46 protein-coding genes and 3 pseudogenes (2 of these 49 cut by a window edge) are annotated in these 57,671 nt (G+C 54.4%); 25 read left to right on the top strand and 24 right to left on the bottom strand.

Annotated elements, in window-relative coordinates; all coding sequences use genetic code 11:
- From ACO07T_RS19705 to ACO07T_RS19675, 7 genes and pseudogenes are all read left to right on the top strand, one after another.
- On the top strand, positions 1 to 497 hold the final stretch of the coding sequence (locus ACO07T_RS19705; RefSeq protein ID WP_422050814.1) for an aminotransferase class I/II-fold pyridoxal phosphate-dependent enzyme. It extends 667 nt beyond the left edge of the window; only the last 497 of its 1,164 coding nucleotides appear in the window; its start codon lies beyond the left edge, outside the window; its stop codon occupies positions 495 to 497.
- A 45-nt stretch (positions 498 to 542) separates the two neighbouring features.
- Entirely contained in the window at positions 543 to 1,802 is a 1,260-nt protein-coding gene (locus ACO07T_RS19700; RefSeq protein WP_422050813.1) for an ABC transporter substrate-binding protein, read from the top strand.
- Positions 1,799 to 2,734 carry a carbohydrate ABC transporter permease gene (locus ACO07T_RS19695; RefSeq protein ID WP_422050812.1) on the top strand — a complete coding sequence of 312 codons (936 nt, stop codon included), beginning with the start codon at positions 1,799 to 1,801 and terminating at the stop codon, positions 2,732 to 2,734. Before ACO07T_RS19700 ends, ACO07T_RS19695 begins: the two co-directional genes overlap by 4 nt.
- Positions 2,735 to 2,741: 7 nt before the next feature.
- Entirely contained in the window at positions 2,742 to 3,581 is an 840-nt protein-coding gene (locus ACO07T_RS19690; RefSeq protein ID WP_422050811.1) for a carbohydrate ABC transporter permease, read from the top strand.
- A 10-nt stretch (positions 3,582 to 3,591) separates the two neighbouring features.
- Positions 3,592 to 4,653, top strand: a complete 1,062-nt coding sequence (locus ACO07T_RS19685; RefSeq protein WP_422050810.1) for an ABC transporter ATP-binding protein — start codon at positions 3,592 to 3,594, stop codon at positions 4,651 to 4,653.
- A 364-nt stretch (positions 4,654 to 5,017) separates the two neighbouring features.
- Positions 5,018 to 5,687 (top strand): annotated as a pseudogene (locus ACO07T_RS19680) (IS256 family transposase); the annotation flags it as partial.
- Positions 5,672 to 6,262 (top strand): annotated as a pseudogene (locus tag ACO07T_RS19675) (IS3 family transposase); the annotation flags it as partial. The pseudogenes ACO07T_RS19680 and ACO07T_RS19675, both read left to right, overlap by 16 nt.
- Before the next feature lie 290 nt (positions 6,263 to 6,552).
- On the opposite strand, the gene ACO07T_RS19670 reads toward ACO07T_RS19675, so the two are convergent.
- The 3 genes from ACO07T_RS19670 to ACO07T_RS19660 all read right to left on the bottom strand — a co-directional run bounded on the left by ACO07T_RS19670 (position 6,553) and on the right by ACO07T_RS19660 (position 9,409).
- Positions 6,553 to 7,830, bottom strand: coding sequence for a TRAP transporter large permease (locus ACO07T_RS19670; RefSeq protein WP_422050809.1), 1,278 nt, complete (start codon positions 7,828 to 7,830; stop codon positions 6,553 to 6,555).
- Positions 7,831 to 7,836: 6 nt separating this feature from the next.
- A complete protein-coding gene (locus tag ACO07T_RS19665) occupies positions 7,837 to 8,364 on the bottom strand; it encodes a TRAP transporter small permease (protein WP_422050808.1) in 528 nt (175 codons plus the stop codon).
- A gap of 64 nt (positions 8,365 to 8,428) precedes the next feature.
- Positions 8,429 to 9,409, bottom strand: coding sequence for a sialic acid TRAP transporter substrate-binding protein SiaP (locus ACO07T_RS19660; protein WP_422050807.1), 981 nt, complete (start codon positions 9,407 to 9,409; stop codon positions 8,429 to 8,431).
- 299 nt (positions 9,410 to 9,708) lie between these two features.
- On the opposite strand from ACO07T_RS19660, the gene ACO07T_RS19655 reads away from it, so the two are divergent.
- Complete coding sequence (locus ACO07T_RS19655) at positions 9,709 to 10,473, top strand: IclR family transcriptional regulator (RefSeq protein ID WP_422050806.1); 765 nt, start codon at positions 9,709 to 9,711, stop codon at positions 10,471 to 10,473.
- Between the two features lie 602 nt (positions 10,474 to 11,075).
- On the opposite strand, the pseudogene ACO07T_RS19650 reads toward ACO07T_RS19655, so the two are convergent.
- The 8 genes and pseudogenes from ACO07T_RS19650 to ACO07T_RS19615 form a co-directional block, all read right to left on the bottom strand.
- A pseudogene (locus ACO07T_RS19650) lies at positions 11,076 to 11,485 on the bottom strand (IS3 family transposase); the annotation flags it as partial.
- Entirely contained in the window at positions 11,461 to 11,886 is a 426-nt protein-coding gene (locus ACO07T_RS19645) for a transposase (protein ID WP_422051055.1), read from the bottom strand. The gene ACO07T_RS19645 and the pseudogene ACO07T_RS19650, both read right to left, overlap by 25 nt.
- Before the next feature lie 70 nt (positions 11,887 to 11,956).
- The gene (locus ACO07T_RS19640; RefSeq protein WP_422050805.1) at positions 11,957 to 13,570 is read right to left on the bottom strand and encodes a chemotaxis protein CheW; all 1,614 of its coding nucleotides are present in this window, start codon (positions 13,568 to 13,570) and stop codon (positions 11,957 to 11,959) included.
- Between the two features lie 3 nt (positions 13,571 to 13,573).
- Entirely contained in the window at positions 13,574 to 14,059 is a 486-nt protein-coding gene (locus ACO07T_RS19635) for a chemotaxis protein CheD (RefSeq protein ID WP_422050804.1), read from the bottom strand.
- A complete protein-coding gene (locus ACO07T_RS19630) occupies positions 14,056 to 14,904 on the bottom strand; it encodes a CheR family methyltransferase (RefSeq protein WP_422050803.1) in 849 nt (282 codons plus the stop codon). Before ACO07T_RS19630 ends, ACO07T_RS19635 begins: the two co-directional genes overlap by 4 nt.
- 31 nt (positions 14,905 to 14,935) lie before the next feature.
- Positions 14,936 to 16,834: a methyl-accepting chemotaxis protein gene (locus ACO07T_RS19625; RefSeq protein WP_422050802.1), complete on the bottom strand. Its 1,899-nt coding sequence runs from the start codon at positions 16,832 to 16,834 to the stop codon at positions 14,936 to 14,938.
- Positions 16,835 to 17,872: 1,038 nt separating this feature from the next.
- Positions 17,873 to 20,839, bottom strand: a complete 2,967-nt coding sequence (locus ACO07T_RS19620) for a right-handed parallel beta-helix repeat-containing protein (protein ID WP_422050801.1) — start codon at positions 20,837 to 20,839, stop codon at positions 17,873 to 17,875.
- A gap of 910 nt (positions 20,840 to 21,749) precedes the next feature.
- The gene (locus tag ACO07T_RS19615) at positions 21,750 to 22,619 is read right to left on the bottom strand and encodes a LysR substrate-binding domain-containing protein (RefSeq protein WP_422050800.1); all 870 of its coding nucleotides are present in this window, start codon (positions 22,617 to 22,619) and stop codon (positions 21,750 to 21,752) included.
- A 107-nt stretch (positions 22,620 to 22,726) separates the two neighbouring features.
- Here ACO07T_RS19615 and ACO07T_RS19610 point away from each other — a divergent pair, with 107 nt between their 5' ends.
- The 4 genes from ACO07T_RS19610 (at position 22,727) to lpdA (ending at position 29,598) form a co-directional block, all read left to right on the top strand.
- Positions 22,727 to 23,734, top strand: coding sequence for a zinc-binding alcohol dehydrogenase family protein (locus tag ACO07T_RS19610; RefSeq protein ID WP_422050799.1), 1,008 nt, complete (start codon positions 22,727 to 22,729; stop codon positions 23,732 to 23,734).
- Positions 23,735 to 23,873: 139 nt separating this feature from the next.
- Positions 23,874 to 26,555: an alpha-ketoglutarate dehydrogenase gene (gene mdeB, locus ACO07T_RS19605; RefSeq protein ID WP_422050798.1), complete on the top strand. Its 2,682-nt coding sequence runs from the start codon at positions 23,874 to 23,876 to the stop codon at positions 26,553 to 26,555.
- A gap of 13 nt (positions 26,556 to 26,568) precedes the next feature.
- On the top strand, positions 26,569 to 27,864 hold the full coding sequence (locus ACO07T_RS19600) for a 2-oxo acid dehydrogenase subunit E2 (protein WP_422050797.1): 1,296 nt from the start codon (positions 26,569 to 26,571) through the stop codon (positions 27,862 to 27,864).
- Between the two features lie 12 nt (positions 27,865 to 27,876).
- On the top strand, positions 27,877 to 29,598 hold the full coding sequence (lpdA, locus tag ACO07T_RS19595; RefSeq protein WP_422050796.1) for a dihydrolipoyl dehydrogenase: 1,722 nt from the start codon (positions 27,877 to 27,879) through the stop codon (positions 29,596 to 29,598).
- 14 nt (positions 29,599 to 29,612) lie between these two features.
- Here lpdA and ACO07T_RS19590 read toward each other — a convergent pair whose 3' ends face one another.
- A complete protein-coding gene (locus ACO07T_RS19590; protein ID WP_422050795.1) occupies positions 29,613 to 31,241 on the bottom strand; it encodes a hypothetical protein in 1,629 nt (542 codons plus the stop codon).
- Positions 31,242 to 31,273: 32 nt separating this feature from the next.
- Complete coding sequence (locus ACO07T_RS19585) at positions 31,274 to 31,609, bottom strand: hypothetical protein (protein WP_422050794.1); 336 nt, start codon at positions 31,607 to 31,609, stop codon at positions 31,274 to 31,276.
- 69 nt (positions 31,610 to 31,678) lie between these two features.
- Here ACO07T_RS19585 and ACO07T_RS19580 point away from each other — a divergent pair, with 69 nt between their 5' ends.
- Positions 31,679 to 32,629, top strand: a complete 951-nt coding sequence (locus ACO07T_RS19580; RefSeq protein ID WP_422050793.1) for a YcaO-like family protein — start codon at positions 31,679 to 31,681, stop codon at positions 32,627 to 32,629.
- Between the two features lie 27 nt (positions 32,630 to 32,656).
- Here the strand turns inward: ACO07T_RS19580 and ACO07T_RS19575 are convergent, their stop codons facing one another.
- The 4 genes from ACO07T_RS19575 to ACO07T_RS19560 all read right to left on the bottom strand — a co-directional run bounded on the left by ACO07T_RS19575 (position 32,657) and on the right by ACO07T_RS19560 (position 38,164).
- Positions 32,657 to 33,985, bottom strand: a complete 1,329-nt coding sequence (locus ACO07T_RS19575) for a hypothetical protein (RefSeq protein WP_422050792.1) — start codon at positions 33,983 to 33,985, stop codon at positions 32,657 to 32,659.
- An 88-nt stretch (positions 33,986 to 34,073) separates the two neighbouring features.
- Positions 34,074 to 36,011, bottom strand: coding sequence for a hypothetical protein (locus tag ACO07T_RS19570; protein WP_422050791.1), 1,938 nt, complete (start codon positions 36,009 to 36,011; stop codon positions 34,074 to 34,076).
- A gap of 231 nt (positions 36,012 to 36,242) precedes the next feature.
- A complete protein-coding gene (locus tag ACO07T_RS19565; RefSeq protein WP_422050790.1) occupies positions 36,243 to 36,974 on the bottom strand; it encodes a response regulator in 732 nt (243 codons plus the stop codon).
- Positions 36,971 to 38,164, bottom strand: a complete 1,194-nt coding sequence (locus ACO07T_RS19560) for an ATP-binding protein (protein ID WP_422050789.1) — start codon at positions 38,162 to 38,164, stop codon at positions 36,971 to 36,973. The genes ACO07T_RS19565 and ACO07T_RS19560 overlap by 4 nt, the downstream gene beginning before the upstream one ends.
- 210 nt (positions 38,165 to 38,374) lie before the next feature.
- On the opposite strand from ACO07T_RS19560, the gene ACO07T_RS19555 reads away from it, so the two are divergent.
- From ACO07T_RS19555 to ACO07T_RS19535, 5 genes are read left to right on the top strand one after another with little or no spacing between them, the layout of a single operon-like run.
- Positions 38,375 to 39,388: a substrate-binding domain-containing protein gene (locus ACO07T_RS19555; RefSeq protein WP_422050788.1), complete on the top strand. Its 1,014-nt coding sequence runs from the start codon at positions 38,375 to 38,377 to the stop codon at positions 39,386 to 39,388.
- Between the two features lie 3 nt (positions 39,389 to 39,391).
- Positions 39,392 to 40,864, top strand: a complete 1,473-nt coding sequence (locus ACO07T_RS19550; RefSeq protein ID WP_422050787.1) for a sugar ABC transporter ATP-binding protein — start codon at positions 39,392 to 39,394, stop codon at positions 40,862 to 40,864.
- Positions 40,861 to 41,787 (top strand): ABC transporter permease, encoded by a 927-nt coding sequence (locus tag ACO07T_RS19545; protein ID WP_209089839.1) that lies wholly within the window; start codon positions 40,861 to 40,863, stop codon positions 41,785 to 41,787. Before ACO07T_RS19550 ends, ACO07T_RS19545 begins: the two co-directional genes overlap by 4 nt.
- Entirely contained in the window at positions 41,784 to 42,761 is a 978-nt protein-coding gene (locus ACO07T_RS19540) for an ABC transporter permease (protein ID WP_422050786.1), read from the top strand. Before ACO07T_RS19545 ends, ACO07T_RS19540 begins: the two co-directional genes overlap by 4 nt.
- Complete coding sequence (locus ACO07T_RS19535) at positions 42,758 to 43,663, top strand: SMP-30/gluconolactonase/LRE family protein (protein ID WP_422050785.1); 906 nt, start codon at positions 42,758 to 42,760, stop codon at positions 43,661 to 43,663. Before ACO07T_RS19540 ends, ACO07T_RS19535 begins: the two co-directional genes overlap by 4 nt.
- A 166-nt stretch (positions 43,664 to 43,829) precedes the next feature.
- Here the strand turns inward: ACO07T_RS19535 and ACO07T_RS19530 are convergent, their stop codons facing one another.
- Genes ACO07T_RS19530 through ACO07T_RS19510 form a run of 5 tightly spaced genes read right to left on the bottom strand, consistent with a single transcriptional unit; the run spans position 43,830 to position 49,167 of the window.
- Positions 43,830 to 44,723 (bottom strand): carbohydrate ABC transporter permease, encoded by an 894-nt coding sequence (locus ACO07T_RS19530; RefSeq protein ID WP_422050784.1) that lies wholly within the window; start codon positions 44,721 to 44,723, stop codon positions 43,830 to 43,832.
- A 3-nt stretch (positions 44,724 to 44,726) separates the two neighbouring features.
- The gene (locus ACO07T_RS19525; protein WP_422050783.1) at positions 44,727 to 45,632 is read right to left on the bottom strand and encodes a carbohydrate ABC transporter permease; all 906 of its coding nucleotides are present in this window, start codon (positions 45,630 to 45,632) and stop codon (positions 44,727 to 44,729) included.
- 52 nt (positions 45,633 to 45,684) lie between these two features.
- Positions 45,685 to 46,935 carry an ABC transporter substrate-binding protein gene (locus tag ACO07T_RS19520; protein WP_422050782.1) on the bottom strand — a complete coding sequence of 417 codons (1,251 nt, stop codon included), beginning with the start codon at positions 46,933 to 46,935 and terminating at the stop codon, positions 45,685 to 45,687.
- Between the two features lie 27 nt (positions 46,936 to 46,962).
- A complete protein-coding gene (locus tag ACO07T_RS19515; protein ID WP_422050781.1) occupies positions 46,963 to 48,039 on the bottom strand; it encodes an ABC transporter ATP-binding protein in 1,077 nt (358 codons plus the stop codon).
- Between the two features lie 3 nt (positions 48,040 to 48,042).
- Complete coding sequence (locus ACO07T_RS19510; protein ID WP_422050780.1) at positions 48,043 to 49,167, bottom strand: enolase C-terminal domain-like protein; 1,125 nt, start codon at positions 49,165 to 49,167, stop codon at positions 48,043 to 48,045.
- Positions 49,168 to 49,307: 140 nt separating this feature from the next.
- On the opposite strand from ACO07T_RS19510, the gene ACO07T_RS19505 reads away from it, so the two are divergent.
- Positions 49,308 to 50,009 carry a GntR family transcriptional regulator gene (locus ACO07T_RS19505; RefSeq protein ID WP_422050779.1) on the top strand — a complete coding sequence of 234 codons (702 nt, stop codon included), beginning with the start codon at positions 49,308 to 49,310 and terminating at the stop codon, positions 50,007 to 50,009.
- A gap of 220 nt (positions 50,010 to 50,229) precedes the next feature.
- Here the strand turns inward: ACO07T_RS19505 and ACO07T_RS19500 are convergent, their stop codons facing one another.
- Together ACO07T_RS19500 and ACO07T_RS19495 are read right to left on the bottom strand one after the other, a co-directional pair.
- Positions 50,230 to 51,843: a 5-guanidino-2-oxopentanoate decarboxylase gene (locus tag ACO07T_RS19500; RefSeq protein WP_422050778.1), complete on the bottom strand. Its 1,614-nt coding sequence runs from the start codon at positions 51,841 to 51,843 to the stop codon at positions 50,230 to 50,232.
- The gene (locus tag ACO07T_RS19495) at positions 51,840 to 53,015 is read right to left on the bottom strand and encodes a pyridoxal phosphate-dependent aminotransferase (RefSeq protein WP_422050777.1); all 1,176 of its coding nucleotides are present in this window, start codon (positions 53,013 to 53,015) and stop codon (positions 51,840 to 51,842) included. Before ACO07T_RS19495 ends, ACO07T_RS19500 begins: the two co-directional genes overlap by 4 nt.
- 163 nt (positions 53,016 to 53,178) lie before the next feature.
- Here ACO07T_RS19495 and ACO07T_RS19490 point away from each other — a divergent pair, with 163 nt between their 5' ends.
- From ACO07T_RS19490 to ACO07T_RS19465, 6 genes are all read left to right on the top strand, one after another.
- Positions 53,179 to 53,976 (top strand): ABC transporter ATP-binding protein, encoded by a 798-nt coding sequence (locus ACO07T_RS19490; protein ID WP_422050776.1) that lies wholly within the window; start codon positions 53,179 to 53,181, stop codon positions 53,974 to 53,976.
- 67 nt (positions 53,977 to 54,043) lie between these two features.
- Positions 54,044 to 54,817: a transporter substrate-binding domain-containing protein gene (locus tag ACO07T_RS19485; RefSeq protein ID WP_422050775.1), complete on the top strand. Its 774-nt coding sequence runs from the start codon at positions 54,044 to 54,046 to the stop codon at positions 54,815 to 54,817.
- A 71-nt stretch (positions 54,818 to 54,888) separates the two neighbouring features.
- On the top strand, positions 54,889 to 55,617 hold the full coding sequence (locus ACO07T_RS19480; RefSeq protein WP_422050774.1) for an ABC transporter permease: 729 nt from the start codon (positions 54,889 to 54,891) through the stop codon (positions 55,615 to 55,617).
- A gap of 2 nt (positions 55,618 to 55,619) precedes the next feature.
- Complete coding sequence (locus ACO07T_RS19475) at positions 55,620 to 56,429, top strand: ABC transporter permease (RefSeq protein ID WP_422050773.1); 810 nt, start codon at positions 55,620 to 55,622, stop codon at positions 56,427 to 56,429.
- A 21-nt stretch (positions 56,430 to 56,450) separates the two neighbouring features.
- Complete coding sequence (locus ACO07T_RS19470; protein WP_422050772.1) at positions 56,451 to 57,086, top strand: TetR family transcriptional regulator C-terminal domain-containing protein; 636 nt, start codon at positions 56,451 to 56,453, stop codon at positions 57,084 to 57,086.
- Positions 57,087 to 57,328: 242 nt separating this feature from the next.
- Positions 57,329 to 57,671: the 5' portion of an LLM class flavin-dependent oxidoreductase gene (locus ACO07T_RS19465; protein ID WP_422050771.1), read on the top strand. The gene runs 707 nt beyond the window's last position; only the first 343 of its 1,050 coding nucleotides appear in the window; the start codon lies at positions 57,329 to 57,331; its stop codon lies off the right edge, out of view.

Here is a 57,671-nt window from a genome sequence, read left to right as displayed (position 1 = left end):
CGGCGGAAGAACATATTGCCCGGATCCGGGATCTGACGTTGCCGCTGCTTGGGGCCAAACTGGCGCCTTTTGAGGCTTTTCTTCTAACCCGCGGCCTGCGTTCGCTTCCGGCGCGCATGGCACAGCATCAGGCAACAGCCAATCTGTTTGTCGACCGTTTGGCCGGACTTTCGCAGGTGCGCAAGATCAACAGCCCCGGCGCAAATGATGTGCCTGGTTTGCGGGGACGAACGGGTCTCATGTCTGTGGAATTTGACGACAGCGTCGATATTGCGAAGTTTTCGGACAATCTGAAACACTTTCGGCTTGGGGTCAGCTGGGGTGGTTTCGAGAGCTTGGTCTTGCCGGCGCGGGTTGGTCTGGCGCAAGCCGGAGAGAAAAATTCTATGCAGCATTTTGGCGTCTCACCCAACCTGGTTCGATTGAACCTTGGTCTGGAAGATGCCGAAGACCTTTGGGCTGATTTTACCAACGCCCTGAGAATAAGCGTCGCCTAAGAGCACAAAAAGACGCGCAATCCCAACACCATTGGAGGACGAAGAATGACATATTTGAAGACCTGTACCAGCGCTATGGCCTTGCTTGTAGCCAATGCGGCTGCCGCAGACACAACCTTGAAATTGGTTGAAGTGATTACCAGCCCAGAACGCACCGAAGTGCTGCAGACTCTGGTCGATGGGTTTGAAGCCAACAACCCCGGTGTGACCGTCGAAATCGTCAGCCTGCCCTGGGGGCAAGCCTTTGAAAAGCTGGCAACAATGGTGGCAGGCGGTGATATTCCGGATGTTGTGGAGATGCCCGATACCTGGCAAGCTCTCTATGCCGGATCTGGTCAGCTTGCGAGCTTGAAAGATCATGTGGCCGGCTGGGAAAATGGTGCGACCTTAACGGACAAGACTGTCGCGATGGGATCGCAAGCTGGCGATCTCTATATGATCCCTTATGGGTTCTATCTGCGGGCAATGTTTTATAATAAAAAACTGCTGGCCGAAGCTGGCGTAGAGGCTCCGCCTGCCACCATGGCCGAGTTCATGGATGCGTCTGCGAAGGTGTCAGAATTGGATGGCAAATCCGGCTACTGCTTGCGCGGTGGACCGGGTGGTACAAATGGCTGGATCATGCTGGCCGCTACCATGAATGGTTCTAACGATTTCTTTACGTCCGAGGGCAAAAGCCGCATCAACGAGCCCGGCTCGGTTGAGGGCATTCAGTTCATGATTGACATGTACCAGAAGGGCTATGCCCCGAAAGACAGCGTTAACTGGGGGTTCAATGAAATTGTGGCCGGCTTTTATTCCGGCACCTGTGCCTTCCTCGATCAAGACCCTGATGCCTTAATCGCAATCTCGGAACGGATGTCTGACGATGATTTTGCCGTCATTCCCATGCCGGTGGGACCATCCGGCAAGTCTTTCCCCACGATTGGCTTTGCGGGTTGGTCGATCTTCAATTCGACCGAGCATCAAGAGGAAGCATGGGATCTGGTTGCGACCCTGTCGTCTCCTGAAGCCAACGCGAAATGGGCACAGCGGGTTGGTGTGATCCCGATCCACAAAGGGGCAGATCAGGATCCGTATTTCCAGACCGAACAGTTCAAAGGCTGGTTCGACACGTTGAATGGCGCGCAATATGAGCCAACCACCATGCCAACCCATCTTGAACAATGGGGCTATTTCGCTTCGACAGTACTGTTGGAAACCAGCCAGGAGGCTTTGCTCGGCCAACGATCCGCACAGGATGTTGCTGATGAATGGGCCGATCTGCTGACCGACGAATATGCCAAGTGGAAAGCGAGCCAGTGACCCTTTCGCTGACAACCAAGCGCCTGCCCGGGACACCCCGGACAGGCCGCGCACTCTACTGGCGCTATATGGTCGAGCCGTTTCTCTATCTGTCGCCTGCCATCTTGCTGATTGTTTCGGTTCTGCTGATGCCGCTGATCATCGGCATTTCTTATTCGTTCCAAGCGATTGAGCTGCTTCGGCCTTTCAACACCGGTTGGGTGGGATTGGAAAACTTTGCAAAACTTTGGTCAGATCGCAAATTCTGGCTGGCGCTCGACAATACCTTTTGGTGGACGTTCTGGTCGATTTCCTTCCAGTTTCTGCTGGGCTTGGGCCTAGCGCTGCTTCTGAACACCCAGTTCTACGGCAAGAAGCTGTTTCAGGCGCTGGTGTTCCTACCCTGGGCCGTTCCTACATTCCTCTCAGCTTTGACCTGGGCTTGGCTGTTCAATCCCGTGATTGGACCGCTGCCGCATTGGCTCGCTGCTTTGGGCATCCTGTCCGAGCCCTATAATATTATGGGCGATCCAGATCTGGCGCTTTGGGGGCCTATTGTTGCCAATGTCTGGTTTGGGGTGCCGTTCTTTGCCATCACGCTTCTGGCCGCCTTGCAATCCATCCCAGGGGAATTGTTTGAAGCGGCCAAAATAGACGGTGCCTCTGCGTGGCAGATTTTCAGCAAAATCACTCTGCCATTTCTGGCACCAATGATCGCCATAACCGTGATGCTTCGCACCATCTGGATCGCCAATTTCGCGGACCTGATTTATGTGATGACAGGAGGTGGCCCGGCCAATTCAACGCAGATTGTCAGCTCATACATCTTCACAACCGCTTTCCGCAAACTGGACTTTGGCTATGCCTCCGCCATTGCTGTGGCTCTGCTGGGCATTTTGTTGGTCTATGCCGTGATCGTGCTGTGGATCCGCAAAAAACTGGTCAAAATCTGAGGGTCAAATGGCAATCTCCCGCACTCATCCGATGTTGACGGTAGGCAAATATGTCGCCCTTCTGGGGTATCTTTCCTTTGCTCTCTTTCCCTTGTACTGGCTGTTGAAAATAGCGTTGACGCCCGATCAGCTGGTGTACAGCGAAGGCACATCGCTGTGGCCGTCGCGCATAACAATCAGCAACTTTACAGAAGTGCTGTTTCAAACCGATTTCCTGACCTATTTCGGCAACTCTCTGACCGTCTCGCTGGGCACAGCGGCCCTCACCACTTTGATTGCCGCTGGCGCAGGCTACGCGTTTTCGCGATTTGATTTCGCCGGCAAACGGCTGTTGATCGTGGTAATGCTGATAACCCAGATGTTCCCGCTCCTGATGATCATTGCGCCGATCTACAAGATCATCTCGTCGCTCGGCATGTTGAATTCGCTTACGTCGCTGATGGTCGTCTACACCGCCTTTAACATCCCATTTGCAACCTTTCTGATGCAGTCTTTTTTTGATAGCATTCCGAAAGATCTGGAGGACGCCGCGATGATGGATGGCTGTTCTCGATTTCAGGCGCTGCGTAAGGTTGTTTTCCCACTGACCCTGCCCGGTCTCGGGGCAACCCTTGGGTTTGTGTTCACCGCTGCTTGGTCTGAGCTGTTGTTTGCCCTGATGCTTGTGTCCAAGAATGACGCCATGACCTTTCCCGTTGGCCTTCTGACCTTTGTGTCAAAGTTCTCAGTCGACTGGGGTCAGATGATGGCGGCAGGTGTGCTTGCGCTTGTTCCCAGCTGTTTCTTTTTCATCTTCATTCAACGCTACCTGGTGCAGGGCCTCACGTCTGGCGCGGTTAAAGGATAGGAGGTTCGCTATGTCTCGGATCGAACTCAACAATGTGGTTAAGCGCTACGGGTCAGTCGAGGTTCTGCGCGATATAAATCTTGATATTCAGGACGGTGAATTCATCGTGCTGGTAGGTCCTTCGGGCTGTGGGAAATCCACGCTATTGCGCATGATTGCGGGGTTAGAACCCATCAGCGGTGGCGACTTTCTGATTGACGGTGAACGGATGAATGACGTGCAGCCGCGCGATCGGGACATCGCCATGGTCTTCCAGTCCTATGCCCTTTATCCGCACATGGATGTTGCTCGGAATATGGGTTTCTCTATGGAAATCCGCAAAGACTCCGTGTCTGAACGCCGTACGCGCGTTGAGGCGGCGGCCAAAACTCTGGGTCTGTCTGCGCTCACTGATCGCTTGCCCCGTGCTTTGTCAGGTGGGCAACGCCAGCGCGTCGCAATGGGGCGCGCCATCATTCGTGACCCGCGCGCCTTCTTGTTTGATGAACCACTCTCCAATTTGGATGCCGCCCTGCGAGTGGAGATGCGGCTCGAAATTGCACGCATGCATAAGAAACTGGGCGCTACGATGATATATGTCACTCATGATCAGGTAGAGGCGCTGACCCTCGCCGACCGAATTGTTGTGCTTCATGGGGGCGACATCCAGCAGGTTGGCACGCCTCTGGATTTGTATGAACGTCCGGCAAACAAATTTGTGGCCCAGTTCATTGGGTCTCCGACGATGAACATGCTCCCCACCGCTGACCAGGCAAACGGCTTTGTTTTGTCCAATGGCAAGGAGATTGCACTTTCGGAAGGTCGGTATTCTTGTCAGGTTTCAGAGCTGGGGGTCCGACCAGAGCATATTGACATCGTTGCGCCAGACGAAGGTGACCTGGTCGGTGTTGCAGATGTGGTTGAACGTCTTGGATCAGACACAAACATCTATGTTCAGGTAGATGGGCTCGGGTCGACGTTAGTTCGCCGATCTGGAAATCTCCCTATAAGTTCAGGGGACCGTCTTGGTTTGCACTTACAGCGCAACAACATTCATCTATTCACCGCAGAGGGTGCCCGTCTTGAGCGATAGCTTGGCTCAGACCTAATAACCATTAGATAACGGGAGCGGCGAGTACGATTTTTGACGGGAAGACCTTTTGGGATCTGTCATATTGGGCCTCTTAGGCGCATCTCGCCAGCGTAATCCGTTACGATTTCTGGAGTCGGCGCCGCTCTACACGCATCGGTCGTAAACGTGAGGTTTGTCATGGGGCTTAGGCAAAAAAGGTTCCATATGAGCCAACTGAGCATCGCTCCACCGGGGAAATAGACATGTTAACATATTGTCTTCGAACGATGAATTGCGAGTCTGGCTATATACCAATCGATCCGGAACCTAGAGTAGCATCGAGTGCACAGAGACCGTGCATTCTATTCGTTCTATTGATTTGGCGAGCTTGAAGATCCGCGATGCCGACAGCCGCACGGTAAAGAACAAGGCGGTTGACGTGGCCCTCGGCGTGACCCGCGATGACAGCCGCAAGGTTCTGCGCCTGTGGATCGCCGAGAATGAGGGGGAAGTTCTGGCTCTCGGTGATGAACGAACTCAAGAACCGCGGGCTACAGGACGTGCTGATTGCGGTCGTGGAAGGGGCTCAAGGGCTTTCCCGAGGCGATCACTGCCGCCTTTCCGGAGGCCCAGGTTCAAACCTGCATCGTCCATCTGGTGCGCCATTCCCTGAATTTCTGCTCCTGGAAGGACCGCAAGGCGGTAGCGGCCGATCTGCGCCGGATTTACAGCGCCCCGAGTGCCGAGGCGGCCGCGGCCGAGCTCAATGCGTTCGAGGAAAAATGGGCCGGGAAATATGCCTCCATCGCGCCCGCCTAGCGCAGGGCCTAGGAAGAAGTCATTCCGTTCTTCTCCTTCGATCCGGCGATCCGCAAGATCATCTAAACGACGAACGCATTGAAAGCCTGAACCGGGTGATCCGGAAATCAATCAAGACCCGAGGGTCGTTCCCGACTGATGAAGCGGCCACCAAGCTGATCTATCTCGCGATCCGCAACTTCGAGAAAGACGGCCGAAAATTCCGCGAATGGTTTGCAGGCGACGAGAGGGGCTGAAACCGCCAACGAAACAACCAAAGAAGGGGCGGCTCTGGCTGAATGACGGATCGTGCGTTCGACTACGGCCAGAGCATCGCGATCATGTTTGGAGCTATGATTTCGTGCATTGTCGAACAGATGACGGAAAGGTTTTCCGCACGCTCAACATCATCGACGAATACAGCCGAGAATGTTTGGCCATCCGTGTGGATCGCAAGCTGAACTCAGGTAACGTCATTGATGCCTTAAGCGATCTGTTCATCCTGCGCGGGGTGCCGTCGTTCATTCGGTCAGACAACGGGCCGGAGTTTGTTGCTCAGGCCGTTCAGGACTGGGTCAAGGCTGTTGGCGCAAAGACGGCCTACATCGAACCGGGGTCGCCATGGGAGAATGGATGCTGCGAAAGTTTCAATGCCCACATCAAGGACGAGTTCCTCAATGGCGAGATCTTCTACAGCCTGCGCGAAGCTCAAATCCTGATCGAAGAATGGAGGAAACACTACAACACGAAACGCCCCCACAGCGCGTTGGGCTACCGCCCACCGGCCACGGAAACCATCGTTCAGATGGATCAAAGGCCGATCATGCACTAACAATCAAATTGGAGCCCTCAGGTGGGGCTGATCATGATCGACAGCTCAACGGGCGCATGCGCGAGGAACGCCTTAACGAAGACCTGCTACCGTCGCTGCGCTAAACCTGCCGTATGATCGCAGCATGGCTCGCTGACTTTAGTCGTAACCGGCTGCACTAGAACTCGCTGGTATCGCGCCATATGAATATGTCAACCGGTCAAAGTAAAGCCAACAGTCGCACAGAGCTATCTTACAAAAGCGGACTCTAAACTGAGTGGGTCAACCTCATATTTTCCGTAGAATAAGGCTCATCCATAGAGCAGTTCAGGCAGCCAAAGCACCAGTTGCGGTATGAAGGTGAGCAGTAGGAGTACGCCAATCAGCGGAACTAAGAAAGGCAGGGTGGCCTTTACACACTGTTCAAAAGGCACTTTTGAAACCCGGGAGAGTACAAAGAGCACCATGCCCACAGGTGGCGTCAACAAGCCCAGCATCAGGTTCAAAATGACGATGATGCCAAGGTGAATGGGATCGATCCCGAATTGCGCGGCCACAGGCATCAAGACAGGAACCAGAATCGAGATTGCGGCGATGGTCTCCATGAAGAGGCCCACGATCAGAACGATCGCCATGATCAGCAGCAATACTACGGCTTTGCTGTCGGTGAAGGACAACACGAATTCAGCAAATTGAGTGGCGATCTGATTGGCTGTCAAAATCCAAGCAAACACAGAGGCTGCACCAACGATCAGCATAATCGCGGCCGTGGTTTCGATGGTTTCCAAAGAAATCACGGCAAGTTTGCGCAGAGTGAGTGTTCGGTAGACCAAAGTGCCCAGCACCAGCGCATAAGCCGCCGCGCAGATGGCTGCCTCAGTTGGTGTGAACGCGCCGGACACAATGCCACCGACGATGATAACTGGGGTCATCAGGGGCAAGAAGGCTGCCTTGAAGCGGGTGCCAATCAGGGTGGCGCTAAAAGCAACGTCGCGGGGATAGGCGCGTTTGCGAGACATCCACCACACCATCACCGACAGAGCGCCCGCCATCATCAAGCCTGGCACAATGCCAGCGACGAACAATTGGCCAATCGAGACCGATGCCATGACGCCAAAGATCACCAAAGGCAATGAAGGCGGAATGATGGGGCCGATGGTGGAGGACGCTGCGGTGACGCCCACGCTGAAATCGTCATCATAGCCCGCTTCGCGCATGGCTTTGATTTCAATTGCGCCAAGACCACCGGCGTCAGCCACTGCAGCGCCGGACATCCCTGCGAAGATAATACTTGCGCCGATGTTCACGTGGCCAAGACCGCCATGCATCCAGCCCACAATGGCGCGGGCAAAGCCGAAGATACGCGCGGTGATGCCGGCAGAGTTCATCAGCGCACCGGCAAGGATAAAGAAGGGGATGGCCAGGAGCGGAAAGCTGTCCATGCCATTGACCATGTTATGCATCAATAGAACCGGCGGTAGGCCGGAATGAAGAATGTAGGCGAAGGAGGAAAGCGCGAGCGAGAATGCGATTGGCACGCGCAGCAGCATCAAACCAAAGAGCGATGCGAAAAGTATGAAGAGGCCCATGGGTTCTTAGCTCCGTGTCGCGGATTTCAGTCGCGTGAAGATCTGTAGAATGATGATCAATGCATTGATCCCGGCCAGAGCCATCACGCCCGCGTAAAGGTAGTATTTGGGGAAAGGAAGAGAGACCATTTGCTGAAACGATGTACGCTGGATCAGCTCCCAAGCTGACCAAAGGAAGGTCGCAAACAGTGCGAAGCTTGCCAGTAGAGCAAAGAGATGGACCCACTTCAGGTGACGGCCATAATACTTGTCTACAAATTCGAGTGCGATGTGCGATCCCATCACCTGACAGCGGATTGCACCGCAAAAACTCAGCAAGATCAGGAGATACCGCGCCGCTTCCTCCGTCCATGCGATTGAGTCGTTGAGGACGTAGCGGGTGAAGAATTGCAGGAACACGACACAAAACAACGCCGCAAAGAGGGCGAGAAGCGGGTAATCGGCTATGCTGATTTTGAAGTTTTTGAAGTGCAGCTCGTCTTCTTGAGCCAGGGCGTCAAAATCGATTTCAGGCGCTTGGGTCATGTCCTTCATCGGACCTTTCCTTTCCATATGTTGCTGGGCCCGCCGATCGAAATTGGCAGGCCCAGAACCATTTTTATTCTTTGATCGCTTGCAGGCGCGCGAAGATCTCTGGCGTCCAAGGCACATCTGCGCTGGTCAGCATTGGAGACACCGCATCCATGAAGGGTTTGCGATCCACTTCGTTGACGGTCACGCCCTGTGCGCGGAACCAATCAGCGAGTTCTGCCTCTGAGGCAACAATTTCATCAGAGGTGCTAGAGGCGGCTTCCGCCAAAGCGTCCAGAAGGGCTTGGCCGTCATCGCCCATTTTGCCGAGGGTGACCGGCGACACTACCATTGCCAGAGAGTTGGTGATGTGGCCCGTTAAGTTGATGTTGGACTGAACCTCGTGGAACTTCTTGAACTGGATGGTTGGCAGTGGGTTTTCCTGCGCGTCTACAACGCCTTGTTGCAAAGCGAGATAGACCTCTGCGAAGGCCATTGGTGTTGGGTTTGCACCAGTTGCTTTTGGAAACATCTGATAAGCAGGCGCATTTGGCGTGCGGATTTTCAGCCCGTCCATATCTTCTGGCGACATGATTGGCTTGTTGGAAGTCACGTGGCGTGCACCATAGTAAGTCATTGCGGCAATGGTGTTGCCGGAAACCTTGCTGTAGGCCTCGCTCATTTCTGCAAACAAGTCGGAACCGACGTAGGCTTTCCAGTGGTCGTAAGAGCGCATCGTGAAGGGATAATCAGAGATGCTGATCGGGCCATAAGACTGACCCAAGAAAGCAATACCTGTGTAGATCACATCGACAGTGCCCAGAGACAAGGCTTCGTTCAGCGCAGCTTCTTTGCCAAGTTGAGAGGCTGGGAACACCTCCATCGTGTAGCGACCTTCGGTGGCCTTCTCCAGTAGGTCTGCGGCCCGCTCTGCTGCTGCGTGGTATGGCGTTGAGGCTTCATAGACGTGGCCAAAGCGTAGAACTTCCTGAGCCCAAGCGGTGGATACGCTTGCAGTGAGCGCCAAAGTTGCGCCTAGGGCAACGGTGCGGATGTGATGTAGTTTCATTTTTTCCTCCCTGGGTATGTTTTGAAACTTTTGGCTTAAATGCTGGTGCGTTCGCTAAGAGCGGAGTGCTTACGGAAACCGAGGTTTTGTCCCGGCTTTTTGGAGGGGCGCTCAAATCCAAACTGAGTAGGCCTTTGGAACGATGGCGTGCTGCGCAGCTTTGCAACAAACTGCGTTTTTTCGACGATTGCGCCCTGCGAAATGTCTCCAAATCTGGCATCAACTCACATCTTCCTCCCTGATGTGGGTTGAATGGTTTGCATATTTGAAACAGTGTGTCAAATACGAAAGGGTGACGCATGACGAAATCGACTCAATCCTCCTATTCCGCACCAGCTCTCACGCGTGGGTTGAAAATTCTTGAGATTGTGAGCAAAGCGCCAGAACCTCTCAGCACCCAGGACATTGCCGCCGAACTCGGCCGTAACCGAAATGAAGTGTTTCGGATGATCGCGGTTCTGGAAGCTGAGGGCTTTTTGGAAAAAGCGGGAGCGGGTTATGGGTATGTGACCACATCTAAACTGTTGGAGATGGGCCTTAATGCCCCAATTATAAAAGATATTTTTGAAGCGATTTCACCGATGGCGGACCGCTTTTCTGCCCGCACAGGTGCACCGTGCCAATTGGTTTTACCAAGCGGCGATGAGATGGTCGTTATGAAGCGATGGGAACCGCCACTGCGGATGTCGATCAGCGTGCCGATTGGTTCTCGCAGGCCGCTGGAAGACTCCGCGTCAGGCATCGTTATGCTCTGCGCTATGAACCCTTTTCACTTCTCAGAGACGGAAGTGCGCATTCGCGAGAGAAATCCTGACTTTCGCTCGGATCACTTGGAAGAATACCGCAGATCGCTGGCTCAGAATGGCGTGCTGCGATTCAACAGTCGCTTTATGAGCGGTGTTGTGGATCTCTCCGTGCCATTGGTTTCTTTGGGGGGGCAACTTCACGGTGCACTGACTGTTCCCTACGCCAACAACGCCACATGTGAGGCTGATGTGGAAGAGATTGAGGCCGAGCTTCTAAAGATTAGAAACACCATCGCGACGTCCATGCTGCGCGCCTGAAATGCGTAACATCTGTTATTATCGGGCCGATTTAGGATACCGCACAGTCGTTGTGATGTTTCCAGCGCGGAGAGCTTGCGATTCCCGCAACCGTTCGGTCTCCTAATTTAGCAAGTGATTAGAGAGTTCCTATTTGACAGCTTAGTCTGGTTCGGTAACGGCGGTTGCGTGCTCCCGCAACCAAATTTAGCATTTTATAGAAGTCACTTAGCGCCCAAAGGGGCGCTGCTTGCGTTTTTGGTTCGGCAAGTGTGGAAGCACTGTGACGGCGCACTGCCAGCGTTTTGCGAAAATACCGAAACACTTCTTAGGAAAAGTTACGGCACCTCTAAACCGGAATAAGTGTATTCTGACTTGTGGGAATTGTCTCTTAGGGGGCTAAACTGCTTTGAAGAAAGTGAGGTGGGATGGATCGGAGAGTGCTGTTATGGTCCATCACGATCTGTGTGGCAGTGATCGTTTGTGGATTTTGGCTTTGGTTGAGCCCAAAAGAAAAAAACGGACAATCAGCTGGCCGCTGAGACCTTCAGAGCTTTGGACCTTTCGATTGAAGCCTTAGAAGTTTGGACATGTCACGTTTTTGTGCCGCCCCAAGTGCACGTTTAGGCTACTTTCCGTTCGAAGGCGACCGGGCTTTTCCAGCCCAATGCTGAGTGCCTTCGGCGCGGATTGTAGAAGCCGTAGATGTACTGGAAGATGGCTAACTCAGCGTCCCGCCGCGTCTGCTATGACCTTCGCCAAATCAGCTCTGCCTTGATCGTTTTGAAGAAGGTTTCCACAGCTGAGTTGTCATAACAGTTGCCTTTGCCACTCATCGATACCTGGAAGCCGTGCTGGCGCAGCAGCTTCTGGTAATCGTGAGAGCAGTATTGGCTGCCACTGTGGTGTGGTGGATGCAGCCTTTTGGTGGCTGCCGAAGAGCTACGGCCATCTTCAACGCTCGGATCGCCAGATCACGCTTCACCCTGTTGCTGACCGCCAAGCCGATTACCCGTCGGGAATGCAGGTCCATTTAGAGCCATTGTGAGATTTGCGACTTTGGCGACGGGAGATAGCCCTCCAGAATGGAAGCGTATTCTGCTTCGCTAACAGCAAGCACTTGCGCTCTTGCTGACAACCTCCTCGCATGCCATCTTGAACAGCGCGCCTTCGGGATGGGCGACGTTGCCGAGTGCATACTCTCTCATACGACGTCGATTTACAGCTCTTTAACCTCCGCTTCTGTCGGGCGTTTTGCGTTCCGAAAGAAAATACATCCGCGATCCCGTCAATCGCTTGCCGCTTCCAAGTGTTGGCCTGATTTGTATGTAACTTATATTTTGCTGCGATCTCCTGTACGCTCTTTTCGCCACGCAGCGCCTCCAACGCCACCTTGGCCTTAAATTGATCTGTAAACTCCCGGCGCTTTGCTATTTTCGCATCCCTTCAGAGGTTTAGGATACACCTTAACCAACTGCCTAACTTTCTGGCACCAAGTCACACCCTACTGCTCCATAGACCTCAAGCAGCGTGTCACGAGGGCATCCGTATCTAAAATCAGTACGGAGTTCAGCGTGCCAAACGTATTGGTGTGCTGTATGCAGCCCGCCACATCTTCCGCAACACTCCTTTCGGTGTTCTGCTTATCGATGGGTTTGAGCGCAGCAATCTGGTTTTCTGTGGTCATGATGATCTCATCCACGGAATCCACCAAAATACCGAACCTCTGCCCATTGTGCTTGAAGATCAAAACCTTTTGGTCGGCCGTCTTGGTGGGAGGCATGCCATAGAGCAGACGCGGGTTCAGCAAGGTGATCAGATCGCCCCTAAGGTTAATGATCCCTTCCACAAATTTCAGTGCAAAAGGAGGCTCCAGCAATTCCGCAGGGCGCTCAATGACTTCGCTGACCTTTGATGTTTCAAGCGCGAAGCGCTTGTCGAAGGTGAACTGAATGAAAGTGCGGCGGGTGTTCCCGCGGAGCTGCGCCGATGTTTCGCTGTCCTCCGTTTCTGGGGGATAAATCTCCTGGCATGCCTTTGCGGCTTCCATAAAGCCTTTGTCTTCTTGGAGCATTTCTGGCTTGATCATCATCACGATGCGATTTTCTTGATCAATCAGACAGCCTTCGACCAAGTCACCACAAGGCAGCGCAAGTTTTGCAAACGGAAGAATCTCATCTTCGTAGTAGGGCAGGATGCTGTCGATGGAATACACCATTAGACCGACAGGCCCTTCTGGTGTTTCAATCACCAACATGCGCCGTTCTTGCGGCGGTTGGGTGAATTCGATCACCGGCTCATCGCCGAGAAAACTGCGGAAATCGATCACCGGCAAAATGACACCGCGCAGATTTGCGGTGCCCAGGATATGACCATGCGCAAAGAGCGACTGATCCAGCTTTGGCAACTCTCGCACTTCCTTCACGAACCGAAGATCAATGGCGCAAGAGGTGTGACCGGTCTGGAACGAAATGCAGGAGTGGCGTTTGCCCCGTGAAAATGCCTGACGGCTCGCTTCTGCACTGCTGTTGCTGCGCGGAAGTTTCTCCAGGTTCAGCAGCTCCTGAGGATCAAGGATCTGGACAAGCCGGTCGCCACCCTCAAACTTTAAAACGCCTTCGATAACAATATCTTTGATGCCGCGATCGTTGGGTTTGAAATCAACCCGCGCGGCATCCTTGCCGTTGAGAACTTCGCTTGTGCGGTCAAACAACAGGCCAATGCTATGTGCGCCATGTTCGATAATCGCAACCTTACCAGCCTTGTCCTTGGGTGCATCCGGGTATTCCAACAGCTTTCGCAGATCCACCACCGGCACGATCTTTTCGCGCAGATTGAAGAGCCCGAGCATATAGTCAGGGGACAAAGGGACAGGCGAAATGTCCTTGGGCTCGTTCACCACTTCTTGGACCGATGACACCGGAATGGCGAATTCGGTCTCTCCGATCATGAAGGAGCCGTAGATCGCTTTTTGTTGCTTCTCTTGCCCTATCCGCGCGGGTTTTGGCGGTGAGGCGAAAGAAGTAGGTTCCGTGGCTGGGTTTGGCTCTTGCTCAATCGGAGCCAGGCCATCGGAGGTTTTCAGCGCTGTAGACAGCTGATCCAAAGTCAAATCCATATTCTATTCTCCCAGTCGCGGGATGGGTGCGACGGTGAACTCCCCGCTGGTGCAGTCAATCGTCACCTGCCGTCCTTGCAGGCCACCGACGTCCTCATAAATGTTGCGCAACCCCGCCTGTCGCAGGACGCCATAGGCAAATTTGGCGTTGATACTCCCAACCAATCGAGCGGGATCGGTGTCCGCAGGCATGGTCATATTCGCACCACCAACAATCAGTGCCTTCACTTTGCGAATGTTGGAGGCGTTGAGATCCATCATTGATTGCAAAGACCAAAACGCCTGATCAACATGCCGGCCGCTGAGCTTTTCACTTTTGTTCCCGGACTTTGACAGCAGACAATGGGCCAAACCAAAGATGCCCTCTGCCGGATAAAGCAGGCCCAAGCCGATACAGGATCCAAGGATGGCCGTGAGAGATTGACCCTCTCGGCCGACTTTGACCTGCCCGATCTGAACATGCAGTTTTTCATTGGCGGCCGTCGTCATTCCGCCCCCGCGCGCGCTGTGGGCTGGTAAATGATCGGAGCGACCTGCGAAAAATCGGTGCTCAGGTTGGTCAGTGTTTCACTCTCACCAATATAAAGCACACCGTCGGAGCGGATCATGCATCTGACATGAGCCAGTATTTTCTCCTGATCTTCAGGCGTGAAGTAGATCAGCACATTGCGCAAAAACACCACGTCAAAACCGCCCGCACCGCTCATTTTTTCGAGCAGGTTGTGCAGCTTGAACTTCAGCCGTGATCGCACCTGAGGTACGGCCTTATAGCCATTGGTGTCATCGCCCTTCATGTGTTTTTGAAACAGCTCGGGTTGCGCGGTACGGAAACGGGCGATTGCGCGCCCGTTGTAAACCCCGGTCTGGGCAATATCCAAAACACGGGACGAAACATCCGTACCCAGCACGCTGTAGTCAAAACCCGGGTGCTGAAGGCGTTGCTGTTCCAGCAACACCCCAACCGTATGCGCTTCCTCACCTGTGGAGGCAGCAGCAGACCAGACCCGCATTTTTCGCCCACCGGCTGTCTTGTGGAACTCCGGCAGGAACGTTTCTGTGAAATGATCCCAGACCCGGGGCGTGCGATAAAAATAGGTCTCGTTTGTTGTCACCCGATTGGTGAGTTCCTGCATCTCACCGGGGTCATTGGCGAGCCGGGAGATGTAGGAGGAGAAGCTCGGCTCCTCCACCTCCCGTAGGCGTTTGCGCAAGCGACTGATCAGCATCGACCGGCGGTTCTCCGCAATCGTGATGCCCGTCGTCTTATGCACAATCGCGCGCAGTTTTGAGAACTCGCTGTCGCTCATGCTGGTTTCTGCAACATGTGATGTCATCAAAAGCCCTTTCCTTGAGTGGTGCGACGGATCAGCCGCCCAGCTTCGCAACTTCCGATTTGAGCTCTTGAGCCCCGCCACTCAATTCCACTGTCGCAGCAGCAATCGCATCGGAGGCCACAACGGCTTCCTCAGATGCGTCAACAATGCTCTGAATGGCTTCGGCCACATCCCGTGCCGCAGTCTGCTGTTCATTCGCCGCAACAGATATTTGCGTGATGGAGTCCGTTGTTTCCGAAATCCCCGAGAGGATTTTGGTGAATGCAGCACCAGCTTCGCGGGAGACTTCGCTGCCTTGCGTCACGCGCTTAACAGTGTCGTTGATCAGCTTGCTGATTTCCTTGGTTGATTGCGACGACCGTTCGGCCAGCTTGCGCACTTCATCCGCCACAACAGAGAAGCCGAGGCCATGTTCGCCTGCGCGGGCCGCTTCAATCGCTGCGTTGAATGCCAACAGATTGGTCTGGCTGGCAATTTCGCTGATTGTCTTCACAATTTCACTGATTTCCTCTGAAGAGGAGTTGATCAGATCCATCGCCTCGATGGAGCGTTCGATCGCTTTTGCACCCAGATCAGCTTCTTCTTTGGTCTTCTGCGCAATTTCATCAGAGCGGTTGCTGTTTTGGGCAATCGAGTCAATGGAGGCGCTCAATTCCTCTACAGAGGCACTGATTTCTTCCGTGGTGCAGCCAAGGGTTTGCGCCCCGCTGGCCACGGTTTGCGCTTGTTCCGAAATCCCGCTGGATTGATCCGCAAACCGCATTGCAATGCGGGTGACCTCTTTCTCCACCTGTTTCGCGGCAGTGATGTCAGTGGCGAATTTGACCACTTTCACCGGTTTGCCGTCCGCATCAAACACCGGGTTGTAGGAGGCGTTGATCCAAACTTCGGCGCCGTCCTTACCAAAGCGTTTGTATTCCCCCGCAGAGAACTCACCCGCGGCCAGATCCGACCAGAATTTGCTGTAGGCTGGAGAGTTTGCATAGGCCGGCTCACAGAACATTCGGTGATGGCGCCCACGGATCTCTTCCATTGAATATCCGACGGTTGCCAGAAAATTCTCGTTGGCAGTCAGGATTGTGCCATCCAGCTCAAACTCGATCATTGCCTGCGCCCGGCTGATCGCGGCCATCTTGCCGTCCTGCTCTGCCGTGCGCAGCTTTTCTTCGGTCACGTTGGTGGCAAATTTCACAACTTTGAAAGGCTTGCCGTCAGCATCAAAAATCGGGTTGTAGGAGGCGTTGATCCAAACCTCGGCACCGCCTTTGCCAAACCGCTTGTATTCGCCGACAGCAAACTCACCAGCGGCAAGGTCTTCCCAAAATTTGCGATACTCAGCAGTGCTGGCGTAAATTGGGTCGCAGAACATCCGGTGGTGCTGACCGCGGATTTCATCCATTGCATATCCGACCGTAGCCAGGAAATTCTCATTGGCTGACCGAATGGTGCCATCCAGATCAAATTCGATCACAGCCTGCGCCCGGCTGATCGCAGCCATCTTGCCGTCCTGATCTGCAATCCGGCGTTTTTCTTCGGTTACGTTTGTGGCGAACTTCACAACTTTGGTGGGTTTGCCGTCCGCGTCGAAAATTGGGTTGTAGGACGCATTGATCCAGACTTCGGCCCCGTTTTTTCCAAGCCGCTTATACTCACCCGCGAAGAATTCTCCGGTCGCAAGGCGCATCCAAAAATCACGGTAGTCCTCCGAAGCCGCATAAGCTGGCTCGCAGAACATACGATGATGCTTGCCTTGAATCTCGTTCAGTTCATATCCGACGGTTGTCAGAAAATTCTCATTCGCGTTGAGAATGGTTCCATCGAGTTCAAACTCGATCACCGCCTGCACGCGATTGATCGCATCCACAACCCCCTGCAGATCGGTATTTGTATCCGTTGGCTCCGTTGCCCCAGTCGCTGTACGCGCACCCATGATTTGGCCCTTTCAGAAATAATCCCAGTGCCGAAATTGACGGGAGACAGGTTAAGATTTGGCTATTGGAGGTTGTTTTGCGGGGAGGCATATTCTTAAAATAATCCGCAAATGCCCGTGCGTCTCTATGGACGGAAGGGAGGAGACAATCAGATAACACATTCACTGAATGCCTGTGGCGCTCCCTGAAGCAGGAGTCCATCTATCTTGAGGAAATCTCCGATGGCTTTCAGACCTGGCGCGTCGTCAAGAATTGGAGGGCCTTTGGAGCACCAGTCGATCCCATTCGGTGCTTGATCGGCAAACGCCGAACGACGCATATTGGACGGGCTTGGAAGAGCAAAATGCAGCATAAAATCTAAATCGGAGACACCTTAAGAAACTACAAGACCGCACAAAAAAAGTGAGGTCGATTCACTTGTCTCATCCGCTCCCAATCCCGCCCATATTTACCGATGTTTTTGCGTAAGCGGTCCGCATTATTCATGGATTTGCAACGGCCGAGGGAATGGGCGGAGAGCGCACGACTTGCTTCGCTCAGTCTGGCATTGGGACAGCAGCTGCGGATGATCTCGGCCAATTGAGCGCGGTCGAAAAGATCGATCTCCTCGGCTTACTGCCCCAAGATTTTGGAGAGCAATCTGCCGTTGCTATCGCTGTGGGAGGCGAGCGGGAGGTCACTTAGACGAAGGATTTCACCCTTGACCCTTGGACTTGTGGTTCACCCCGCGCAGAAGGCACACGGATCGGCCTTACCGATGCTCAGAAGTTTTGGAAGTTGCAGGGCCAGCGCGTCGCAGGATCTCGACTGAATTTCAGTTAGCGTTCGCAGGCAGCGAGATTACATTTGTACTGCACTCTGAGGTTTCTCCCCTTCCCCTAGCGCTGCTCTGCCAAAGTAATAAAATCTCATACCCGCTCAACAGTACGGGTTCATCAAACAGGAAACTCAATTCAGGCATTGCTCAAACAGTGCGAACTGAATAGCCCCGTGTCGGGGGAAATTAAGTGCGCCTTGATGGATGCCACCAGTATTGCTTACAGATAATCAGACTCGAGCAAGATTGTTCCGCTATCTATGGCATCCTCTAAGCTGCTAAATGTTTTATACGTAAGCGCGATAGCATCGACGAAATTCTGACCTGACCCGCTTTGATCAATCTGTAAGAATGTATGGGTGCCACCGCCCCATGTGCGCTCATCCAGCCGGACAAACTCATCCACAGATTGTTCATTTTGGATATCAATCACATCACTGATGTCGATCACTTCGCCGTCTTCGAACGATCGAATGCGATGCGGTGATGTTGTCGAGATATCTCTGAGAACAAATCTATCAGTTCCTGCCGAGTTGATGTCAGCATAGTCTGTTCCGAGTATGAAAGTGTCCTCTGCGGCAGTCCCGGCTTCATAGCCTGCAGCGGATATACCATTGTCGGCTACGGGCATCACAACGTCAGAGTTTCCAATCACAATTGCGCCTGTATTGATCGCATCCTCCAGACTGTGAAATGTCGTAAACGTCAGCGCGATGGCATCGACAAAAATCTGACCTGATCCGCTTTGATCAATCTGCACAAAGGTGTGGGTGCCGCCGCCCCATGTGCGCTCCTCCAGACGGACAAACTCATCGACCGACTGTCCGTTTGGGATGTCTATCAGATGGCTGAGATCTAACGTTTCGCCACTCTCAAAATTCCGAACACGGTGTGCCGATGATGTGGACAAATCCGTCACAATGAAAGTGTCCGTTCCGGCAGAGTTGATGTCAGTGTAATTGGCGCCAAGAACAAACACATCACTCTCAACCGAGCCCCTCGCATATCCATCAGAATAAATGGCATCTTCGGGGATGGGGGTTGCCGTGGCTGCGCGCGGCTCAAAGGCGGTATTGAGATATTTGAAATCATAGATGATCGCCTCGAGGTTATCCCTGAAAGGATTGCCCAAGGAGATCGGTTGGAAAGAGTAGACTTCTTCCAAAACAAGACCGGTCATTTCGGTGGAGCCGATAAGTGCGTCATCGAGATAAATCGCAAGCAGCGCATCAGAGGCACTGTAGCTCACGACCAAATCATGACGCTCCGTGTCATCGATTTTTGTGTCTGTGACCAAAGCAAAACTCTGCGCATCACTGTTAAAAATCGTAAAGTTGATCGTGCCATCATCTTGGACGTGGAGCTTCATGCCCTGAACGTGCTTGTACAGCAAATCTCCACCACCGGAATCCGCCGCTGCGCGCTGTATGTCGAAGTGGAATGAGAACTGATCTTGCCCGAACAGATGTGTGTCATCGCGACCAAACGTAAAGACCGAATCCGATTTCAATCGCAAGCCCACCTCGCCGTTGGCACCAACAGCAAAGTCAGTCTCTTCAAAGAGTTGGTCCTCATCCCGATTTTTGAGCAGCGTGGCGCCGTAACTAGAGCCATCGGTTGCCGAGGCGTTCGTGAAATCGATATCCACATAGACCGGGTCAGCAATGTTGACGCTGATAATATTGTTTGCGACCGTGCCGTCGGCAGTCGTCACAGTCAGAATAACCTCTTTGGGGCCATGCGTGGTAAAAGTGTGGTCGACCTCGATACTTGTCTTAGTTTGTCCATCTCCAAAATCCCAAGAGAAGGTTGCACCGTCATCGACCAGCCCATTCTGATCCGCTGTTAAGCCCGCGTTGAAGGTGAAGGCAAAGTCATTTCCGGAGAATTCCCCGCTCGTATATTGCGCAACCGGCGTCAAATCATCTGGTGTGAATTCAAATTGTGAAATTGCCGCTCCGACCCCATCAGCAACGCTTTCCGGAACAATCTGAAGATCAGTCACCGACGCGTTGCTCCCACTCAGAGCATCAATAAAGATATCCTGCACGTAGTTGGGGGCATTTTCGTTTGTATTCTGGGTAATGACGTTTCCGCTTATGGTAAATCCCGCGGCTTCCATTCCAGCCAAATCTCGGAGGCCGGGGGTCACATTGTCGATAATAGTGACGCTTTGTGAGGCGGGATTGACATAGATTTCCGGGACAGTGACCGCTCCATTTTCGCGGCTGAGATTTTGGACAAGAGTGTTGTTTTGAATAGTGATTTCAAAACCTTCGCCAACACTGATGCCATGTCGATGAGCATTGTAGATCAGGTTGTCTTCGATTGTTATGTTCCGATAGAACATCTCCTCGCCAGCGCGGCCATTGTCGACCTCTTCATTGCGCATAAAAATGGAATGCGTGGCGTCACCATCGCGGACATGCAATATATTGCTGCGTATTATGATATTCTCGCTCGGTGAGGTTGTGCCATTGGTCCAGAACTGGATCAGATCACCATGATCCCCACCACCCACTGCCTCTTCATGCCGCCACGGGCGCATATCCCTGATTTCATTTCCTTCGATGAGGCCGTTGGTGACGCTGATAAAGTTAAGACCGTCCGAACGCAGATCGTGGATATAGTTATCTGTGAATATGGCTCCATCGACATCAAGGACTTTCACCGCGCGATGAAAGCCCGTGACTTCATTATTATGGAAAGTGATGTCTTCGCTTTCACGGGCAGAAAATCCGACGCCGCTCGACAGTCCTTCAACGAGGCCCCCATGCGCTTTAACATCCAGATGATCTTCGGGGTTTCCTCCAAGCCCTTCTGGCACGGGGTGTCCTTCAAAGACCGAGTTCTCGATCACAACGGATTTGGAGCCTTTTACAATCTTGAAGACCTTTTCATAGATAGGCAGCTCTCCGGTCGGCTGGTACTCGATTTTAAGGTCGGAAATTTTAAGGTTCTCGACACCTGCCAAAATCCCGCCTGAAAAAATCGCCTTGTCGATTGGATCAGCGGATCGAATTGTGACTTCGGAGGCATATTTTCCATGAGAAGTCTTGAGAGTTGAAGTCGAAAGATTGAGGAGGCCATACTCGCCTGGGGCGAGCTCAAACACTTCCCCTCCGGTTGCCGAATCCAATTTGGAGAGAAGGTCGTCATAGTCCGTCACATAGATCGGGGTCGGCATATTAATATCCTTGAAAATTCATCAACTATAAAATTTATGGCACCCGCTCCCTGGTGACAAAATCCTAGAAAAGCTTAGAATTTTAGTGTCTCCAGAAAGTGGACGGTAAGCCGGTCAGGTCAATCGAGGACCTCCGGAATGTTGAGGGTTTTCAAACCCGCGCGGAGATCTTCTTCTGCAAGTAGCCTGTTTTTCTGTGGTGATTTTAAGACCAGCAGAAGGAAATTTGCGCCTAAAACGTGTGGGCCAAGGCTTGAATTGCGTTGACATCCCCTGAGACACACTGATGTGTCCGGTATGTTTGGGAGGGTATCTCAGGTCTTCCGGTCGACCCTCTCGCTTGTGGTTCGCGCCATCTATCGGCCTTGAACCCCATTCTGAAAATGGTTGCTCTGCGTTTGCAGAAATGTTGCTTACGCAAGCAATTGTCGAAACCTCATCAGCTACAAATACTGAATTTCATATGTCCAATCATGCAATGCGAAATTGCGGTTTCGGTTCGGGCGAAAGCGACACGCGTCGCTGGCCGATTTCACGGTCCAACATCATGACCTTGAGGTCGCGCTTCCGCAGCGAAGGACCGGTAAGCGGGCACTGGCCAACGCAGTCATCGAGGACTCGGGTTTGCGAGGTGACTTCGAAGGCTCAGCGCCACAGCTAAGCTCGGTAAATGAAAGTTTGTCTCATCCGGCAGCGTGTGAAATCTCCGGCCACTGAATTTTGACTTGCAGAGAATAGAGGTAATGCGGTGTTTGGATGCAGAGATCTGGGGCTTCGCTGAACCTCAGCTCTGGGCCTATTGCAAAATCCCATCGCTGATACTGTCGATGGCTGTTTTGAGACGCTCGCCAGAACATCTTAAGCGGGGGTGCCTCACCGTGGATATGCTGCCGGTTCCAATCCGAATCCCTCAAAGCCCCTGGGCGACAAATGAGACAAAGCGTTCAGCAAGCGGATGTCTTGTTTTGGGTAGATAGGCGACCATTGCGGTTCTTGGCAGCGGAGGAAAGCCGTGCTCGATAACCTTGAGACCAGTTGCAGCAGAGTTTGCAACAACGGAGACCCCGAGCCCGGCTTTCACAGCAGCCTGAACTCCTTGAATAGAATTAGCCTCAGTTACGATCCGCCAATGCCTTTGGGATATCTCCAAGATTTCGGTCGCCATTTTCCGATAGCTGCAGCGTTCATGCATGACGACCAACGGTACTTCTTCGGTGGTTTCCAGATCTAAGCAATCTCCTTTGACCCAAACCATCGGTTCCTCGCGCAGCACCACACTATCTGGTGCTTTGGTGCTACCGCCATCGTGGCCAGTGATGATCACGTCCAAAAGGTTTTGGTCCAATTGATCACGCAAATCGAAACCCGTTCCCAACTTCAGTTCAATAGGCAGCTTGGGGTGTGAGCGTTTGAACCTGCTTAGCAGGTCATGCAGATGGTCGGGAGCAAGATACTCAGCAAATCCAATGCGCAATGGTGTTGCGGTATCTGGGGCACTCAGTGAAGTAGCTGCTTCGTCTGCGAGTGCAATGATTTTTTGGGCGTAGTTAAAGAACAATTCTCCAGCCTGTGTCAGCTCTACCTTTCGGCTTGTTCGCGCCAGAAGTTTCGCATCAAGGCGTTGTTCAAGTTTGGAAATTTGCAGGCTCACGGCAGACTGCGTTCTGCCAACCTGTTTGGCGGCGGCAGAAAAACTTCTCATGTCACCCACCGCGATAAAGGTGCGTAAGCTCAGCAAGTCAGTGTCGAGGCGGAAGGGCGATTTATTTGATTTGCTCATAGGTATGATTGAAACAACTCATTTCCCTGATTTCAAGCGGCCATTTATAGATCTCATGAATTGGTCGCAATGGGCGATCTCAGCAAATACATGATGGAGGAGTTTCCATGAAAGCCGTAGGGTTCAAAGAAAGTTTGCCAGTAGAGGTCGCGAACGCACTCGAAGACATTGAACTGGGCACCCCTATCCCGAGGGATCAGGATCTCTTTGTGGAAGTGCAGGCTGTTTCGGTCAATCCGGTCGACACCAAGATAAGGATGCGCGGCGGGCCGGAAACTGGACATAAGGTTCTGGGGTTTGATGCAGCGGGTGTCGTTAAGGGGCTTGGCGCAGGGGTAAGCAAATACAAGTTGGGGGATGAGGTGTTCTATGCAGGGGATGCGGCACGTCAGGGGACCAATGCCCAATTTCACGTCGTGGATGAACGCATTGTCGGGCGCAAGCCTAGCAAATTGTCGATGGCAGATGCCGCTGCATTGCCGCTTACCTCAATAACGGCATGGGAAATTCTGTTCGACAGTTTCAAGCTACAAGAGGGGGCAGGGCAGGGGGATACCTTACTTGTGATCGGAGGAGCCGGTGGTGTTGGCTCCATACTCATTCAGATCGCCAAGGCTGCAACGAAGCTCAGGGTGGTCGCTACTGCATCGCGCCCTGAAACCATTGAGTGGTGCAAAAAGATGGGCGCGGATCACGTCATTGACCACAGAGATGACCTTACCGAACAGCTGGATGCGTTGGGGATAGCGCCTCGATATGTTGCTTCGCTTACAGCCACGGAACAGCATTTTGATGCAATCGTGGATGTCATCGAGCCGCGTGGCGAAATCTGCGTGATAGATGACCCAGTGGATCTCAACATAATGAAGATCAAACAAAAATCCCTATCTTTCCATGTCGAATTCATGTTTGCCCGTCCGATTTTTCAGATGGATGACATTGATAGCCAGCGGGCAATGCTGAACAGGATCGCGGATCTCGTAGACGCCGGAGAGATCATCACAACAGCGACCAGGCACCTTGGGTCCATCAATGCGGCCAATTTGATCGAGGCGCATCGTCTTCAGGAAAGCGGGTCGGTTTACGGCAAAACGGTGCTTGAGGACTTTGAATAGGTCTTAGTCAGTCACTTGATTTCACACATGCGTTTTACGGCCTCAAGGACGTGACGCATGGGAAAGGGTGCCCAGGTCATACTCTTCCTGCACCGCGCTACCCTTTCCTCCCTTATCACGTCGTTTTGGAGAAAAACGCATGATCACACAAGCAGAAATAGACGCTGGCGACATTGACCCCGTTGAAACGCGGGAATGGATTGATGCGCTTGTAAGCACAAAGGAGATGGGCGGAGAAGGCCGAGCGCGGCATATTCTGAAAGCTCTGATGGACACTGCGAAAGTCGAAGGGCTTGTAACTTCTGAGCAGCCCTTCTCCTTGTATCGCAACACGATTCCGGCAGAACAACAGAGCCCTTATCCGGGAAATCTTGAAATAGAAAACAGGCTGACTTCCATCATGAGATGGAATGCTTTGGCGACCGTGGTGCGCGCAAATGAGGCCTACGGCGGGCTTGGGGGGCATATTGCGAGTTACGCCTCCGCTGCGGAGATTTTCGAAGTTGGATTTAATCACTTCTTTCGGGCACGCACAGAAGAGTTTGGCGGCGATCTCGTGTATTATCAGCCACATTCAGCACCTGGCATCTATGCGCGCGCGCATCTCGAAGGGCGCCTGAGCCGTGAACAGCTGGACAACTATCGCCAAGAAGTTGGGGGTAACGGTCTCTGCTCTTACCCTCATCCTTGGCTGATGCCAGATTTCTGGGAGTTTCCGACAGGCTCCATGGGGATCGGTCCGTTGAATGCCGTATATCAGGCGCGCTACATGCGATATCTGGATGCTCGTGGACTGGCTGACACAACGGATCGCCACGTTTGGGGTGTCTACGGGGACGGAGAGATGGACGAACCAGAGTCCATCGCGGGTTTGACGCTTGCAGCGCGCGAAGGGCTCGACAATCTGACCTTCATCATCAATTGCAACCTGCAGCGGTTGGATGGCCCTGTCCGAGGCAATGGTCAGGTGATCCAGGAATTGGAGGCATTGTTCATCGGCGCGGGCTGGAATGTCATCAAGGTGCTCTGGGGTTCCGAATGGGACGAGATATTCGCTCGGGACAAAGACAACGTTCTGCTTAGCCGCTTTGCTGAAACCGTTGACGGTCAGTACCAAAACCTCGGTGCGAAAGACGGCGACTATAACCGCGAAAAATTCTTCAATGCTGATCCGCGCAGTGCTGCGCTGGTCGCGCATATGACTGAAGCTGAGATCAATAAGCTCAAACGCGGTGGCCATGATTTGCGCAAGTTGCACGCAGCTTTCGCAGCAGCGAAAGCGCATAAAGGGCGTCCAACTGTAATTCTGGCCAAGACCAAGAAGGGCTATGGGATGGGCGGCGCGGGTGAATCCCGGATGATCGCGCATCAGGCCAAGAAACTGAACACAGACGCACTTTATCAGTTCCGAGATCGATTTGGGCTACCGATGTCGGACGAGGATGTAGAGAAGATCCGTCTCTACACACCTGAGCCTGACAGCGAAGAGATGGTCTACCTGCGTGAGCGCCGGGAAGCACTTGGCGGCTACATTCCAGTACGTGTACGCAAAGCGCCTGAAGCGTCGAAGGCCAAAGTGCCGGATCTAGAAAAGTATGCCAAGTTTGCGCTCCAGGCTGACGGCAAGGAAATGTCCACCACAATGGCCGCCGTACGCATGATGGGCGGAATGCTGAAGGACAAGTCCTCTGGGCCGCGGTTGGTGCCCATCGTGGCGGACGAAGCCCGCACATTTGGTATGGACAATCTGTTCCGGCAGGTGGGCATCTACGCCCCTGATGGCCAGCTTTATGAGCCGGAAGATGCTGGTTCGATGATGTACTATAAAGAATCCGAGAGCGGACAGCTTTTGGAGGAAGGGATCACTGAGGCCGGGGCATTGTCTTCCTGGGTGGCTGCCGCAACATCCTATTCCATTCACGGGATGCCGATGCTGCCCATTTACATCTACTATTCGATGTTCGGATTCCAGCGCGTTGGAGATCTGATCTGGGCCGCCGCGGATCAGCGGGCCCGTGGCTTCCTGCTGGGCGCGACGGCCGGACGGACCACTCTTTCCGGCGAAGGCTTGCAGCACCAGGACGGCACCAGTCATTTGATTGCGGCAACCATCCCGAACTGCCGTAGCTATGATCCCGCGTTTGCTTATGAGCTGGCTGTGATCATGGACCATGGCACGAAACGCATGATGGAAGAGCAGATTGACGAGTTCTACTACATCACAGTTATGAACGAGAACTACGCGCAACCGTCTCTTCCGGCAGGCAGTGAGGAGGGTATCATCAAAGGTCTGTACAAACTCGACAGTCAAGGCTCTGACACCGCAAAAGCGCGTGTCAATTTGGTTGGGTCCGGCACCATACTTCTTGAAGTGATTGCGGCGGCAAAGATCCTCGACAGCGAATTTGGGATTGCGTCTGATATCTTTAGCGCGACCAGCTTCTCGGAGCTGTCCAGAGATGCAGAAGAAACTGCGCGTCAGAACCGGTTCAATCCTCGGGGCGCGCCACGTCAGTCGCATGCGCAACAACTGCTGGGCACCCAAGCTCCTGTAGTTGCCGCGACCGACTATGTGCGCGCGGTGCCTCAGATGATCGCTCAACACTTGCCACAACGCTTTGTTGCCTTGGGAACGGATGGGTTCGGTCGTAGCGATCAGCGCACGAACCTGCGGGCATTCTTTGAAATGGACAGGCAGAACATCGCATTGGCAGCCATCGAGGCGCTGGTGCGTGATGGTAAAATAGATGAGCAAGTGCAGAAAGATGCCTTGAAGAAGTTTGGAATGAGCGCAGGTAAACCTGCCCCTTGGACCGTGTAAGAGGGCAAATCCAATGACAAATTCAGTCGACCTGCACATTCCTGACATTGGCGACTTCAATGATGTCCCAGTGATCGAGCTTTCCGTATCGATCGGTGACATAATTAGGGAAGACGACACAATTCTTGTGCTGGAAAGCGACAAAGCCGCGCTGGATGTCCCCGCCACAATAGGTGGAAAGGTGGTCGAGATCCTTGTCGCAGAGGGGGATACTGTTTCTGAAGGCGCGCCTGTGCTGCGTCTGGAAGTAGCTGAAGCGAGCGAGGTTGATGCGAAATCCGCGCCCGACCCAGCTGAGGCACCCTTTGCTGAATTCTCGGCACCGCCTGCAGAGATCTCTGCACCGCTGCCACAACCCGTGGTATCGAATTCGCGACCTCTGCCTGGTCCTACATCCGGCAACATGGTGTACGCCTCGCCGTCGATCCGCAAATTCGCGCGCGCGTTGGGCGTTGATATCAGTCAGGTTCCTGGTAGCGGCGCAAAGGGGCGCATCGTTCGCGAAGATGTGGCTGGTTTTGTGAAAAAGGCGCTTCAGTCGGCCAGTGACGCACCCGAAGTGGCAAGGTCAGGATTGGGTCTTGAACTTCCAGCATGGCCTACCGTGGAGTACGAGAAGTTTGGACCTGTTTCGCGACAAAAGCTGTCTCGAATTGCGCGTATTTCTGGCCCGAGTTTGGCGCGCAATTCTGTTGTTATTCCGCATGTCACAAACTTTGAAAGCGCGGATATCACTGATCTTGAGGATTTTCGCAAACAGGTGAACGCCGAGGCGAAAGACGGTTCCAAAATGACCATCCTTGCCTTTGTCGTCAAAGCGGTTGTCGCAGCTCTGAAAGAACATCCCAGATTCAACAGCTCTCTTGATGGTGATGAGTTGGTGATGAAGGACTACTACCACATTGGTGTGGCCGCAGATACGCCAGACGGGCTTGTCGTTCCAGTTGTCAAAGATGTTGATCAAAAGAGCCTCAAAGAGATCGCGGTGGAAATGGGCGCGCTGGCGGGGCAGGCGCGCGACGGAAAGTTGAAGCCCGCTGATATGCAGGGCGGAACCTTCACGATTTCATCATTGGGTGGCATTGGCGGTGATAACTTCACACCAATCATAAATGCGCCGGAGGTTGCCATTTTGGGCATGGTTCGGTCCTCCATACAACCCGTCTGGGATGGCGCTGCCTTCCAGCCGCGTCTCATTCAGCCCATGAGCCTCAGCTGGGACCACCGTGTTGTTGATGGTGTTGCCGCCGCTCGTTTTCTGAAAACCGTACAGGCGATCCTGCAGGATTTCCGCCGTATCAACTTGTGATTGGAGAGCGGAATGGCACTCAAAGTTGAAATCCCTGATATTGGCGATTTTTCCGAAGTTCCGGTTATAGAAATCAATGTCGATGTAGGGGCTGTTGTTCAGGTCGATGACCCGATCCTGCTTTTGGAAAGCGATAAGGCCACACTGGATATTCCGGCGCCTGTTACGGGAAAGGTCATAGAGCTTCTTGTCTCAGAAGGTGATCTTGTGAGCAAAGGCTCTCTCGTTATGATGATTGAGCCTATGGAGGCCACAGGACAGCACGAGGCGTCGCAGCCCAAAAAGACATCGGGTGAAGTTCAAAGTCATCCGGCACAGGCAACCGAAGAAGCACTTCCAGCCAGCGACCTTTACGCTGATACCGTTGTGATCGGAGCCGGCCCAGGGGGCTACAGTGCAGCGTTTCGTGCCGCCGATTTGGGGCAATCGGTTATTCTGATCGACAGCGGCGATACACTTGGGGGCGTTTGCCTGAATGTCGGTTGTATCCCTTCCAAGGCGTTGTTGCATGTCGCCAAAGTTATGGACGAGGCCGAAGAGGTCTCGGCTCATGGTGTTGACTACGGCGTACCGCGTTTTGACCTGAACAAGGTAAGACATTGGAAGGACAGCGTGGTGACGCGCCTGACAGGAGGTCTGAATGGTCTTGCCCGCAAGCGTAAGGTGACGACAGTTCAGGGCTATGGGACCTTTGTCGGTCCCAACCAGGTAAGGGTTTCAACGGCTGAAGATGATCAGACCGTGTCGTTCAAAAATGCCATCATTGCGGTTGGCTCAGCTCCAATAAAGCTGCCTTTCCTCCCCGATGACCCCCGCGTACTGGACAGCACCGGTGCGCTCGAACTCGAAGACATTCCGCCCCGTATGCTGGTTCTGGGAGGTGGTATCATCGGCATGGAGTTAGGCCAAGTTTACCAACGCTTCGGCTCAGAGGTATCGGTGGTTGAAATGATGCCGCAAATTGTTCCGGGCGCTGATAAAGACATCGTTGCGCCACTGATGAAGCGTTTGTCGGCCAAGTTCAAAGAGATCTTGCTGGAAACCCGCGTTACCGCAGTTGAAGCCAGCCAGGATGGTCTGGTTGTTACTTTCGAGAAAGGCGACGACGGATGGCAGAAAACTTTTGATAAAATTCTCGTCGCTGTAGGCCGCAGTCCGAACGGGGCGAAAATTTCGGCCGAGGCTGCTGGTCTGCAAGTCGACGAGCGGGGCTATATCCATGTTGATCGGCAGATGCGTACAAATGTGCCGCATATATTTGCCATCGGCGACGTGGTCGGCCAACCGATGTTGGCGCATAAGGCCGTTCACGAAGGCCATGTCGCGGCTGAAGTCATAGCCGGACATCAGGCAGCCTTTGATGCGGCGGTAATCCCCTCCGTGGCCTATTGCGATCCTGAGGTGGCCTGGGTCGGATTAACAGAAGCGGTAGCCAAAGCGCAGGGCACCAAATTTAAAAAAGCGATTTTCCCGTGGATGGCTTCGGGCCGATCTTTATCCATGGGGCGTGATGAGGGATTGACCAAATTGATCTTTGACCCCGATACCAAGCGAATTCTTGGAGGGGGAGTTGTTGGTCAGGGCGCGGGCGATCTGATCGCTGAGATCGCCTTGGCGATAGAAATGGGAGCGGATGCAGAAGATATCGCATTAACCGTTCACCCTCATCCAACTTTGTCGGAGACAATAGGATTAGCAGCCGAACTGTTCGAAGGCACCATCACCGACTTGTAGGTGTTGGCCGCCGCTCACAACCCAGCAACGCGCAGGAGGTTTGCAACCCAAGTATAATGCTCAGCATTCTTGAAACAGGTCGGCCAGGCCCAGTTTTCTGCGGTAAAGCTGGGTTGTAGATCACGGATCTGCCGGGCGTGTCTGCGGGCGAGTGGCAGGTTGTTTGCGTCAGCGGACAGAACACATAGTACCACACGCGCGCGTACGCTGCCTGGGCTGACGCGCAGCACATTATGTGCGTGTTGCCATGCGCTCTGGTCGCCGGATAAGGCCAGCGCCATGGCCAAATTGGCCTCAATCCAGATGGGCGGGTGGGGGGTAAGTGCGAGGGCTTGACGGCACAAGGCGATCTCGCCGTCGAGTTGATCGTCATACCCCAAAAGCCCTGCGTGATATCCGAGCAGTTCGGGACTGTTCTGAAACTGATCCAGAACTTGTTGCATAAGGCGGCAAGCCTCGCCGGTTTCGCCAGCGACATTGCGGGTAAATGCCTCAAGTGCTGCGCAATAAGCGTCATTGGGGTGGCGTACACGCAGAGTCTGGCAGGTAGATATCACCTGATTGAGTGTTTGCTCAGGCGTGGTGTCCATGCCCAAACGGATCATGTCTAACCGGCAAAACCCGATCGCGACGTGGGCAGGCAAATAGCCCTCATCCAGTGACAGACAGGTCTCATATTGTTGGATTGCACGCCTTAGCCCGTCCTGTGTGGTGTGGCTTTCCTGAATGCGACCTTGCTGAAAGGCGGTCCAGATTTCGGTTGTGGTGGTGCGCGAGGACCAGATATCGGACCAGTGGCCGTCACGCAGGTTCAGCTGCAAGGCCTGTACGACCTGCATTGAAATTTCTTCGACGGCATTAAACGTGTCTTGTGCCTGAAACCGGAAACGTCCCGCCCAAAGACAGGTTTTGTCGAGTGACGAGGTCAACTGAGCAGAAACACGCATACCCTCGGCGCCGATGATCACCCGCCCGCTTAAGATGTACCCCTCGACCGGGCCTTCCTGGCGGCTGGCATCCCGCAATTCAATCACATCGGAAAGCGTTCCGAGTAAGAACATGAGTTCGTCGTGGATTGAGCTCGCTGCAATATCCAATTCGGCATCACTGCCGACCTGCTCCATCTGTTCGACCATAATGGTGGGGCGCTGACGTCCCCATTGGGGTAGCCCTCTTGGCTGAAACGGCAATCCGTTAGGGGTTTCCACACTTGTTTCGAGATCCCAATAGGCCTGCCGTTCTACGGTCAGCCAGTCCTCAAATTCCGGATCAGCGACGTCCAGTCCTTCGAGCAATTCAGAGCGGTCCGGCAACAATTGCACATCAAACAAATCGACTTCGAGCGTGTCCAGTTTGATGGAAACGGTTTCACGATCGATTTCTAGAAAATCGAGGCCGAACTTGCCGAAATGTTTGGTCAGCACGCTCAGCTCTTTGCGCAGCGAAGAGGCTCCCTGCGCCGGTGCGCTTGTGCTCCACAGCCGGTCCTGAATCCAGACCCGGCTGCGGACCGTGTTTTTTGACAATAAGACTAGCGCGATCAGCGCTTTGGCCTTGGTGCCGCGCGGCGTTGCGTCCCGCCCATCATCGCAGATGATCTGAAACGGGCCCGAAAGGAAAATCTTGGTTCGAGCTTGGCTCATGGTCATCCGTCAGACAGGCCGCAAAGCCTTTGTTACTTGCCGCACCCGCGGACCGAGATTTCACCCATAGCTTCGGCTGCGATGTCGCGCAGATCATACTCGTCCAGAGGGGAGGGTTCGGGTTTGCCTCTCTTTAAGGAGATATCCGGGATCACCACGTGAACCTGTTTTGGGCTGTCATATACAAAAGTAATCTCCGGGTTCAGGGACTCGCCGCTTTCGCTGGTGCCGGCGAACATGTCCCGAACGGTTTTTTCGCCTGCTTCGCGGTTTGCACCTTGCGACTGATCGGACGCGGCCGCCAGCTCAAGAATTGCGTGACCAAGTTCCTTAAGTGAGAAACTGTCATTCAGTTTCAATCGTGCCATTCCAAAAGTCCTTTTTCTGGTTCAATAATAATAGTTAATAGCCCCTTAAGCAGTTTGCCGGAACTGAAAATGACCGACACATTCATTCAAAGTGCCGAAACGGGGAAGCTCATTTCCAAAACATCCTTCGCTGACTTTCCTGACAGCGCCCCAATTCACGTTGCGTTTCGGCTGATAGAGCTCCGTGAGGGCACCATTTCTCCGCCAGGATCGATCAAGCGCCGGGTGGCTTTCGGGGTGGCTGATACCCCTGAAGAGGCTGCGCGATTGTCGGGTTTTGAGGCAATTGAGCGTTACGCCCTGCAATACAGTTCAGATCAGGATCAGACCTGCCAAAGTCTGATTGCCTCAGATGGGGGTTTACATGAAATGCCGAGGGCGGCCTTGGCGATTGGGGCGCCAGACACCAATGGCACCGTTACCTCCAAAGGGGCCGCAGCAGGACAAACACATGCTGATGCTGCCTTGCGCGCGGTCTATGAATGCCTTGAGCATGCCTTGGATCAGATCGGGGAGTATACACACCGCGTCGCGCCACACTGTTTGCCGCAAGCCCTAAATGCGTGGCTGTCGCGGCATTTGCGTAAACTCGACATTCATGTGCAGCCGGTCCACGACATTGGGCTACTTGTGCGCGTCGTGTGCAGTGATTTCGATGGTGGGCGGCCTAGCTATGGCACGGCTTTTGCCAACGATTTGGAGCAGGGCGCGTTGAGCGCGGCAGGGGAAGCAATTGTATCGTGGCGCAATATGGTCACCTTAGAGCACAAAGGAGTCACGCCAAAGGATATGGATGCTGAGGAGGCGCGTTTCTTTGAGCTCTACCGTGGTGCGCGAGGGGATCGGCCGATGTCGCCGCAGCAAGAGTTTAGCCGCGAAGCATGGCAAACTTTGCCACCCGATCTTAATCGCGCTTTGGAGCACGCGGCCAATGTCTTGGGTAACCCGGTCGCTGTGTTTGACATGACCGCCGCAGCCATACCGCTGCGTGTTGTAAAGGCCGTGCCGATTAGGAGCTGATGAGCTCATCAAACTGCTAGGGCTGCGTTAACTTTCGCGCAAACCCCGCGTGCCGGGAACCACCCCTAACGGATTTTCATATTGATCAGCAAAGGTGGCAATCTGTTTGCATCTTTCATAGCTCGGCAGCCCGCGGGTAATTGAGGCACACGGTCGCGTGGGGATGTCGCGAAACTCATCATTGGCGATCGGCCGCGGCGTATCTCCGATCACAACCAGCGGTCCCACCTCGATCAAGCGCGCCAAAAGGTAGCCTGACACAGGCGACGTTCGCGCCCCATTGGTCCAAAGCAGATCATCCAGAAAATGCGGATCCTCGTCGCCGGGGCCGAACTCAAGCCGCATCATCATGCCGTCTGTTCCTCGAGAAAAGCGCCCCCATTCTTGTGGAACAGGTTCACCATCAAGGCTCAGATCCTTGGTTCTGAGCGCACGCAGGTAAACCCCCAAAGGATTGGCAAAGGCCATCACCCGCCCCTGAGGCGGGTTTTTGCCGCGTAAGAAAACCTGATCGTAGGCTGCCTGAGCTGCGCCGGCATCAGCATTGCGGCAATAAAGATCTTCGCGATCTACCGACAGGAAGATTTCTTCCAGTTTGGCGCGTCTGCGTTTGCCATCCTGATTGACCGCATAGGGAAATGACCCGAAATGCACGACAAAAATCAGATCGCTGAGCCCGTTGATGTTTTCGGCCATGAAAAGCACATGTTCCATATTTAATGGGTGTTCAGGCGGTTGTGCCCTGCCGAACCCAACCAATCTTCTGCGGAAGGTTTCGGTGCGGGTTTTGACAGTTAAGCTATTCCATTGCTGCTCAGGGATGCCAAACAGCTCTTCGGCCTCATAACGTCGGCCAGTGATACTGGTCACACGCTGCAGGAAGTAAGGCAGGTCATGAACCGCCATCGCTTGCCACCACTCCATCAGTTCGGTTGTCGCAATGAACCGTTTGGGCCGCAGATTTCCATCGCTGTCAGGGCGCATAACCAGCGCATATTCCAGGTATTCATTATGTAGTTCTGCCCGTCCGGGCCATCCCCAGTCCGAAAGTTGAACAGCCAGTTCTTCGCCCAGACAATCCAAAGGTTCACGCGGGTTCGCTGGCCATTTGATGGAATGAGCGATTTTGCCATCAGCGATCTTCGACGGGTCAGTGACCAAAAAGGGGCTGGCTTTGTGCGAATTTATCAAGTCGAGGATAGTGTCGTTCCATACGGCAAGAACCGCATCGCTTACATCCGGGTCCGCGCGTCCAGGCGACTGAAAAATGTACATCGTTACGTCCCTCAAACAATTCGGGATTAAGTTAGTGCGGCCGCAAGAAAGGCCCTGCGACCGCGCCGTCCCACAGAGCATAGATTGGGGCAAGCTCTGCTGGGGATGGTGAAGAATTCACCGGCGCGGCCACTGAGGCATTCGCCGGTATGTCGTTTTTGCTCGCCTGTCACGATTGGGGTTGCGGTGGCAGGTGGCGGGTCCACCAATCGCTCAGGCTACAGCCAGATACGCGGATTTCAGAGCTGCCGGCCCCATTGCCAGAGATCGTTAGAATGTCACCATCGAAGGTTTCAAGCGTCATGGTCACATTAGAACGGAAGGTCGCCATATGTTCCGCTAAGATGCCGACAGCAATCCGCTCGCCCATGCGCAGGCTGTCGAAACTGTCGCTATAATAATTCACACCGGCCATGCAGCCCGCGAGGGACATGTTTTCAGCCAGTTTGTTCAACTCACCGTTCAAGGTCAGCACGTCAGGCGCATCGTCACCCTTTGTTTCCTTTAGGTTCAGGCCTCCGTCTTCCGGCACAAATGCAGCTGGCGCACCGGCCTCTTTCAACGACATCGGTCGCTGGTCTGCGTCATGGGTGCGGAAAAATGCTTTGAGTACAGTCACACACCCTCCAGCTATCGTTGCATGCCCGGCCCCATAGGAAGGATGCATGGGCGATCCTCCCGGAGAAGCCATTGGCAACAATAGGTTGCGTGTCATTTCGGGCAGGCGGCTCCAAGAGCGTGTGTTGTGCTTGAAGCGTCGTTCAGAGGGAGCTGCAACAATCGCCTCAATCAGGTTGAAGTCCTCGGTTGAGGCTGATCCCAGCTTGTCCACGTGCTGAGTGGCCATCGCCTCCGCCGCACCAAGCTCTGCGCCGTAGCCGTTTTCAATCAAGCAAGCCACGCTGCCCAGTTTTTCGGGGCGCGCCCGGTTGTGCGTCTCAAATTTCTGTTGCCAAGAGGCCCTGTGCGCCCGTTTGGCGGTCTCTTTCAAAAGAGACAAAAGATGCGCTTCTTCTGAGCCGTCGAAATGACGCTTATCCTCGATTTTGGGCATGCCAAGATCACTTTTGGTGTTCCAATCAAACAGCAATGCGGCTGTATTTAGATAGGGCTTACAAGACGCGTCCGAGCAGGCCAGCGTTGCTAGGTCACGCGGCGTTTCAATATACTTTTTTGTGCCTTCAAAAGCAGCGAGCTCTTTTTTCGTATTGGCGCCGTTTTGAACATCCAGCCACTCTGCCCAGTCGCGCAGATAATCCACTCCGGGTGCACGCTCGGTGATCCGCTGGTCCCAACGCCCGATCTTACTTTGAGCGCGTTCATCTCGAGGTGCATAGCCTTTGTCTTCTGGCGCAGCAGCCCCTTGCAGTAAAAACTGCGAAACATAAGGGCCATCGGCGCAACCGGCACTCGACCCGCGGAAAAGAGTTTGCGGCGTCAGGTTTTCGCCATCTCGCGTGCGCCTGTTGGAGGAGACCATGCTGAGCGGATTGCCTTCGGCATCGGTTGGCGTTTGCTCAGGGTCAAACCAAGGCATATTGGATAAGGCAGCAGCGACTCGCTGAGAAGTCTTGCTGGTCCGCATGGCTTCAAAGGAAAGATCCCGGAGATACGCCATGGCATAAAGTTCAGCCATTTCGGCTGCCAACTCATCCGACCCCAGGCAAGGCGCCGGCGCCAAGGCAACAGAATTTGCTTCTGGTGCTTGCGCGACCAATTGATGGTACGCAAGGGGCATGTCCCAATTGCGCCAAGAAAATTCACTACCTTCCGCATTAGGACGGGTTTGGAAACTGCCGCAATATGCCGGTGAATCAAAAAGCGCGATCCGGTTCCCCATGTTGTCGGTGTAGCTAGGATCTGAAATTTCCTCAAAAAAGTTGTTGTAGGAATACGTTGTGACGATTCCGAAAGCATTGTGTTCCAACCCTTTGGAAAACCGGGTTGGCCATGTGCCAGGAAATGCGTCAGCCTCGCCGTTGCAGTGAGTTTCAACGGCCAATGCACTCAGAGGAATTGCTGCCGCACTGCACTTGAGTACCTCGACCACTTGGCTGGATTCCGAAACTTTAGTGGTGGCGTAAGCAACATTTGCTTCTCTAGTCATGATGCCCTCCTTGGTATTCGGGTGCATCAGGAACAGGCGGCATTACCGGATCGTTACCGATTTCGCTGAGATCGTTACTTTGAGAAAAATTTGACCGAAATCTAGGTCGGTTTTGGTATTTGTCTTTTTTCGAAAAGTCTTGCGCTTTGCGAGGGTAAGTAATCGATTAGCGGGTTATTCAGGCAAGAATTGGCGGTGATAGAGCGATAGGCTAAATGTTAATCCCAAAACTCAGGGTCCAAGAGACGCTCTGCTTAACCATTCACCAAGGTCTTTTTCCGCAGATGAGATGACCTCGGTATTCAAGATGTGGATGCGCATCGCTTTTGACACTGCCCTGACGCGCTTGTTGATCGCTACATCAGCATTCGCCAGGGGCAGGTCATTGACGTCCAACTTTTCATAGATCGACAGCAAACGGTTCTGCACAGTCCGTAGGGCGAGTTTGCGACGCTGCGCTATGATCTTGTCCGGTAGTCCCAGAGCCAAATCGGAAAGAATGGCCAACTCGACTTCTGTTAATGCTTCACTTGAGCGGCTCTGCTCGCTCTGAATCTGATGTATCTCGCGGTCGACCATGATTTGCCCTTCCACCAGCACCGCGCGCAAGGCTAATTGCATGCGAGAGGGGCTCGCGGTTTTGAGTACGTACCCATAGGCGGCTTCTTTAGGGACGATCCGCGCAATGCCGCGCAGGTAAGCTTCGTCTGAATAGTTTGACCAGAACAGAATGCGCGTGCTCGGCCGTTCGGCCCAAATCGTGCGCGCGGCCTCAATCCCGTTGCGCTCTTTCATGCGCAGGTCCATCACAATCGCTTCGACAGCATCGTCGCGAGCCATCTGTTCACCCTCGCGCCCGTTTGTAGCCAATTCCACTTCTATAGCTTCAGGCAGCGCTTCGTAGACCAGTTCCATGAGGTAGTTGGCATGCATGGCATCATCTTCAACCAGGAGAATCTTCATGCTGGCATCTCGTCCTTGCTGGTGCACTCTGATGTCGGCAGACAGACGATGACTTCGGTGCCATTGGAGTAGGAGATATCGAACTGTGCGGCGATGAGCCTGGCGCGGGTGCGCATATGCATCAGACCGCCCGATGCTCTTGCTGGCGTCAGTGCGGGATGTGTTTGACCATCATCGTGTACCGATAGATACAAACCGTCGCGGCAGGCGATCTCGACTGTGATGGATTGCGCCTGCGCGTGGCGAACAGCGTTGTTAATCGCCTCTTGCGCGATCCGAAACAGTGCAATCCGTTTTGCTTGCGGTAACTGATCGACAAGCCCATCAGACAAGTCGCGGACATCAATCTGCATTTGTTGGTCCGGCCCTACGGCACGCTCCAAATGTGTACGAACTGCGTGCTGAAACCCAAAAAGTTCCAACAGAGAAGGGATCGACATGTCTATGATGGTTCGCAAATCCTGTATGCATCTTTGCATATGGTCGCGTAACGCCGCGATATCTCGTTGCGATTTGCAGCATTCCAACTCGCGGCTTATCCGCGTCAGGTCCGCCAGCGTTTGGTCATGCAGGTCCATGCCAATCCGCTGGCGTTCCTGTTCCAGAGCATCGGTTAGACTTGACGCCCCAAGCCGCAAGCCTTCTTCGCGCGCCTGCAGTTCAGCGCGCTTAATGGCCTCGCGTTTGGCTTGTTCGGTGGCGCGCAACGCATAAAAATAGGGTGCTAAAATATCGGCAATATTGCGTACCTGCTCGACGGCGTTTTTGTCATAGTAGTCTGGCTGTTGGGATGAGCAGTTGAGGGCGCCAATAGTGCGGCCCAGCACCTTCATTGCGACATTAACACGACTGCGCAACTGGTGCCGTATGATCGGCCCTGCATCTGCGCCTTCAAATATGTAACGGGGGTCTTCCAAGGCGTTGCCCGTTAGCAGGCTGTCACACTTGCCGGTCAGGATATCGCGCACAGGTGACACCGCGACCGGAGCGCGCGTACGGCTCCAACTGGTGCGCAGGCCGACTTCGTAACTTGTGTTGAGCTGCCCGTTTTCATCGACGAGACATACATCCAAGTGGTCCACATGCAAAATGCGGTCGATCTCGGATTTGACCGAGCGCAGCGCGGATTTGATATCGAGGTTTCCTGCCAGATGGTTTGAGATCCGCAGGTAATAGGCAAGATCAGCCATTTACGACCCTTTGCAAAGCAGGCCTTGAAACTATAGCCAGAGCGATGCCGCGTGTCATGCGGGTTGCCGCAGGCTCTTTGCGGGAAGCCGCAAGCAATGCGCGCGGACTACTCTTACCCTTATCGCCGAAACTCGGAATCTTTGTCACGCAGGCCCCTTTGGGGGGCAAAGAATGCATGTGCGGCAGTGTGGCCGCTCTGGGAGGATACCATGAAACTTAAGGCCATTTTATTGGGTGCTACGACAGGATTAGCCGCTTTGGCTGCGACACCTGGCATAGCAGACACATCAGACAAACGTATTGCGTTGTCCAACAACTACGCGGGAAACTCATGGCGCCAGGCGATGCTTGAAAGCTGGCAGAAGAATGGTGACGCAGCGGTGGCTGATGGCGTCGTTGCCGCGGCTGACGCGTTCACGACTTCCGAAAATCAGGCCACCGAACAGGCGGCTCAAATTCAGAACATGATCCTGCAGGGCTATGACGCTATCGTTGTAAACGCTGCGTCGCCGACAGCCATCAACGGCGCAGTCAAGGCAGCCTGCGATGCAGGCATTACCGTTGTATCGTTTGACGGTATTGTGCAAGAGCCCTGTGCATGGCGCATTGCTGTCGACTTTCAGCAGATGGGACGTGAGCAGGTAAAATACTTGGCTGAGCGCTATCCCGATGGCGGCAACCTTCTTGAGATCCGTGGACTTGCTGGGGTTTTTGTTGACGACGAGATCAGCGCAGGCATTCATGATGAGATCAAGAACACGAATTTCGAAGTTGTCGGGTCGGTTCATGGTGATTGGGCTCAGGACGTGGCGCAGAAAGCCGTCGCCGGTATATTGCCCAGCCTGCCCGATATTGTAGGCGTCGTGACCCAAGGGGGCGATGGATATGGCGCCGCGCAGGCGATTGGCGCAACGGATCGTGCGATGCCGACGATTGTGATGGGCAATCGTCAGGATGAATTGCAATGGTGGGCTGACGAAAAAGCGGCCAACGGGTATCAGACCACTTCGCTGTCCATTGCTCCGGGTGTCAGCACACTCGCATTTTGGGTGGCACAACAGGTTCTCGATGGAAATAACGTTCCCAAGGATTTGACCGTTCCCTTTCTGACTATTTCGGATGCCTCTCTGGAAGAGGCGCTGCAAACCACACCTAAGGGGTCGGTCGCAAACGTGGAATACACGCTGCAACAGGCCAAAGATGTGATTGCGGCGGCCAAATAATTTATGCCTGATACTCAAACGATACCCGGCGCACTAGATGCGCCGGTTGTCTCGCTCGACGCGGCGGATATGTCCTTTGGCCCTGTTCATGCCTTGCGCCAAGCCACGGTGACCGTGGCAACCGGGGAATGTGTTGGTCTGGTGGGGCACAATGGCGCGGGTAAGTCGACCTTGGCTAATGTGATCAACGGACGGCTTTCGCCGACAGGTGGAGGGGTGACGCATCGCTATGCCACTAGCGCGATGACAAACAGTGAGAACGCGCGAAACGCTGGAATTCGTAGCGTGTTTCAAGAGCTATCCCTTTGTCCCAATCTTACCGTTCTGGAAAACCTGCGGATCCCGTACCGGAACATGCCACGTAGAAATTGGCGGCGCACTGCGCAGCAAAAAGTTACTGATGCGCTGGATTTGGTTTTTCCCGGGCATGACATCCGCCCACATGCCACCGTGGGTGCCTTGACCATTGCGCAACGGCAGATGGTTGAGATCGCCATTGCGTTTGCCGATCGGGATAGTGAACCCAGCCTTGTTATTCTGGATGAGCCAACATCGTCGCTCGACGCTGCGATTGCTCAGCAATTACTGGCTCACATCAACCGGTTTTGTGCTGCAGGCGGGGCTGTTCTGTTTATCTCTCACATGATGGGAGAGATTTTTGAGGTCGCGACCCGGATCATCATCATGAAAGACGGCCAAATTGTCGACGATCGACCTGCCCGAGCGTTTACACGTAGCAGTATCGTGGATGCGATGGGCCATGTTGCACCAGATCATGATGAGGCGGTGGTCGATCGTGCTAACCGCCCGCTCGGAGATGAAGTGATCCGTGCCGAAAACGGCTTGAGCGCTCGTAAAGGTGAAATTGTAGGTCTTGCCGGTCTAGCCGGGCATGGGCAGGCCGAAGCGCTGGCGCAAATCTATTTTGATCATTCCCCCTTGTGGAAAACGACAAAGACACCGGAAGTCGTATTCGTCGCCGGCGACCGATCCCGTGACGGAGTGATGCCGCTTTGGTCGATCCTGCGCAACCTTTCACTGACCACCCTGAACGAGTTCAGCCGTAGGGCCATGGTGGATCATGGCGCAGAGGTTGGATTGGTGCAGAGCTGGAAAGAGCGGATCGGTATTCGCACCGATAATTTACGTAATCCGATCCTGTCCTTGTCAGGCGGCAATCAGCAAAAGGTACTGTTTGCCCGCGCGCTTGCCTCTGCTGCACCGATCGTGCTGATGGACGATCCAATGCGCGGTGTAGATGTGGGCACTAAGAAAGAAGTTTATCAGATGCTTCAAGATGAAGCTGCCAAGGGTCGAAGCTTTCTTTGGTATTCTACGGAAACGGACGAAATTTTGGAGTGCGACCGGGTGTTTGTGTTCCGCGCCGGTAGAATTGCAGCAGAGTTGATTGGCGAAGAAATAACCGAAGAGAATATCCTGCGTGCTTCCTTCGAAATGCAGGAGGCCGCCCAATGACTGCTGAACGGATGCGATTGCTGCTGCCTGTTCTGTCACTGGCGGTGCTCTTGGGCGCCGTCTTCTACTTACAACCCCGCGCCATGAGCTATTTCGGGCTAAATCTGCTGTTCAATCTGGCGATTCCTGTTGCCTTGGCGACGATTGCCCAGATGATGATTATCATGGTCAATGATATTGACCTCTCCATCGGTGCCTTTGTCAGTTTTTGCGCCTGTGTGACAGCGACATTTGTGCATGACACGCCACTAATCGGCTACTCTATTCTGTTGCTTGCCATTCTGGGATACGCCGCGCTGGGAGCTTTGATACAGTTGCGCGGGCTGCCAGCCATCGTGGTGACACTGGGTATGTCTTTCGTTTGGGGCGGACTGGCTGTGTTGATCTTGCCTTCCCCCGGTGGCGCTTCCCCTGAGTGGCTGAAGGCTTTGATGGTTTTCAAAACACCTCTGGTTCCGATTGCGGTGATAGCACCTCTGATCATTGCTTTTGTGGTGCATGTGCTGATCAAACGTTCCTGGGTCGGCGTGGTCCTGCAGGGGCTCGGAGGAAATGAACGCGCAATGGAGCGGGCGGGCTGGTCTGTCGTCCAGTTGCGCGCGGGGGCGTATGGTTTGGCTGGGCTGTTCGGGGTGCTGGCGGGCATGTGTCTGGTTGGGCTCACGACAGCCGCCGATGCCAATATCGCGCTGCGCTATACGCTCTTGTCGATAGCTGGGGTGATCCTGGGTGGTGGCGAGTTTGTCGGCGGGCGCATTTCGCCGTTTGGGGCTGTGATTGGTGCGCTGACACTGACATTGGCGGCCAGTTTTCTGTCTTTTCTGCGCCTGTCACCGGATTGGCAAATTGGTGCGCAGGGCGCGATCTTGATACTGGTTCTGGCGGTCCGGTTGCTGTTTGTACACAAAGGGGCTACCGCATGACTGACAAGATGCTGTCTTTAGAACCAAGCGTCAATCGGCTTTCTGGCCTGATCCGCAAACCTTGGCTTTGGGCTTATATTGCGGCGACGCTGACATTTGCTGCGACCAGTTTGGTTGCAGGGTCCGCAGCCGGATCGCTTCTCTATACGGCACTAACCTTTGCGTCTTTTTCGGCCATTGTCGGTATCGGGCAGATGCTTGTGATCACCATGGGCCCGGGCAATGTTGATTTGTCGATCCCCGCCTCTATGACGCTGGCGGCGACCTTGGCACTGAAATTCATGGACACGCAAACTGAGTTGATCCTGCCCGGGTTCTTGATTGCGATCGGTGTGGGCATGGGCAGTGGAATCCTGAATTTCGCTCTGATCCTGCTGCTGCGCATCCCGCCGATTATTGCCACGCTGGCTGCGTCGTTTCTCTACCAATCTCTGGCGATTTGGTCCAACCGTGGCTTGCGGATCAAACCGCCCGAACCTCTGGCAGAATTCGCAACAGGGGGCACCCTGGGTGTACCCAATGTGGCACTGGTCGGGATCGCACTGGCGGTTTTCGCATATGTATTGTTGGAGAGGGCCATTGCGGGACGCTGGATCTCTGCCATCGGGCAAAATCTGCGCGCTGCACGGTTGAGCGGAGTGCCGGTAAACATCGTACGCTTTGCCGTCTATGTGAACTCTGCTGTCTGCGCCGCGCTTGCCGGATTTCTTCTGGCTAGTTTTTCCGGCGGAGCCAACCTGAACATGGGAACAGAATACATGTTGATGTCGATTGCCGTCGTCGTCATCGGTGGGTCTTCGATTGGCGGAGGTAATTCGAACGTCCCCGGTATCTGGGGAGCAGCGCTATTCATGTTCCTGATCGTCTCGATGCTGAACTCATATGGTCTGGGGGCCGGGATACGACTGATCCTTACAGGGTTTGTGATTGTGTGCGTCGTCACGCTTGCCAGTCGGAAAGGATACAAAGCATGACACGTGCACAGCACTATGACATAGTTAAGCCCGAGTTCCGCGATTTGATTCACGAAAATCTGAGCCTGACACGGATTTCGAGCGGTCATGTCTGGACGGAAGGTCCCGTCTGGTTTCCTGCGCATAAGCAGCTTTTGTTTTCAGATATTCCGAACCAGCGCCTCTGCCGTTGGACACCGGATGGCGGGACCAGCGTATTCCGCACGCCCTCGAATTTTGCCAACGGCAACACACGCGATCTGCAGGGGCGTTTGGTGACATGTCAGCACGGAACGCGTTCGGTGGTCCGTACGGAGCATGATGGAAGTCAAAAAGTCATTGCAGATGCCCATGAGGGGAAGCGGCTAAATTCCCCCAATGATGTGATTGTACATTCCGATGGCTCGATCTGGTTTTCTGACCCCACATACGGAATCCTTTCGGATCTTGAGGGCAGCCGTGCTGACCCCGAGCAAGAGGGTAATTTCGTCTACCGTGTGGCCCCTGACGGACAAGAGATCAAACCGGTTGCAACAGATTTTGTTCAGCCCAATGGGTTGGCTTTTTCTAGGGATGAAAGCCGGCTCTATGTGGCGGAGTCTGGCAGCAGCCATGATGCGTCAGTACGGTCAGTTCTAAAAGTCTATGACGTTTTGACCGACGGAGAGTTAGCGCATGTGCGAGACTTTGCGGAAATCGACAATGGTTTGCCAGATGGGTTGCGTGTCGATCATTATGACAACGTCTGGTGCTCCGCTAATGATGGCGTGCACGTCTTTGCGCCAACTGGGGATCTGATTGGCAAGGTTTTGGTCCCTGAACGGGTCGCCAACCTCACCTTTGGTGGCGAGCGCGGGAATGTCCTCTTCATCACCGCCACAACCTCAGTCTATTCCGTTTTCGTGAATACCGGAGCTAGCTAAGCGTTCTCGTGTCGCCAGTCAGATAGCGCTTTGGGCTGCGGGTGACCGAGAGCACCCCACGGAAATCATCGTCGATAAAGCGTATCAAACAGGATTTCGCCCAAGCATTTTGGTGACCGATGTCACCAAGACTGCGTGATCAAGCGGCGATATATCGCCAGAAAAGTCACCCTTTTTCAGCGCCCGACAGTGTTCCCGCACGCACGTATTTTTGGGAAGCAAGAAACAGCAACAGCACCGGGGCAATGACCAAAATAGCCGCAACAATTGCTTCCGGTTTGTTGATTGGAATATCGCTGGCAACGTCATTCCCCAAGGCGCCGGAACTGCTGACCAAGACGGCAAGTCCAATGGGCAGGCTATAGAGTTCATCTTTGGTGAGAAGCACAAAGGCCAAAAAATAGTTGCTCCAATTGGCGAGAAAACTGAAGAAGGCGACCAGTGCGATCAACGGTTGGGAGAGAGGCAAGGCAACTTTACTAAAGACTTCAAATCGGCTCGCGCCATCAATGCGGGCTGCGTCTATGAGCCCATTTGGCAGTGATGTGGCGTAGTAGATATAGGCGAGATAGACTCCAAACGGAAAAAACGCGGTGGCGATGATCATGCCCAGGTAGCTGTTGTTCAGTCCGAAGGCCTGCATCTGAAGGAAGATCGGCAGCGCAACCACAGTGTTGGGCGTAATCATGGCCACCAGAGTCAGCACTAGAATGGTCTTGCGCAAGGCGAAATCATAAGTTGCCAGTATGAACCCTGCGGGGAGCACCGCGGCCAGTGACAGGCTGACGCCGCCGATGGTGTAGATTGCAGAGTTCAGGGCCCATCGGCCAATCTGAAAGTCATTGTAGGTTGTCAGATTGTGCCATGTCTGGGCCAACATCTCAAAGCGACCCAAAGAAAATGGCCCCGATGAAAACAGCGTGGGTTCGTCTCGAAAGGCGGCGAGCAATAGCCACAAAATTGGTGTTGCGTAAAAGACAAAGGCAAGCCCGAGGCAGAACCAAACGATGATCCATCCCAGCCGGGCATTCAAGGGGGGTGTTTTCTGAGCAGCGGCCATGGGTCAATCCATTTTGTAAAACCGCGTGCCAAAGACAACGCAGAGAGAGATGAAGATCGCGACCCCGAGGAGCATGGTGCTCATCGCGGCGGACGCGCCAAAATCACCCAAGTTAAACGCATATTGGAACGCCAACTGGTTTACTGACCAGTCGGGGCGTGAATAGGTCGAACCTGCCAGTGACATGAGCTGGGGTTCCACAAACATCTGGATACCGTTTGCAAAGGACAGGATGGCCATCAGGGCAAGGGAACGCCAGACCATCGGCAATTTGACCCGCGTTGCAATTTGGAACTGGTTGGCCCCATCCACATGGGCGGCCTCAACCACTTCTTTTGAAATGCCTTTAAGCGCGCCGCCAATCACCACGATCCAGCCGCCGGAATAGGCGAGATAGGCCATCAATGCAAAGACGACAGGGTAGCCGAAATGTGACACGACCTGACGGCGGTTCTCCCATCCAAACGCTTCAAACAAAGCGCCATAGGGGCTCACGGCGGGGTCCAGAAGAAAGAGCCAGAGGATCACGATAGCGGATGAGGTTATCGCGCCAGGTAAAAAGAACGAGGTTCGCAGCACAGACGCCGCGCGATCCGGCAGGGCGTCCAGCATCAACGACAGACCCGCTATGCCGACAACCATCATGGTTAGCCAGATGGTGACATAGGTGAACACATTCTGAATGGCTTCAATCAGGCGGAAGTCATTGAGAACAAATTCGTAATTTGTGAAGCCCCAGAACACCCAGTCGATTGTGTCCATAAAACTGAGACCGATCGCATAGACAACCGGCGCAATCCCGAAGAAGCCAAGCAATGCCAGATAGGGTGCCATCATCGCGATGATGAACCAGCGATCCTGCCGGCGGCGTTTTTTAGGGTCTGAATTGGGCGCTGAGATTTGTGTCATGGATGCCTGTGAGCGAGCAAGGGGAGGCGGCGTGTGCCGCCTCCGAACAGGGTTAGTTTGCGATCTTATACCCGGCAACTTTGGCGGAGTTTTCTATTTCAGCTGCATAGTCTGCCAGCTTGTCCACGATGCTGCCGTCAGATGCTCCGTCGATCTTGGCAAAGGCTGCCATGATATCAAAGCGGTATCCGGCATATGAAGGATGTCCGTAAGGTGCTGAAGCTTCCATTTTATCGTAGACATCTGCTGCGGCATACCAAGGGTCGCTGGCGACGCGATCTTTCCAAACCGCGGAACTGTCCGCATGGGCAGGCATAGTGGTTGCTTTGCCCTGCAAACCGGTGTCCGTGGTCATCCACTTAATGAGTTGCACCACTTCATCGGGGTGCTCGGATTTGTGGTAGCCGCCAAACACACCGCCGCCCCAGCTCCAAGCGACGGGTTTTTCTTGATCCTGAAACTTCAGAGATTCAGAGGCTGCAACGATGCCGCCATCCAGCTCATAGAGAGGTCGCATTACGTGTTCACCGAACCATGTCGGGCCGTTAAACATCAACAGCTTGCCGTCTTTGACGTCGGTCACAAAGGACGGCTCAAACGGGCCGTGAGGGCTCAGGGCGCCATTCGCGCGCATCCGGTCCACCATGCCTGCGGCTGCAACGCAACCGTCATTCGCCATATCGATTTTGATCGTATCGGTGGATCCTTCCACCAGGAACCCAGGCTCACAACCGCCCGCAATCAGCATATTCACCACCGGTGTCGGTTGCGTACCTGTACCGACGATCATCCCGTTTTGTGCAGCCACCTCCCCAATTTTTTCAAACTCTTCCCAAGTTGCCGGGACCGCCAGTCCCAGTTCATCAAACTTCGGTTTGTTGTACCAAGTGATGAAATGGGCCAGATCGTTGCGCAAGCACAGGAGGCGTCCGTCTCCGGTTTCGCATGGCGAGAGTGAGCTTGGCAGGAAGCTGTCAACAACGGTGGCGTCTACCTTGTCGCTGAGATCCATCAGATAGTTTGAACGGCGGGTGGACAATTGCGCAATCTGCTGTAGTTCTGCCATGAAGATCACATCGGGCACATCATCCCCTGAGCGCATCGCAAGTTGCAGTTTTGCAGTCTGGTCCGGCGGGGCGACCGTAACAATATCGAGCTCAATGTTGTCATGGGCGGCATCAAACGCTTTGAACGGCTCTATGCGCGCTGTGTCTGACCATACAGTTAACTTTACCGGATCTGCCGTTGCACTGCCCGCTGCAAGCGCTGTGGCGACGGTTGTCAGAAGTATCCGTTTCTTCATCTTGGGTCTCCTCCCTTAGTGACCGGATTATCGGATGGATTGGCCTGTGCCATCAAAGACGTGGAAGTCGTCAGGGGTGATTGAGACGGGTACGATATCGCCCCGTTTTTCGCTGGCTGAGGCTGGTAATTGCACGACCAGAGGTGTTTCGCTGCCATAGTCGATATGGGCGTAACTTACGTGGCCGAGCTGTTCTAGTGAGACGATTTCCCCTCTGAAATTCAAAGCGTCAGTTTGCTCGGTTCCGATCTGCACGGCTTCGGGGCGAATGCCGAGCGTCAGATCCGACTGTCCCGTCAGGTCACACTGGTTCAGAGCAACGGATTTTTGCTCTGCCAGTTCAATCTGAACCAAGTTCGAGCCAGCCGCAGTCGCCGCGATGAAATTCATTTTGGGCGAGCCTATAAATCCTGCGACGAAGAGATTGTTTGGGTGATTGTAGAGCTCCAGAGGGGTGCCAATTTGCTGAATTCTGCCACCGTCAAATGCGACGATGCGGTCAGCCAGTGTCATTGCTTCGACCTGATCATGGGTCACGTAGACCATTGTAGCGCCGACATTGCGGTGCAGTTTTTCGATCTCAAATCGCATTTCAACGCGCAACGCAGCATCCAGATTTGACAATGGTTCATCAAACAGAAACACCTCGGGATTGCGCACAATCGCGCGGCCGATTGCAACGCGTTGGCGCTGACCTCCTGACAGTTGGCTGGGTTTGCGCTCCAGCAGCTCGGTAAGGCGCAGAATACGCGCCGCTTCGTGGACACGACTGTCCACCTCCGCTTTTGAAACCTTATTCAGGCGCAGATTGAAGGCGATGTTCTCAAAGACAGATTTATGCGGGTACAGCGCGTAAGACTGAAACACCATGGCGATGCCGCGCTCAGAGGGCGAAGCGTAGGTTACGTCATGATCACCAATCTGGATCTGGCCCGCAGTGGCATCTTCAAGCCCGGCAAGAATGCGCAACATCGTCGATTTACCAGAGCCTGATGGCCCGACAAAGACCACAAACTCCCCCGGCTCAATGTCAAGATCAACACCAGTAATGACCTCAAGTGCGCCGAAAGACTTGCGAATATTGCGAAGCAAAACCTTGGACATGGATTAGTCCCGCCGCTGATCTACGACGGTTTTGGACAAAGCGGTCGCATCCAGTTTATCCCGATCAAAGTGATGCCCAATACCCGGCTCCTGAGAGATGTTTAACTGACCATCAATGATGGAGATCGCCCCCATGTCTTTGAGGGTGTGAATGTGGTCTTCATCGAAGATGATCTGTTCGTAAAAATCATTGTTTTCAATGGCTCCGCACAGCTGCGCGTTTTCCAGCCCCATGCCATGTACCTGTGCGCGCATGCCGAAGCTATCGGACAGTTGCGCGATCTTCATCGAGCCCGTGAAGCCACCTTTGAAGTGGAAGCTGACACGCGTCATATCGAGCGCCCCGGCCTCAATCCAGCTTGCCGCGTTCCAGTGTACGCCGTCAGACGTTTCTGCTGCCAGAATGGGTATATCAAGCTTGTCCGCGAGCTTGGCGTAGGACCCGAGGTGGAATTCACGCATCGGCTCTTCGTACCACATGTACCCTTCGTCCTGCAGGGCCTTGCCTACGGTCAGCGCATCGGCGTAGTCCCAGCCTGCTGATCCATCAAACATAAGCGGAGCGTCAGGCCCAACCCATTTGCGCAGGGCGCGGATCAATTCAATGTCTTCTTTCACCAGCCCCCAAGCATGTAGTTTGTATGCCCCAAAGCCGACATCTCGGCAGGTTTTGATGTTGCGCTCATAGGTCGCCAGATCTTTCCAGGTCGCTGTGGAGGCATAGGCCGGGATCGACGTTCTAGAGCCCCCTAGCATCACATGAAGGGGCATCTCAGCCACTTTGGATTTGAGATCCCAGCACAGCATATCGAGGATGCCAAGTTGGCGCTGGTGGAACTCTTCCATGCGGTCGACTTCCCAAACGCGGGTCCACATGCGCTCGGTCATCAGAGGGTTGTCACCGATGAAATGCGCGAAACGGCGCCTGACGACGTCGAATACCGCGTCCCCCATTTCGACAGTGACAAAACCGGATCGACCGCACTCTGTCTCCATGAGGATAGACGCCAGTCGTGGACCTTCGCCGTCAGGTAAGCCGCCGTGCGACGTTGGCAAACCAAAACGCCAGATGATTTGTGGCGCACGTGGTGCCTCATGAACCCAACATGTGAAATTGGCTATCTTCATTTTAATCCTCTTTTTTGCCACCTTAAAAATATTTTAAAGCCTGTAAAGAATATTTTTGATTTCAAAAAATTCTCCTTGGGGTTTTCAGGAGCCTGGTGTCAGTGCTAAAAGAAGCAAAAAATTGATCGGAAAAGCAGCGCATGACGGAGATGGTTTTGGATCAGGTTTACATCCCTGAAACGCTCGAAGAACTGCCAAAGCATTGGAATGCGGGATTTGAAAAGTTCATTCAGGCCGTCGGGACGGGCCAATTGCCACCGGGCACGACATTAACTCAGGCACAACTATGTGATTTACTTGATTTGTCGCTGACACCACTGCGAGAGACATTGGTTTTACTGGAGGAATACGGCCTGATTGAGGTTAAGCAGCGCGCAGGTGTGACCATTCTGAACCCCGAATTGTCATTTGTTCGCGAAAACTATCAGTTCCGAATCCTCATTGAAGAGGAAGCACTTCGATCTTTTGCTGCAAGCGTGAATGACGATTGGCTGAAAGCTGTGCGGGATCGCCATTTGATGTTAATCGATCGCCTGGAGCAAGAGCCGGACAACATGACAAACGTTGCTGCTTTTGTGGCGTTGGATCAATTTGTTCATTCAAGTTTTGTCGAGGCGCTTAACAACAAGTCCATGCTGGCGACCCACAATCGGCTGCAACAGAACATTCGCATGGTGCGCTCAATGCAGAAAAATGCCGCCTATTTACGCAATTTGCTGAGTGCCGCGAATGAACATCTGGCGATCTTCGAACAGATTGAAAAGAAAGACCACGAAGGGGCAGCGCTAAGTCTGCGCAGGCACTTTGAAGCGTCTATTTACCGCGCGGTGGTGTCCTACTAGCCTAGGTAGTTTTACGCATGCAAAGGGGCGGCACAAAAACGCGACAGGTCCAACAGATAGCGCAACGGAATTGCGCCGCCTGTGCGACAGCCTTGGCTTGGAAGCCGGTTTTGAAACAGCGCGCATGTATCGCGGCCCGTTTGAAGTCCAAGCGACCCCTTGCTTCGCCATTGCTTCAATGGAGCTTGGCTAGAACTTGGTTCTGCTGGGGGCGGTGAATTTAGCCGCCCCAAGCGGCTGGTGCATAGGTGTCGTCCGGCGCGATACATTCGATCAGGGCAGGTGTGCGGTTTTCTCTGACCTGCGCCAGTGCGGCTGTTAAACCATCGAGATCGGTGGCGCGCAGATCTTTCATCCCGTAGGCGGCGGCGATCTGCATCAGATCGGGGCAGGAGGGATCTACGCCGATGGGGCTGATTTCGGCATCGGCCATATAGGTTTCGATTTCCCGATAGCCCGCATTGTTCCAGACCAGAAAGATCACCGGGGTGCCTGCGTCGGTTGCGGCGGCCAGCTCTGCGATGCTGAATTGCAGACCACCATCCCCGACAAGGCAGACCACGGGCGCTTCCGGAAGCGCGAGGGCTGCGCCCACGGCGGCAGGTGGCGCATAGCCAAGGGTGCCGTAGCCGGTGGCGGAGTTGAACCAGCCCCCGAGGGTTTGTGTGGTGGGCAAGAACAGATTTCCGGAATAGACCAGCTGCGTGGAATCTCCGACGATGATGCAGCCGGGCAGGGCGTCTGTTACTGCTTGCAGGATGGCGAGATCTGCCGCCATGGGGGTGCCCGCAGGGGGCGTGGCCGCCGCCAGCAGCGCCTGTGTGCGTGCATTCCCCCCGCGATCCGCAGTGGGGGGCAGCAGAGGAGCAAGTCCAATCAGGGTTTGCGTGATGTCGCCGTGCAAAGCCACTTCACAGACGGGTTCTTGCGTGAAGCGGTCGGCATCAATGTCTGCGCGGATAAAGCGCTGTAGGGGCGGGAAGCCGCCATCCATATAGACATCATAGTCGGTTGCGCCCATTTCCGTGCCCAGACCGATCACCAGATCCGCCTCTGCGATGATCTCACGCACTTCGGGCAGGGAGGCTGAGGCGGGCACATGCAGAGGGTGCTGCCCAAGGTCTGCGCGCGCATTGGCGGTGGAGATCACCGGGGCATCTATTTGTTGTGAAAAGGAAAGCACGGCATTCCCTGCGCCTTTGCATCCGCCACCGGCGAAAATCAGCGGAGTTTTAGCCTGCGCAATCAGCTCGGCTGCGGCCTGAAGCGCGGAGGGCTCCGCCTGTGGTGGCTGCGCAGAAGATGGCGGCAGGGTGTAGTCAGGCATCGGGGCGGCCATCAGATCGGTGGGGATCTCGATGTGGACCGGACCGGGGCGGGCGCTTTCAAACAAGTCAAAGGCCGCGCGCAGGGCGCCGGGCAGCTCCTCAGCGCTGCGTAGGCTGTGGCTGTGCGGGGTCATGGCGCGGATCAGGCCCTGCTGGTCCGGCAATTCGTGCAGCAAGCCGCGCCCGCGCCCAAAGCTGCTCGCTGGGTTGACGCCGGTGATCACCAGCATCGGGATAGAATCCTGCATGGCCTGCGCCATCGCAGTGAGCGCGTTGGTGAGGCCGGGGCCGGTGATCAGCAGGCACACGCCGGGTTTGCCGCTGACACGGGCATAGCCATCCGCCATGAACCCAGCGCCCTGTTCGTGGCGCGGCATGATATGGCGGATGGTGGAGGCGGCCAGGCCACGGTAAAGCTCGATTGTATGTGCGCCGGGAATGCCGAAGACGACTTCTGTCTCCAGCTGTTCCAGCATCTCTACAAGGGCCACGCCAACGGTTTTCATGCGGGTACTCCTTTCAGGACATTTGCTAGGCCGCGCACAACGCGCTGCATGTCTGTATCGGTGATGGTCAGGCTGATGCGCACAAAACCTGCGCCTTGGGTGCCAAATACTTCGCCGGGCAGCACAGAGACAGCCTCGCGCGCCAGCAGGTCTTCTGCAAAGGCTTCGCCGCTGCGTCCGGTGTCGCGGATGTCGAACATCACAAACATACCCGCATCCGGCAGGCTGATGCGCACAGAAGGCAGATCTGCCAGACCGTCGACCAGCATTTGCGCGCGGCGACGATAGCTGGAACGCATGTCCTGTGCTGTGGTGTTTGGCGCCAAGAGTGCGGCCTCTGTTGCGTCAGCAATGAAAGGCTGATTGCCAAACAGGATAGTTTCAGACAGCGGCAGCACGCGGGACACAAATTCCTCCGGTGCCACGATCCAGCCGCTGCGAAAGCCGGGTGCGGCATGGGATTTTGAAATCGAGGAGACCACAATGGTGCGCTCTGCCAGATCGGCGAAATCCAGCGGAGAGGTGAAAGCGCCGTCAAACACCAGCTCTGCGTAGACTTCGTCGCTGATGATCCAGAGATCATGTTCTTTGGCCAGGTCACCTATGGCGCGCAGATCTTCGGGGCGCAGAACCGCTCCTGTGGGATTGTGAGGCGTGGTCAGCAGGATGGCACGGCTGCGCGGCGTGATATGGGGGGCGATGTCACGCGCCTGTAGGCGAAAGCCATTATCAGCCGACATGGGCACGGGCACGAAACGCCCGCCCGGCGCGGCGACAACACCCTCATAAGACACATAAAAGGGATCGCCTACCAGCACCTCATCACCGGGATTCAGCAGGCCCATCATGGTTAGATATAGCGCGGTCTGTGTTCCCGGTACGGTCATCACATTTGCGGAAGTGATCGCCCGGCCACTGCGCGCTGCATAGCGTTTTGCCAAAGTCTGCAAAAGGTCGGTTTCACCTTGACCGTTGGAGTAGCCGGCACGGCCCGCCGTCAGGGCGTCATGACAGCTCTGCATCAGAATCGGACTTGGGGGAATTTCCGGCTCGCCAATGGAGGCGATCACAATATCCGCGCCGTCTGCCTTCATTTTAAGCGCTTTCAGGTGAACGGCCCATTTGTCCCCGCCGAGGTTGGCCAATCTGCTGGTTATGTCGCCGTATTTCACTGATGTCTCCTTGTCGCGCGCTGCCGATCAAGGCGTTTTGGGGCGCGCCTGAACGGGCTGAGCGAGAAAATGGTTGCTTCGTCTGATATGGCCTGCTTATTGTACAAATGTAAAGTATACAGTTGTGCAAAAAAAATTTGCCAGACATCACACAGGAGAGCCCATGCTCGCAGCTCAATCTCATGCCGCAACCGATCCGCGCGCTCCTGCCATTGAGGTGCGCAACCTGCACAAGAGCTACGGCGATCTTGAGGTGCTCAAAGGGCTTTCGGTCACTGCCCGCCACGGCGAGGTGATCGCGATCATTGGCGGCTCAGGGTCGGGGAAATCCACGTTTCTGCGCTGTATCAATCTGTTGGAGAAGCCCAATTCCGGTCAGATCATCATCGGTGGTGAAGAGATCAAATTGAAGACAACGCAGCATGGGCTGGAGCCCTCTGATCGACGGCAGGTCGAGCGCATTCGCACCAATCTCGCCATGGTGTTCCAGAGCTTCAACCTTTGGCAACATATGGATATTTTGCACAATGTGATCGAGGTCCCTGTGCATGTGTTGGGGCAGTCGCGCGATCAGGCCATCGCCACCGCCGAAGACATGCTGCGCCGTGTCGGGCTTTATGAGAAACGCCACAGCTTTCCGTCTTTCCTGTCTGGGGGACAACAGCAACGCGCGGCGATTGCGCGTGCGCTGGCGGTAGAACCTAGCGCGATGTTGTTTGACGAGCCGACCTCTGCGCTTGATCCCGAACTGGTGGGAGAGGTGCTTAAGGTTATCAAGGATATTGCAGGGGAAGGTCGCACCATGATGCTGGTCACTCACGAGATGGCATTTGCCCGGGATGTCGCGGATCGGGTGATCTTTCTGCACCAAGGCCGGATCGAGGAAGAAGGCCCGTCCGAGCAAATTTTCAATGCTCCGAAGTCAGAGCGCTTGCAGCAATTCCTGCGCTCCATCGGGTGACGCCAGACAAAGACCAAAACAATACAACAAATCCAACAGAGATAATCAGACAACAGGGAGCCTGATAATGAAAACAACTTTGAAAACACTGACCGCTGTGGTTGCGCTCAGCTGCACCGCTTTTGCCGCACAGGCAGACACGCTGCGCATCGGGGTTGCCGCAGAACCCTATCCGCCGTTCTCAACCCCGGATGCCAATGGCAATTGGTCTGGCTGGGAGATCGACTTCATCGCTGCGCTCTGCGCCGAGATCAAGGCCGAATGTGAGATCACTCCGGTGCCTTGGGATGGGCTGATCCCCGCCCTGACGGGTGAGAAGATTGACGCCATCATGACCTCGATGTCGATCACCGCAGAACGTGAGAAGACCATTGATTTCTCGGATAAATATTATCAGACACCCGCCTATGTCGTTGGCGCAAAGGGGCTTGAAATGGACGCGAGCCCAGAGGCGTTGGACGGAAAAATCCTTGGCGTTCAGGTTTCCACCATCCACCTCGCCTATGCGCAGAAATACTATCCCGGTGCAAAGATCCGCGAATATCAGACCTTTGATGAGGTGAACCAGGATCTGGTGTCCGGCCGTATCGACGCAACCCTGGCGGATTCGCTGGCGCTGGCGGGTTTCATGGCATCTGACGACGGGCAGTCCTGCTGCGAGGTGAAAGGCACCGCCGCTCATGATCCAGCCATTCTTGGCAAAGGCACTGGCGTTGGCCTGCGCAAGGGCAGTGATGAGCTGAAAGCGCGCATCAACGCGGGCATCAGCGCGCTGCGTGAGAATGGCACCTATGCGGAAGTGACTGCGAAACACTTCGACTTTGACATCTACGGCGACTGATCGCTGGCTCTGGCTCTCCGGCCTGCGGTGCCGGAGCGCCTTTTTGATCACGTGTTTGATCTTGAGGGAACATGCTTGAATTTCTTCTGGGTTCGGAGACGGCCCAACTTCTGGCGATGGACAGCTGGGGCGGGGCGCTCTGGCGGGGCTTGCTGGCGACGTTGCAGATTGCTGTGGGCGGATATGGCCTTGGCATCCTGATTGGGATCGCTGGCGCCTTTGGCAAGCTCTATGGCGGCCCGGTGTTGCGTGACCTCTTGGAGCTTTACACCACAATTGTGCGCGCGGTGCCCGAATTGGTGCTGATCTTGTTGCTGTACTATGCCGGAAATTCGCTCATCAACCTCGTGCTTGGGCAATTTGGTGTGGGGCCAATGGAGATCAGCGGGCTTGTGGCCGGGATCTATGTGATCGGAATTGTGCAGGGGGCTTACACAACCGAAGTGATCCGGGGCGCGATCAATGCCATCCCCGCGGGGCAGATTGAGGCCGCCCGTGCCTTTGGCATGCCAGCCATGAAGGTGCTGCGCCGGATTACGCTGCCTGCGATGCTGCCTTATGCGCTGCCGGGGCTGGCAAATCTGTGGCTGATCGCCACGAAGGACACGGCGTTGCTTTCGATTGTTGGCTTCTCCGAGCTGACGCTGGCCACCAAACAGGCGGCGGGCGCAACCAAGTCTTACTTCACATTCTACACGGTGGCAGCGTTGATTTATCTGTCGGTGACCATCATTTCGATGCGCGGGATCCGCTGGCTGGAAAAACGCAGCCGTCGTGGCCTGCCGGCGCTGGGGGGCTGAAGATGTCGGACCTTGTTGAGACTTCTGCTGGGCCGCTTCAGCGCCTGCGTAGCGTTCCTCGGCATCGCATTGGCATGGGGCTTGTGTTTGGGGCGTTGATCCTGACACTGGCGCTGACAATGCGCTGGGACTGGCTGCCCAAATATGCGCCGATGATTGCGCAGGGTGTCTGGACAACGATCTGGCTGTTGGCGGTGTCGGTTGTACTGGGTATTTTGCTCGCAATTCCGATCGGGCTTGTGCAGGTGATCGGGCCCTGGCCGCTGGCGCGGCTGGCTGCGGCCTATTGTACGGTGATCCGCGGCACGCCTCTGCTGATCCAGATTTTCTTTCTGTATTATGGGCTTGGGTCTCTGTTCCCGCATATTCCGGAAATCCGGGGCTCTTGGATGTGGCCCTATCTGCGCGAGGCCTGGCCCTATGCGCTCTTGGCGCTGACCATGTCCTTTGCGGGTTATGAAGGGGAGATCATGCGGGGCGCTTTTGCCGGTGTGCCCAAAGGCGAACTGGAAGCGGCACGCGCCTATGGCATGCCCCGGTTCAAGATCCTGCGCCGTATCTGGCTGCCGCGTGCCTTGCAGCGGGTGCTGCCGACTTTGGCGGGCGAAGTGGTGCTTCAGTTGAAGTCCACACCTCTGGTGGCAACAATCACGGTATTTGACGCCTATGGTGTCATTTCGCGCATTCGCAGCGACACCTATATCACCTATGAGCCGTTGTTACTGTTGGCGCTGATCTATATTGTGCTGGCGGCGGTGATCGTGGGCGTTTTTGGCTATTTTGAGAAGAGAACCCCGCAACGCAGAGACTAGTACCAAAGGTGACCGGTAAGCATGGCGAAACAAGCGAAGAAACGGCTCAGTCGGCAAGAGCGCTATGATACCCTGATTGATGCCACTTACCGATGTGTGGCGCAAAATGGGCTTGAAGGCACGACCATTCGCGATATCGCCGAGTTTGCCGGGGTGACCTTTGGCCTGATCCGCCACTACTTCCGCAATAAGGAAGAGTTGATCGAGGCGACCTACACGACGGTCACCGCGGATATGACCAAACATGCCCATGTGGCCGCAGAGCAGGCGGGCCCGGACCCGGCAGACCAGCTGTTTGCTTTTGTCAAAGCTAGCCTGAGCGAGCCTTTTGTCAGCCCGCATTATCTGGCGTTTTGGTCAAATTTTGTTGGCAAGGTGTTGTTTGATCCGCGCATGCGGGAGCTGCATGAACAAGGGTTCTGGCGTTACCGTCAGGTGTTGACGGATCTGGTGTCTCAGACCTTGGGGCAGGCAGGAAAGCCAACCGATGACGCGGCGCTGTCGATTGCGGTGGTCAAGGTGAATGCGGTGATTGATGGGCTTTGGATTGAGGCCTGTCTTGGGGTCGATGCGCTTCAGGGGCCGGATCTGGCGCAGGCAGGTATTGATGCGGTTGCCGCCGTTTTGGGCGTTTCGTTTCCGAATAAACCTGACTGACGTTATTTCTGAACGCTCTGTTTGGCACTGCTGTGCGCACCATTCAGAAAACCGCCCGACATATCGCAAGGTATTGTGTTTGAACGCAGCTGTGGCGTGATCCGGTGCTGCGCAGAGCGCTTTCGCACGTTCATTTTCAAGGTTTGAATTTATCGAATTTAAGACGCTGATAAATTCAATTTCTTCGTGAAGCACCTTCTGTCACAGTCTTTCAAAAGACACTCTAACCCAAGGAGGTGACAATGGAATTTTGCGTTCAGCTGAGCCCCTATTACCCGGATAAATCATATGGCGGGGATCGCGTATTTAACGACATGCTGGAGCAGGCCGTGCTGGCTGATCGCCTTGGGTATGACTCTGTCTCTGTGACCGAGCACCATCTGGTGAACATCCTGATGATGCCCGCGCCGCTGCAGTTTGCCACGCAGATCGCGCAACACACGGACAATGTGAAAATCATCACGTCGATCGTTGTTCTGCCGCTGCATGACATGCGCGTCTACGCCGGGGAAGTTGTCTGTGCGGACATCTTTACCAAGGGCCGCCTGATGCTGGGCGTGGGCCGTGGTGCATTTGCTTACGAAA

Source organism: Shimia sp., from assembly GCF_965227725.1.
Classification (GTDB): domain Bacteria; phylum Pseudomonadota; class Alphaproteobacteria; order Rhodobacterales; family Rhodobacteraceae; genus Shimia.
Note: the sequence above shows the minus strand (reverse complement) of the source record. Positions and strands in the feature narration are given on the sequence as shown.

Excerpts from the sequence above, each read along its gene's own strand:
- ACO07T_RS19510 (WP_422050780.1), bottom strand. The coding sequence starts at position 49,167 with ATGAAGATAGCCAATTTCACATGTTGGGTTCATGAGGCACCACGTGCG.
- ACO07T_RS19475 (WP_422050773.1), top strand. The coding sequence starts at position 55,620 with ATGTCGGACCTTGTTGAGACTTCTGCTGGGCCGCTTCAGCGCCTGCGT.
- ACO07T_RS19690 (WP_422050811.1), top strand. The coding sequence starts at position 2,742 with ATGGCAATCTCCCGCACTCATCCGATGTTGACGGTAGGCAAATATGTC.
- mdeB (WP_422050798.1), top strand. The coding sequence starts at position 23,874 with ATGATCACACAAGCAGAAATAGACGCTGGCGACATTGACCCCGTTGAA.
- ACO07T_RS19610 (WP_422050799.1), top strand. The coding sequence starts at position 22,727 with ATGAAAGCCGTAGGGTTCAAAGAAAGTTTGCCAGTAGAGGTCGCGAAC.
- ACO07T_RS19545 (WP_209089839.1), top strand. The coding sequence starts at position 40,861 with ATGACTGCTGAACGGATGCGATTGCTGCTGCCTGTTCTGTCACTGGCG.
- ACO07T_RS19685 (WP_422050810.1), top strand. The coding sequence starts at position 3,592 with ATGTCTCGGATCGAACTCAACAATGTGGTTAAGCGCTACGGGTCAGTC.
- ACO07T_RS19590 (WP_422050795.1), bottom strand. The coding sequence starts at position 31,241 with ATGAGCCAAGCTCGAACCAAGATTTTCCTTTCGGGCCCGTTTCAGATC.
- ACO07T_RS19575 (WP_422050792.1), bottom strand. The coding sequence starts at position 33,985 with ATGCTCTGTGGGACGGCGCGGTCGCAGGGCCTTTCTTGCGGCCGCACT.
- lpdA (WP_422050796.1), top strand. The coding sequence starts at position 27,877 with ATGGCACTCAAAGTTGAAATCCCTGATATTGGCGATTTTTCCGAAGTT.
- ACO07T_RS19565 (WP_422050790.1), bottom strand. The coding sequence starts at position 36,974 with ATGAAGATTCTCCTGGTTGAAGATGATGCCATGCATGCCAACTACCTC.
- ACO07T_RS19525 (WP_422050783.1), bottom strand. The coding sequence starts at position 45,632 with ATGACACAAATCTCAGCGCCCAATTCAGACCCTAAAAAACGCCGCCGG.
- ACO07T_RS19655 (WP_422050806.1), top strand. The coding sequence starts at position 9,709 with ATGACGAAATCGACTCAATCCTCCTATTCCGCACCAGCTCTCACGCGT.
- ACO07T_RS19620 (WP_422050801.1), bottom strand. The coding sequence starts at position 20,839 with ATGCCGACCCCGATCTATGTGACGGACTATGACGACCTTCTCTCCAAA.
- ACO07T_RS19615 (WP_422050800.1), bottom strand. The coding sequence starts at position 22,619 with ATGAGCAAATCAAATAAATCGCCCTTCCGCCTCGACACTGACTTGCTG.
- ACO07T_RS19700 (WP_422050813.1), top strand. The coding sequence starts at position 543 with ATGACATATTTGAAGACCTGTACCAGCGCTATGGCCTTGCTTGTAGCC.
- ACO07T_RS19560 (WP_422050789.1), bottom strand. The coding sequence starts at position 38,164 with ATGGCTGATCTTGCCTATTACCTGCGGATCTCAAACCATCTGGCAGGA.
- ACO07T_RS19485 (WP_422050775.1), top strand. The coding sequence starts at position 54,044 with ATGAAAACAACTTTGAAAACACTGACCGCTGTGGTTGCGCTCAGCTGC.
- ACO07T_RS19540 (WP_422050786.1), top strand. The coding sequence starts at position 41,784 with ATGACTGACAAGATGCTGTCTTTAGAACCAAGCGTCAATCGGCTTTCT.
- ACO07T_RS19600 (WP_422050797.1), top strand. The coding sequence starts at position 26,569 with ATGACAAATTCAGTCGACCTGCACATTCCTGACATTGGCGACTTCAAT.
- ACO07T_RS19640 (WP_422050805.1), bottom strand. The coding sequence starts at position 13,570 with ATGGATTTGACTTTGGATCAGCTGTCTACAGCGCTGAAAACCTCCGAT.
- ACO07T_RS19515 (WP_422050781.1), bottom strand. The coding sequence starts at position 48,039 with ATGTCCAAGGTTTTGCTTCGCAATATTCGCAAGTCTTTCGGCGCACTT.
- ACO07T_RS19490 (WP_422050776.1), top strand. The coding sequence starts at position 53,179 with ATGCTCGCAGCTCAATCTCATGCCGCAACCGATCCGCGCGCTCCTGCC.
- ACO07T_RS19660 (WP_422050807.1), bottom strand. The coding sequence starts at position 9,409 with ATGAAACTACATCACATCCGCACCGTTGCCCTAGGCGCAACTTTGGCG.
- ACO07T_RS19505 (WP_422050779.1), top strand. The coding sequence starts at position 49,308 with ATGACGGAGATGGTTTTGGATCAGGTTTACATCCCTGAAACGCTCGAA.
- ACO07T_RS19670 (WP_422050809.1), bottom strand. The coding sequence starts at position 7,830 with ATGGGCCTCTTCATACTTTTCGCATCGCTCTTTGGTTTGATGCTGCTG.
- ACO07T_RS19635 (WP_422050804.1), bottom strand. The coding sequence starts at position 14,059 with ATGACGACGGCCGCCAATGAAAAACTGCATGTTCAGATCGGGCAGGTC.
- ACO07T_RS19520 (WP_422050782.1), bottom strand. The coding sequence starts at position 46,935 with ATGAAGAAACGGATACTTCTGACAACCGTCGCCACAGCGCTTGCAGCG.
- ACO07T_RS19550 (WP_422050787.1), top strand. The coding sequence starts at position 39,392 with ATGCCTGATACTCAAACGATACCCGGCGCACTAGATGCGCCGGTTGTC.
- ACO07T_RS19470 (WP_422050772.1), top strand. The coding sequence starts at position 56,451 with ATGGCGAAACAAGCGAAGAAACGGCTCAGTCGGCAAGAGCGCTATGAT.
- ACO07T_RS19585 (WP_422050794.1), bottom strand. The coding sequence starts at position 31,609 with ATGGCACGATTGAAACTGAATGACAGTTTCTCACTTAAGGAACTTGGT.
- ACO07T_RS19625 (WP_422050802.1), bottom strand. The coding sequence starts at position 16,834 with ATGGGTGCGCGTACAGCGACTGGGGCAACGGAGCCAACGGATACAAAT.
- ACO07T_RS19535 (WP_422050785.1), top strand. The coding sequence starts at position 42,758 with ATGACACGTGCACAGCACTATGACATAGTTAAGCCCGAGTTCCGCGAT.
- ACO07T_RS19555 (WP_422050788.1), top strand. The coding sequence starts at position 38,375 with ATGAAACTTAAGGCCATTTTATTGGGTGCTACGACAGGATTAGCCGCT.
- ACO07T_RS19500 (WP_422050778.1), bottom strand. The coding sequence starts at position 51,843 with ATGAAAACCGTTGGCGTGGCCCTTGTAGAGATGCTGGAACAGCTGGAG.
- ACO07T_RS19665 (WP_422050808.1), bottom strand. The coding sequence starts at position 8,364 with ATGAAGGACATGACCCAAGCGCCTGAAATCGATTTTGACGCCCTGGCT.
- ACO07T_RS19530 (WP_422050784.1), bottom strand. The coding sequence starts at position 44,723 with ATGGCCGCTGCTCAGAAAACACCCCCCTTGAATGCCCGGCTGGGATGG.
- ACO07T_RS19570 (WP_422050791.1), bottom strand. The coding sequence starts at position 36,011 with ATGACTAGAGAAGCAAATGTTGCTTACGCCACCACTAAAGTTTCGGAA.
- ACO07T_RS19480 (WP_422050774.1), top strand. The coding sequence starts at position 54,889 with ATGCTTGAATTTCTTCTGGGTTCGGAGACGGCCCAACTTCTGGCGATG.
- ACO07T_RS19580 (WP_422050793.1), top strand. The coding sequence starts at position 31,679 with ATGACCGACACATTCATTCAAAGTGCCGAAACGGGGAAGCTCATTTCC.
- ACO07T_RS19630 (WP_422050803.1), bottom strand. The coding sequence starts at position 14,904 with ATGACATCACATGTTGCAGAAACCAGCATGAGCGACAGCGAGTTCTCA.